This window comes from Deltaproteobacteria bacterium (genome assembly GCA_013151915.1).
GTDB lineage: Bacteria > BMS3Abin14 > BMS3Abin14 > BMS3Abin14 > BMS3Abin14 > BMS3ABIN14.
Genome location: JAADHJ010000044.1, coordinates 57672 through 115342 on the forward strand (window position 1 = coordinate 57672; position 57671 = coordinate 115342).

A 57671-nucleotide genomic window follows, 5' to 3' on the forward strand; every position below is an offset into this window, starting at 1 on the left:
AAGATATTCTTATAGCAAAAATAATAGCTGCCTTTCTATTCTTGTTGTTTGTCCTGATGTTAACATTTCCGTGTATTATTTTGTGGAGAATATATGGTGGGCATATCCCGTTTAACGAGTTATTCCTGTTGATATCAGGGTATCTGCTTTATGGCATGTTTGTCGTATCGGTATCATTTTTTTCGGCATCTCTGTTCGACAGTACGGCGAATGCTTCAATCTTTTCAATATTCTTAATCATATCATCATGGGTAATCGATTTCGGTAGAAATATGAACATGTCGCCGTTTCAATCCTCTATTTCAGGGTGGACGGTCACCCGGGTCCTAAAGTATTTTGAAAACGGTATTCTCTCTTTTACAGCCGTCATGTATTTTATTCTAATCTGCTCTGTCTTTTTTGTCTTGGCCTATATCTTTTTAAGGTTTGATTTAAGGGGTAAGTGGAAATCAATATCCTTGGCAGTTATTCTATTCCTGTTTGCCATGTTTATTATTTCTCACATTACGCTTAACGTTGACATGACAGAAAGTCATAGAAACTCATTTTCCTCCAACATTTCAAAATCGCTGAAAAAGGTTCCTAACCTTGAAATCGACGTATATATGGGAAAAGGAGATTCCAGATTTGAAGATTATCAAAGGAGCTTTCTGAAAAAGCTGGATCTGGTAAGAAATGATGTGAAAGTTAAGATGATGACGGGTAACGAACTCAAGAAGAACTATGGGTTGTTTGTTTACAAAGTCAATGGAAAGTCCGAGAAAACATACTCTAACAGTGAACAGGAAATATTCCCGATAATATTTAAACTTGCCGGGATAAGTGTCGGTCATGGGAATGAGGAAGCCAGGTTTCCCGGACACCCACTTGTTGTGAAAGAAAAATTGTCAATTATTCAGTACACATATTATTTGCTGATTCCCATGGGAATGATATTGGCGTTTGTAGTTAAAAACTTTAAATTCAGAAGGAGGTTTAAAAAATGATGAGAACAAAAACGCCGCTGTTAGTTATAGTTCTTTTTTTATTTTTAGCACCAGGGGTTGTCTTTGCCGGAAAAACCATTAGCGTTAATTTTGACAATGAGGTCGTTGGTGCACCGTCGAAATCCTTTAGCTCGTTTGTGGGGACCTGGTACATAGACAAGGATGGCAACAAGATGGTCTATGCGGTTGATGGCAGAAAGTGGGCGAGGGGAACGATGTCTGCCGGAATTGCGGATAAGGCAAAGGCGTTATATGGACAACGGTATGCTGAATTCTTAGATAGTCTTGCGGCATACAAGTATTTCCCTCTGACTATTTATCAAGGAATTAAGAGTTTCAGCAGTGGAACGATATCCGTAAAATTTAAGGCAATTAGTGGGCGAATTGATCGGGCGGCTGGTATTGCCTTTAATATTAAACCAAACGGTGATTATCTGGTTATAAGAGCCAATCCAGCAGAAAATAACATAGTAGCTTTCAAAATGGAGAGAGGTTACCGCTCCGTTGTGCAATGGATACGAAATGTTCCTATAAGGTCAAGAAAATGGTACACCTTAAAAGTCGTTGTCAAGGATGATAGGGCCGAGGGTTATCTGAACAACAAACGATATATTAGTTTTAAATTTAAGAAGAAGATAGATGGCAAGATTGGTTTATGGTCAAAATCTGATTCTTATGTTTTTTTCGATAACTTTACTGCTCAATCGAACTGATTGAGATTGCTCCGTCGCTTCGCTTTCCACAGTGGCATACGGGTGAAGCTTGCCTAATGCTGCTCGCCAGTCCTACTCTACTATCTTATCCACCAGAAAATAGTGCCTCAATTCCAGACATCCTGTTGGTTAACATAAGACACCGGCCGGCTCCGCTCCCTCCTCCAACCCGAGAAGGAATTCCGCAAGAAATTCGATTAGAGGTCTTCACGTTCATGCTCTCTTCATGATAGTAATTTATATTGCCGTCAAATAGTCCGGGCAAGGCGTTGATTATTTTGCCGTTGGCCATTCGTTACGGCCACATGCCTTTTGCTCCAGCTCGGGTGCTGGATCAATTTCTGGTGAATGGATGAGCGCGATAAGATCCAGGTGAATAACGAGAAGGTAATCGGAGAACTCTTCAACAGGAGCGGAAATGCAGATAATTAGCCACAGCGTATGCAAATGGTTTGAGCAGGCCACCGGTGTAACCACCTTTTTCCATCGTTTGATTCGCACTATTACACAGGCGTTTAAGGACTCCCGTTTTATGCTTCACACTATCGGCAAGTTAAGACGTTTCCGGCTGGTTCATCTCCGAAAGGAATATGTTCAGCGCCAACTTCTTGTCCGTAAAGGCGATTGCCGTCAATGCGGTGCCTGCTGCAACCTGCTCTTCACCTGTCCGATGCTGACAAAACAGGGGAGATGTTTTGTCTACGGTTCCTGCCGTCCGCAGGCCTGCAAGGTTTTCCCGATAGATCAGCGGGATATAGATGAAGTAAAACTTTGCGCCGGTCAGTGCGGGTACCATTTCAACAACGGATATTCCGAAAACACCGCTTACGAAAAGGAAGTTTGATATGTTTCACCAGCTCGTTGTTTGGCTGGCTGATACTGTCGGCCAATGGGGGTATCCTGGAATCGTGATGCTCATGGCCCTCGAATCTTCATTTTTCCCGTTTCCCAGCGAAGTGGTGATCCCTCCGGCAGCCTATCTTGCCTTCACCGGGAAAATGAACATCGGGATGGTCATTCTTTGCGGCACACTGGGAAGCCTTTTAGGGGCTGTTTTCAACTATTGGCTTGCCCTGAAATTTGGAAGACCATTTTTTGAAAAATATGGTCGCTATCTACTGATCAGGCCCCGGTCGCTGGAAAAATCGGACCGTTTTTTTGAGCGCCACGGGCATATCAGCATCTTTATCGGCCGCCTGCTGCCGGGCATTCGCCAGTATATTTCGCTTCCGGCAGGGCTGGCCCGGATGAACATCTTCGCTTTTTGTGCAGCCACCGTTCTTGGCGCAGGGGTATGGGTATTGGTACTGGCGGCCATAGGCTACTGGTTCGGCCGCAACGAGCAACTGGTTTTGCAGAACCTGCATTGGATTACCCTGGCCATAGTAATCGGGTGCGGTATTCTGGTGACCTTCTACCGGCGTAGATGGAAGGACCGTTTATCCCAGGCACAACAATGGGATGAAGGATGACAACGAATCTGAATGTTCAAATTTTTCAGTGGATTCATGCCGGGGCCGGGGATCATCTGATTGTGGATGGGTTTGCCGTCTTTTTTGCCGAAGGCGGTCCCTATCTGCTGGCGGCCCTGTTTGTCGTTCTCTGGTTCTTTGTGGATAAAAACAGAAAAACCGCTCTGCTCGAAGCAACCGAGGCCGCCATCGTCGGCCTGGGCATTAACCAGTTGATAGGTCTGTTCTACTTTCACCCGCGGCCTTACATGGTCGGACTTTGCACACCGCTCTTTCCGCATGGCCCGGAAACCTCTTTCCCCAGTGATCATGCCACTTTGATGTTTGCCGCCGCGTTCTATCTGCTAATGGCCCGGCGTTGGACCACTTGCGGCATTGTGCTTCTGGTTGTCGCAACCCTGACCGCATGGGGACGGGTGTACAGCGGTATGCATTTTCCCTTTGACATGGCCGGTAGCCTGGTTGTCGGGTTGGCGAGCGCCGGGTTGATTCACTGGCTTGCAGGACGTCTTAAGCCTTTAAATATGAAACTGATCCGAGTCAGCCACCAATTGATGGACCGTGTCGTCCGGTCGCTAAGCCATGGGACGAGGAGACGGTAACCCCTGTGCTTTATATAAAAGCATTACTGGTTTTCATCACCCATCACCCCGCCCTCGCCTACGGGGGAATTTTCCTGATCTCCCTGTCTGAATCCCTGGCGCTGGTCGGTTTGATTGTTCCCGGCACGGTTATCATGTTCGGCGTGGGTGCGATTGTGGCCACAGGCAGCCTTGGGCTGAAGCCCGTCCTGTTGCTGGCCGCCACCGGAGCCATCGCCGGGGATGGTATCAGCTACTGGCTGGGTCACCACTACCAGGAAAAGCTGCGGCGGATCTGGCCTTTTTCCCGCTATCACGGCATGCTGCAAAATGGAGAGGCCTTTTTTCATCGGCATGGCGGCAAAAGCGTCCTGTTTGGTCGTTTTGTCGGCCCGGTGCGTCCGGTAATCCCGATTGTGGCCGGAATGCTGGGCATGAGTCCGCTGCATTTTGGCGTCGTCAACGTGTTGTCGGCCATCGGCTGGGCCTTCGTCTATATTCTGCCGGGAGTCTTTTTCGGGACCTCGCTGGCAGTGGCCGGAGCGGTCAGCACTCGGCTGGCCGTGCTCATTTTCATTCTCCTCGCTGCCATGTGGGGCTTCATTTGGCTCAGCCGTAAGCTGGTAGTACTGGTCGGACATCGAGGGCCGATCTGGCTTGCCGCACTGAAAGACTGGGCCGCCGCGGACACGCCTGTTCATGGGGTGATGCTTCCCGTAAAACGGCTCCTCCTTTATCTATTCCTCCGTCAGCAAGGAGAGGAGTTATTTTTCGGATTTTTGGTCTTGATGCTTTTTGTCGCAGGATGGGGATTTCTCGGTGTTTTGCAGGATGTTCTGGCCAAAGATCCGCTGGTGATCGCGGATCAGGCGGTTTATCATTTTTTTCAATCTCTGCGAACCCCATGGGGGGATCATATACTGGTAGCCGTCACGGAGCTCGGCGATTCGTTTGTAAATATTTGCATATCCGGTGCGGTGTTGCTCGTTCTTCTTCTCAAACGCCGCTACCGCACCGCTGGATATTGGGTGTTGACCATACTCGGTGGTTTATTGGGCGTTCAATTGCTGAAATGGTTGATCCATTTGCCACGGCCCGTGGCTCTCTACCATGGGACCTCGGCCTATGGATTTCCCAGCGGCCATACAACCATGAGCGTTATCCTTTATGGCTTCCTCGCTATTTTAATTGCCAGGGGTCTTTCCAGCACTCTGCGCTGGGGGTTATTTGTCAGCGTCTTTGTGGTCTCTTTTGTTGTCGCGATCTCCCGCCTTTACCTGGGCGCCCACTGGCTTTCCGATGTCCTGGGCGGATTCTTCATCGGCACAAGCTGGGTCGCCCTGCTTGGAATCGCCTACCTGAAAAGACCAAGTGAAGGCGTACCCCGGCGTTTGCTGGGGCTTGTGACCGTACTCGTCATCGTGATCGCCGGTAGCTGGCATGTGAGCCGGCGTCACGAAAAGGATCTTGCGTTTTACGCTCCCCGATACAACGTACAATCCATGCCGCTCGCGACATGGTTGGCCGATGGCTGGCGCGAACTTCCCGCCTGGCGGATTGACATGAAGGGCGAATGGGAACAACCTCTCACCATCCAGTGGGCCGGACCGCCCGATGAACTGGCCCAATATCTGTTAACCAGGGGATGGCAGCGCCCGCCGTCGTTGAACTTGAAAAATTTTTTGGGGATGTTTTCTCCGGACACGCCGATTGAGAAGTTGCCTGTTCTGCCGCATCTTCACAATGGCCGGGTTGACCGCCTGCGCCTTGCTCACCGGGGAAAGAATAAGCGCTGGGTGCTGCGTCTTTGGCCTGCGGATGCAAGGATCACCGGAAACAATGTCCCCCTTTTCGTGGGAACGATAGAGACGCAGCATCGCCGTCACCTGACCGGATTGATCACCGCGGCACAGGACACGGGCGAGTATGACGGCTCCCTGGTCGCACTGGAGAATGAGCTCCATGATAGATTCGCTATGAAGCTGGTCAACAGGAGGAGCAGTGGATATCAAGTCGACCGGGAACATCTCAGGGTGCACTGGCGGGGCAGGGTGTTGCTGCTATGGGGAAACGCAGAGTGATGATTAAATTCAAAGGCTGGATGTTATCCTGGGTCCTGCGTTTACAACGCATGACCTGGCGGGTTCATATTGAAGGCCGTGAGAACCTGGACCGGTTGTACGCTGATGAGAAGCGTTTTCTACTTTGCTTTTGGCACGGAAAATACGTGCCGATATTTCCCCTGCTGGAGGGCTGCAAAGCGTGTGTTGTCAGCAGCCGCTCAGTGCGGGGAAGCGTTATCGCTGAAATCGGCAGAAACTTCGGTTATCAGAGCACTCAGATGCCGGATCGTCCAAGCCGTGATTCCCTTAGACTTATGAGGGAAGTTCTGTCCGAGGCCCGTGCATGGGGAATTGCGGTGGATGGCCCGCTGGGTCCACGTGGCCGGGTAAAGAGCGGCGTGATACGGATGGCGTCGGCGCTTGAATTTGACCTTTTGCCGGTTTCTTTGGATAGCCGCCGAAAAATGGTGTTTAACAGGCGATGGGACCGGATGGAGATTCCTCTGCCCTTCACAACGGTATGCCTGGTCTTTGGTGAGCCCATCAAGGTGCCGCCTGAACTTCGTTTCGGACAGGTTAAAAACCTGGCGGACAAGCTTGCCGAAGCCATTTCGCAGCTGGACGCGAAGACCGAAAACATGGTCCGTGAGAACCTGCCGCAAAAAGAATGTCTCAAGGATTTTCATTGATGATGAAGATGTTTCGTCCCATGTCACACCATGTGCCCGTGCATGTCTCCAGGCGTGTCCTGGCTTATTTCGGGCTGGCTGGGCTGTTTTTCCTGCTGTCTTTCACCTCCATCTATTTTGTTCACCGAATCTTTTCAGGGGGGCAGTTAAGGATAGACCCCCACCTGCTTTCGGTTCGCATCATCGGTGGCTTGGTAGTTCTGTTGATTCTGTATTTCCTGGCCGACGGTTTGCGGTTGTATTGCGTCATCCGGGCGATGGGGTTCCACATCCCATTTGCGTATATCGTCAAACTCGTCTTCGTCAACATATTCGTTTCAAACGTCACGCCCCTTGCCACCGGAGGCGGTGTGGTCCAGGTCTATTTTATGAAGCAAAAAGGAATGCCCGTTGGGGAAGCGACGGCGGCCACATCGATCAGAACCATACTGGCCGCCCTGATACTTTTCACGCTCACACCCATCATCATTTGGGCCGAACCGAATTTGTTTGGTATGTTTTTACACAGAAGCTTGCTTTATGGCATCGCCGGATTTTCATGTCTTTACCTCGCGGTTTTTTGGGTCATCCTTTTCCGGATCAGGGTAATCAAGCGCTGGCTGTTTCGGGTATTGGTGTTGTTCAACATCCTCAAAATTATATCACGGCGGCGGTTCAGATCCTTTTTTCTGAAAATTTCTCATGAATTGGACCTGTTTTCAAATGGGTTCAAACGGTATTTCAGATACAGCCCGGGCTGGGCCGCACTGTCTTGTGTGTGCACGGGTCTTTTTTTGCTTCTGCTGTTTTCTTTTTCCGTCGTTCTGATCAGGGCGTTGGGGTACCAGGTGCCGTTGTTGACGGTGCTGTCCTTTCAGGTGGTGGTGACCTTTTTCATGTACTTTGCCCCGACGCCGGGGGCCGCAGGGGTCGCCGAAGGCGGGTATGGGCTTTTGTTCGCCCAACTGGTGCAAAAACAGGACATTACGCTGTTGACTCTGTCCTGGCGATTTTTGACCATCTATGTCGGGGTGCTGATCGGTATTGTCATTATCTACAGAGAAATTTTTAACTGCGGAAAGGCAGCTCGGCAATGAACCGCAAAAAGAAACTGAAGCTGCTCCTGGCCTGTATTCTGGTGTTTATGGCCATTCTCGTTGGATACAAGGTTTATCTCTTTATTTATGAAGCGGATTACGAAGCGCTCAACGCCGACCATATTGACCAGATCGAGACCCGCCTCCACGGTAAAGACACCTTCAAATTCGCTGTTGTCGGTAATATCAGGAATTCCATACAGATTTTCGATGAACGCATCATGCCCATGATCAGGGCTAAGGGTGTGGATTTTATCATCTCTGCCGGAAACGCCGTTTACGACGGTGCAGAGGACAAATACCGGTTGCTGTACCGCGGATTGCAGAAACTGGGCATCCCGTACGTGTTGGCCGCCGGGCATAACGAGGTCGAAGATTTCGGGGCGAGTAAATTTTATCGGCATTTCGGGCCGTATTTCTTTTCTTTCCATCTTAAAAACGCCTATTTCATTTTCCTTGATTCAACCGGGCAAACGTCGTGGAAATGGCAAATGCAATGGTTGCAGCAGGAATTGATGATGGCCGGAAAATACCCATACCGGTTTGTGGTTTTGAGCCATTCTCTATTTCCTTTGCCGGGTTTTGATCCAGATGATACCAGATATGTTCTGGAAAAAAACCTCAGCCGGAACCTGCAGAGCCTGTTTTCCCGGTACCGGGTGACGGCGGTTTTTTCGGCCGGCTATCCCACTTACAATGAAACCGTTGTACAAGGGGTCCGGTATTTCGTATCGGGCGGCGGCGGCGGATTGCTCCTCGGACAGGGAAAAGACCGTTACCAGTTTGTAAAAGTTGATGTGGGGCCGAATAAGGTGACCTGTGAAAACGTGGCCGCCCCCCGCCGGCTAGGTACGTTACGCTATCAGTTGGAAACGCTGGGGCTCTTCCTGCACTCCTTTTTTTACATCAGCCTGTTTAACTTTCTGGCGACCCTGGGTGTTATCAGCCTCATCGCCCTGAAGGTATACTCGCTGATTATTCGCCAGGAGCATTTGTACCGCGATTTCAGTATTGATGAAGATGCGCTCTCGAAATCGCCGCTTCGTGTGGCCATGTTCACCAACAATTACCTTCCGTTTATCGGTGGGGTGCCCCTTTCCATTGATCGGCTTCATCGGGGGCTCGTTCATCTGAATGCGGCGGTGAAGGTTTTCGCGCCGACCTATCCGCAACAATGGCCGGACCCCGCGGACGGCAGCGTCTTCCGATGCCCTGCACTTTTTTATGCCCATTTGAACAACTCTCCAGTTGCCAATATCTTTTCCCGAAAAATTGACGTGGTTTTTAAAACTTTTGGCTGCGACCTGGTTCATGTCCACCATCCTTTCTGGCTTGGCCAGAAAGGAATGCGGCTTGCCAAGAAATGCGGCATACCGGTGGTTTTCACCTACCACACCCGGCTGGAACGCTATACGAGCTACATCCCTCTGCCGGGTACGGTTCTAAAAAACCTTGCCGCCCATTTCCTGATCAAGCACTTCGCCAACAAGTGCGATGCCATTATCACACCCACATCCTCCACAGAGGAATACCTGAGGAACCTTGGTGTCAGCGCCCTGATCGAAACAATTCCCACCGGTATCAACATCGGGGATTATAGGCTCTGGTCTCCGCAACAGGTTCAGGCTCTGCGAAGTCAATATGCCGCCTCAGGCGAGCGTCTTTTGATCAGCGTTTCACGAATGGCAGAAGAAAAAAACCTCGATTTTTTAATCGACGGGCTGGCGAAAGTGAAAGATCGGACCCACACGCCGTTTAAATGCCTACTGGTGGGAGACGGTCCGGAAAAGGGACGACTTGAGAAGAAGGTAGCCGGGCTCGGCATGGATGACCGGGTTGTTTTTACCGGGAATCTGGCGCCGCATGAGGTTGTCCGGTGTTATCTGGCCGCCGACCTTTTCGTGTTTGCCTCGACCTCCGAGACTCAGGGAATGGTTTTGCTGGAAGCCATGGCCGGTGGCTGTCCGGTAGTGGCGGTGCGAGCCAGCGGGGTCTACGACGTGGTCAAAGACGGCTACAATGGATTCAAGGTGCCGGAAAGCACCGAGAGCTGGGCCGAAGCGGTTGCAAATCTTTTAGAGGACGACCAACGGTTATCGGTCTTGTCTGAGAACAGTCTGGCATTTGCCGAGGACTATTCCATGGAAAAAATCACGGAAAAGGTCTTAAGACTTTATCGGCGGGTAGTTGTCCTCGCTCAATCATAAAACGGTTAATATCGCATGTTAACCTGAGCCAGTCGAAGGGTACAGCTCCAGGTACTTATTTGCGGGATGAACCATAAAACATATTTTTACAGCAGGAACAATTTGTTGGGTGGCGGTGCAATGAGAATATTGATCGTCGATGATGAGCAGTCCTTATTAGATCAACTCAAGCGCGCACTTGAAGGCCAGCGCTACATGGTTGAGACCGCACCGGATGGCGAAGAGGCTTTGGACAAGCTGTTTGATACCCCGTTCGATTTGATCATTCTGGATATCATGTTGGCGAAACGGGACGGGCTATCTGTCCTGCAGGAAATTCGACAGGCCGGCATAATCACGCCCGTTCTCATGCTGACCGCCAGGGGGGAAGTCGGCGACAGGATCAAGGGGCTTGATCTGGGCGCTGACGACTATCTGGCCAAACCATTTTCGCTGGATGAGTTGCTGGCGCGCATCCGTGCCCTGTTCAGGCGATCCGGCAGCCAGGCTGATTCGGTGCTGCAGGTCCGGGACCTGCAGCTCGATACCGTAAGCCGCGAAGTGACCAAAGGAGGCGAACCCGTGGAACTGACCGCCAGGGAGTTCTCCATTCTGGAATTTCTTTTCTACAACAAGAACAGGGCCGTGTCGCGTTTCAGCCTGGCTGAACATGTTTGGGGAGACGCATTTGATCCCTTCAGCATGTCGAATTTCATGGATGTCCATATTAAAAACCTGCGGCGTAAGATTGGGGATTCCGGCCCTGGCATCATCATCCGGACCATTCGTGGTGTAGGGTATATTATCAAGGATGAAGCAGAATGACCGTTCGTCAAAAAATTTCCCTGTTGATTACAGCAGCCGGTTTTTTATCCAGTCTGGTATTTTCCTGCATCATATTGTGGGAAACGCTCGAACAGCCATTTAGAATTATTGATTCTGAGCTGGAAACCGCCGCCCAACGGGCTGTCGGTATTGTTTTAAAAAATGAGAAAAAGAGCTGGGAAAAGGGGTATTCGATTCAGGATAACCCTTTGTTTGTCGGCGATGATCGCTATTGGCTGAAGATTTACGATCAGAACACCGGTCGGCCGGTTTACCGGTCTCATTTGGCTACACTGATAGACATCCCGGAACCGGCACCAGGCTCCAGTGCTACTGTCAGCGTCATCATCCCCCCGGAAAAAATCCATTTAGAGCAGGATCGTCAGAACGAGGTGACCTTCCGGGTCAAGGGTTCCAAAATTGTACTTGATGGGAGGACGTTTCTGGTTTATGTAGGCCGTCCCATGGAAAAACTTGAAGAAGAAACATGGGATATCATAATTGGAGTCGTCAGCGGGCTTGCGTTTTCAGTGCTGCTGCTGATGGCTATCAGCTATTTTGTTGCCGGGTTTATCCTGAAACCCGTCAGGATCATAAACGACCAGGCCCGGGATATCACGGAAAAACACCTGCACCGGCGGATACCGGTAACCGGTGACCGTGATGAATTCAACGCGTTGGCGCAAACCCTCAACCAGGTCTTTGACCGGCTGCAGCATGCCTTCTTACGGCAAAAGAGGCTGCTTGCCGATGCGTCCCACGAATTGAAAACCCCACTGACCATGATGCGGTTGGCGCTGGATGAAATACGCTCAGCCCACGGCGAACATCCACCTGGCCTGCAAGCGGAAAACCTTGCGTGGCTGACTGAGCAAGTGCTGCGCATGGAGCAGCTCGTGAAAAATCTTTTGGATCTGTCATCGCTTGAAATCGAAGGCACCACAACAGAAGATCCGGTAGATGTGGTCAAAATGTTGGAATCATTGATAGCTGATTATTGTTTTTTGGCTGATACGCGCAATATTCAAATAAACGCCCGTCTTCCTGAGCAACTTATCGTGAAAGGAAATGCGGCAAAGTTGAACCGCGCATTTTCCAATATTCTGGACAATGCCGTCAAATATAACGTGAATGGCGGCCGGGTTGAAGTGGTCGGCGACCAATCCGCTGCTGAACTGACGATAATCGTAACCAACACGGGCCCGGGCGTTGCCGAGGCTGAAATCCATAAGGTCTTTGAACAGTTTTATCGGGTCGAAAAGTCCAGGTCGCTTCAGCACGGCGGTTCCGGCTTGGGACTGGCAATCGTGAAGAGAATTGTCGAACTTCACGGCGGAAGAGTAAAATTGGAGAGCGAACAAGGGGCCTGGACCCGGGTAACGGTCTGTCTGCCCTGGGACCGGGAGACGGTCAAGGGCGGAAGTGTCGGGTAATTACCATCCCTGTTCATTCTTTGCTATATTAATTTCCTTCTGCTTAAAAAAAGCAATATTAAAAGATACATACATCCTGTTATGATTATTATATCAATAAAATGGACCACAATAAATGCATAAATAAATATCCAAGCATCATGAATCAATCTGTCGATTAATTCAAAGTCAGGGCTTTTTAATTTTTTAACTTCATATTTAATTCCTTCTTGAGATATATTGACTTTCATATAATGGTAAAAATAATGGGATGGGTCAGTTCCGGCTAATTCACCTCCAGCTCCTCCTGTGATAGTAAAAGGTGTATTCTTCCAATATCCTTTGTAATATCCATGAATGTGCGAGCAAAATAACATTGAAACATGATATTTATCAAAAATATCATTTAACTGTCCTGCAAATGTCAAATCTTTCAAGCTGTGACCTTCTTCGTTTTCTCCTTGGCGTGGATCATATAATGGGACATGCATAAATACAAAGCGGTATTTATACGATTGTGCTTTTTGCAACTCGTTTTCTAACCAATCCAACTGCCATAAATCCAATCTTTCTTCATTTGCATCATCAAGGATGATGAAGTATGATTCACCAACCTTGAAGGAATAATAGAATCTTCCAAACATTGGATAGTAATTAGCTCTTCCATCTTCGCGTAATTCATGATTGCCAATCGCTGTAAGGAAAGGTTTATCGGCTTTTTTAATCTGATTTATAAAAAATCTGAATTTTTCCTTTTCTCCGTCCTCGACTAAGTCTCCGATGTCGATGGCAAATATTATATCATCATGATTTAATTTGTTTATCAATTCATCAAATGTTGTTATTGAATTCTTATTGTCGCCGAACACGGCAAAGCTATATGTATCGTTTGTTTTATCAATTTTTTTAATTTCATGATAATTCCAATCATTAACTTCAGGGAAGGTAAATATTGAATATAGTTTTATTGTTACTGAGAATATTAAAATCAATATTACAGCATAGCTTATATATTTATTAAAATATTTTTTCATTTATTCATTTCATTTATCATTGTTTAGTCCTTTGGATAAAACTTTGATACAGTATCTCCAACCTCTTCAAGCCATCGGCTCCGTTGTTCAATTGTGCTTATTATAACCATTTTAAACATCTTTCGATGGAATCGTGTAACTCCGCAAAGACCAAATATGCAATTCTTCCATATAGTTTCTAAAGGATCACCAAAAACCTTCTCCTCTCTTTCAGGTAAAGTATTGGATGTATTGAATACAATAGCTGATTGTGCTTTCAATAATCCTTTTGGTACCCCTTCGCCCTCGTCGCCTTCTTGAAATTCGTATGCAACTCCAGGACGAATTACTCTATCCATCCATCCTTTCAAGATTGCGGGCGGCTGACCCCACCAGTTTGGATGAACTATTATAATTCCATCAGAATCTTTCAATTCATTACAATACTTCTCTATATACGGATGAATATCTGCATCTCTTTCCATCTCATTTGCAGGAAGAATTGGATCAAAACTTTCTTCATATAAATCATGAAAAAATATATGATGGCCTTGCGATATAAGTGTCCTTAATGCAATATCGGCAATTGCGTGATTGAAGCTATTGCTGTCTGGATGCGCAAGTATTATTGATAATTTCATCTTGTTTATCTCTAATCAATATTTACGAATCTCTCTTCGCACCGTGCAGCAGTATCCCGCGTCCGCTGCATTTGCCTTGTTCGATCACCTCGATGCAACTGCCACTTTTATCCCAAAACCAATAAACAGCCATCCGCACACCTTCCGTGTGATTGACTGAATCGTGTGACTTTCTTGAAATGCCACGCCAACTCTGGATGAGACATGGCTGAGAATGCAGAGATATGTGAAGCTGATCGCCATGAAAACAAAGGTCATGCCGACATATGGAACAAGTAGTCCACCTTGAGCAGATTGAATAAATACCGGAAAAAACGCCATAAAGAAAAATACGGCTTTGGGATTGAGCAGCGTAATCGTGAGAGCTCTCCGCAAAGACAAAGCAGAATCCTGAGGAACCACTGACTTGTTTTTCCGATTGGCGAAGATTGACTGCAAGCCGAGAAAAATCAGATAGCCGGCACCAATCAGGCGAACAGCGTGAAAAAGTGATGGGTGTGTCATGAAAAGCGCAGAAATGCCGAGTAGAGAGAGCATGATCAAACATGTGTCACCGAGCATGATGCCGAACATGGCCATGCGTCCTGCTCTCGCACCTACAGATCCGGCTGTCTTAGCCACGAAAACAGAGCCGGGACCGGGCGCAAGCACAACGGCTAACGAAGCAACGGTAAATCCTATCCAGTCAACATTTGTCATGTTTGTCTTCCTGATTGAACTGGTTATTCTACACAAAATCTCCGTTTGCCGGGGACGGACCACCTCCACAGCCACACATTATAACGTCCAGTGCCGGGTTATCAAGCGGAACATGAAGAATCAGCTGATGATGAAGCTGTCGTACGATGGCGGTTTGTGTCTGATGGAACTGCTGCGAGGATCTCGACCATGAATATTTTTCAATTTTTCTCCTTGATTTCCTTCCCATTCGCTACTAAATAATTATTGAGGGCCTACTGGTGGGGCACCTTTGGCCATGCCCTGTGTCAGCCTTTAAGCGGAAAGCCTGGGGTGGAATATTCCATGATGTTCAAGCCGATCAAAAAGACGAGGGTGTACGAGGAGATTGTCGCAAAAGTGACCGAGATGATTAACAATGGCATTCTCAAGGAGGGTGACCAGCTTCCGGGGGAGCGGGAGTTGGCGGAGACGTTCAGCGTAAGCAGATCGTCCCTTAGGGAAGCTCTCCGAACACTTGAGAGCCAGGGGTTTCTGGAAAGCCGGCAGGGAAACGGGACATACGTGGCCAGCCAGCCCGTCGAGCTGTTGGTGAAACCCTTTGCCTCTGTAATCCTTTCTGAAAAGGGTGCGCAGAGTGAACTGTTCGAGATGCGGCGGTTAATAGAACCTCAGGTCGCCTATCTGGCTGCCGAACGGGCCACATCTGAAGAGATTGACCAGATGGAAAAAATCCTTGCCGATCAGGAATCGCAGGTTGCCGGGGGAGGGACAGGCACGGATGTTGATAAGGCGTTTCATTACGCGTTGGCTGAGGCGACAAAAAACAGGATTCTTCTGCGTATGATGGACGCCGCCATGGAGTTTTTCAGCGAGAGCCGTGATAACTACCTGCAGATAAAGGGAAGGCCGGAAAAATCCCTTGTTCGCCACAAAGAGATGCTCAACGCCATTAAAGCGGGGGAGAAGAAGCTCGCGGCCGGTATAATGCGTGAGCACCTCGAGGATATCGAGAGCAGTCTGTTTGAGGTAAAAGACAGGAAAATCTCGGCGAAGTCCGTCGGTAAAAGCAACTGATCCAGACCTTTCCATCTTGTCCCCATGCCGCCCCCGGGTCGCGCCCCCCAGGTCACCCGGTACGCCGGGTCCATTATCCAAGGTAGGCGCCAATATCCTCTTTTCGAGTAGCCCCGCAGTTAATAAAGAACGGTCATTCCCATCTTAGGGGGAATAACCGTTCTTTCAAGGGTACTTTTTTTACCTGTCGAAAATCGATCCGGTGTTACTGAATGATGTAAGGCATTCCCCAGGCAGTGGAGTTGTAGGGCGCTTCAAGCTGGGCGAAGGTTGCCGAGTCGATGACGTCCACGGCCGCGAAATGCCGTCCCTTGCACGGTCCTATTGTGTAGGTCCGGCTGTAAATCCCGTCTCCCGCGGTTATGTCTCCATTGGTCCCGTCATCGAACATCACGTCTCTTATTCTTTTCCCAAAGAGCCCGGGTCCCGGGCGGTGAAGAAAGACGAACTGCGCCGGGTTGAAACCGGAGGTGGATGAATTTTCCACCTGGACCTCCACCAACACCTCTTCGCCGGTGGAAAATGTGGGAATTTCCCCCGGGACCTCGAAGAGATTATCGGGGGCGTCGGTTTCCCACACTGTCTCTCCGTTAACCGATGCGCCGAGCCATGTTATCTCGACGGTCTGCTGGTCCATGTTGGTCAGGTTAATATCCACAGGGGAGATTTCCGTTAATTTCCAACCTGCGGGCGTCCTGGCGAATTGAGCATGACGCACAGCTGTGTCCTCGAAGGGCTTGCCCCATAGAACCAGGGTGCCGCCGACATCATCGGCGATAAAGAAGGTCCCCTCGAGGAAGTGGGTGACCGATACGGAGGCCGTGTCGCCGACGATTGAGATGTCGATATCTTTTTGCACCAGGTTGACATCCCCCCTCCACCAGAAACGCGGCAGGCTGGCCGCTGTCCCTTCCTCGGCGGAGAGGGATTGAAGGGATACCACCCCGGTATAAGGAACTGCCTGGGCCTGGGATGCGGCTTCCTCATCTTCGCTGGTGTCCGTAAGATCGGTCCCGAAGAGCCCCGATGATTCCATCTCACCGACAATCGCCGCCTGATCGGCCGACATGGGCTGAGTCGATTCGGCCGTGCCGCCGCATCCCGCCGCCAGGAGGCCCAGGAGGCCCAGGAGGGAAATTGACGCCAGTGTCAGAGACACACACGGTCTTTTGCCATGGAAAACCGCCTTGATACCATCCATCTTTTTCTCCTTTCCCTTTTTGACAACTTTTTTTTCGCGCAGGGTTCTGAACATGAAGACACGCGTGAAAGGAAAAGGTTTAAAAGTAAATTCCCGTTGGATCGTTTCAGGAGGGTCATGGCCCTTGATAATATGCCATGCGAAAGGATATGTACCTGATTGCGGCCGGGTTGTTATGGGACCCGTCGTTTTCAGCCTGTGGTACGCTCTTCGTAGCGTTCCACCATCTGCCGGTAACGGCTCACGAAATCGGCAGGCACCGACCCTTCAGCCCGGCGGTAGGCGGTCAGTATCCCCGGCCGCATGTCTTCGGGGAGAATCCGCTCGGAGAGCGGGTAGAGTATGTTGTCCTCCTTGTTGATATGATCGCGCAGCAGGGCTGCGTAGCCTCGGGCATTCTCGAGGATTGCCGTCTCCTGCCCTTTATTTCCAGCCAGCGCCTTTGTGGCTGCCTGTTCCAGACCCCGGACGAAGGCGCGTCCCTGGTCGTGCTCCATGAGCATCGCAGCTACCGGTGAATTATCTTCCGGCATGCCGTTTTCGACCAGGGCGGTGAAGAGTGTGTCCTCCTCCTTGGCGTGGTGAAATTGGTCGGCGTAGTGACGGATGAAGTCCACCGCGTAGAGAAAAAACTGCCAGTCGGCAAAACGTCTCCGCTCCAGAAGTTCACAGTTCTTTTCAAGCAGGGCGATCATACGCAGAATCAGCCGGTGTTCTTCCACCAGCACCTTTGTCACATCTGTTTTCACGGTCAGTTCCTCAACTCACCGTCCACGCCGACGATTACAACCTCCAGGGGGACATCCTTTCCCGAGGCGGAGATCGCCTGCTGGACTACGGCCGCCAATCCACGACAGCAGGGGACTTCCATGATCGGCACCGTGACCGAACGGATGTTGTTCTGCTGGAACATGGCGGTCAGTTTCTCGATGTAGGGGCCGCAGTCGTCAAGTTTGGGGCAGGCGTTGACCAGTACCCGTCCCTTTATGAATTCGCGGTGGAAGTCGGCGTAGGCGAAAGGGACGCAGTCGGCGGCGACCAGCAGATCGGCATCCTGGAGCCAGGGCGCGGTGGGCGGTACCAGGGTCAGTTGGGTCGGCCACTGGCGCAGCTCGGACTGAAGGACGCCGGTTTCCGGTTGTTCGGTTTCGGGACGGTCGATGGTGCGCAGGTTGGAACCCGGGCATCCACAGGGCAGATCACTCATAATGTACCTCCTGAAGCGGCGGATGGTTGTCGATTTTCGAGATAGTCATTGATTTGCTTTTCGATTTTCGCTTCGATCCCCTCGCCGAGGGCGTGGATGGAAACCACGTCCTTGAGCAGACAGATGCCGACGCCGCATTCGACACAGCCGATCTCGTAGCCGTTGAGAATCTCCCCGATGCGGGGATAATTCTTGACCACGTTCTGTATCTGTTCTTCGCCGAGATTGTTCGCAAGCTTCATCGTCTATCTCCTTATTGTTGTCTACAGCATAGCCGTACCGTGTCAGGGCGAACATGACATAGGTCAAAAACTTGAGGAAAAAATTTGGTTTTTGGGGGTATCAGGGAGCCTCGATGCGCTGATAAAAGAGGTTAGATGCCGACTTACACGTCCGCGAACGCCCTCGCCAGCCGGTCCAGGGCTTCGTCGAGCATGGATCGGGGGCATGCGAAATTAAGGCGCATGTGGTTCTCGCCCCCCGGTCCGAAGGTGGGGCCGTGGTTGAGGGCCAGGCGGGCGTCTTGCTGCACGCGGCGGACGATCTCGTTCATGGGAAGGCCGATGTTCGAAAAATCCAACCAGGACAGGTAGGTACCCTCAAGGGGCATGCAGGTCACCCCCGGCATAAGGTTTTCCACGACCTCTTCCACGCGGTCCCGGTTGTCCCGCAGGTAGGCGAGCAGTTCCTCGAGCCATGGTTCCCCGTGGGTATAGGCCGCCATGGCCGCCATGGGGCCGAAGCTGTTGGGTCCGTGGACCCCGCAGCGCGCCATCTGTCCAAGAAATCTCCGGCGCAGACCGACGTTGGGAATAATCACATTGCCGGTCATGGTTCCCGCCAGGTTGAAAGTCTTGGAGGCTGAGGTGCAGGTGATGACGTGTTGGGCCACATCCGGGCCCAGGGAAGCCAGTACTGTGTGGGTGTGTCCCTCGTAAACCAGGTCGTTGTGGATCTCGTCGGAAACTATAAGAATGTCCCTGGAGAGACAGAACTCGACCAGCCTTTCCAGCTCGTCCGGTTTCCACACCCTGCCGCCCGGGTTGTGCGGGCTGCACAGGATGAGCATCCGGGTTCTGCGGTCAACCTGCGTTCCCAGGGTATCGAGATCCATTTCATAGCGGCCGCGGATCTTGACCAGGCGGTTGTCAAGTACCTCGCAGCCGTTGCCGGTCACGACTGTAAAGAAGGGATAATAAACCGGTGTCTGGAGAACCACCTTATCCCCCGGTCGGCAGAATGTCTGCACCAGCAGGTTAACCGCCATAACGGTGCCGTGGGTGGTCAGGATCCATTCGGGGTTGATGTCCCAGTTGTGCCTTCGGGTCATCCATTCCACAATGGCCTCATGGTAGGCGCCGAAATCTCCGGGGTAGCCGTGGATGCCGTGGTCGGCAGAGATTCTTATGGCGTCATTCACCTCGGGCGGCGGGAGGAACTCCATGTCCGCAACCCACATGGCGATTCCGTCCTCGGGTGAGACCCCGTAGCGATGTTCCATCCCGTCCCACTTCTCGCAGTGGGTACTTCGCCTGTCAATGAATGTGTCGAAATCGTAGCCCATAGAGGCCTTCTACTTGAGGATCGGCCAAAATGCAAGACGTCACCAGAACTATGATTCCCACAGTCATGTTCGCGGAGGCCGTCAGGATAGGGGCGGCCGGCTCTCCTTGCGTTCAGAGTCCGTTTTTACGCAGAACTAAAGGCTATTGCCGGAATTTGTGATATATTCGATATAGAAACCAAGGTACATCACGATAATGCGTACCTTATTTGCGGTGTCAGAATCGCCCATGTCGTTACCAAGAGACTTTTTACGAGGCCGTCATGATTAGAATCAAAATTCCGGGATGGAAAGAAATTTCTCTTTTTCACCTCGTTCTCGACATGAACGGAACCCTGACCCTGGACGGCCGGCTGATTGAAGGGGTAGAGGGGAACCTGCTGAGTCTTTCCTCCAGTCTCGCAATCCACATTTTGACCGCCGACACTTTCGGGACCGCCCATGAGGTTTTTCGGGATCTCCCCGTGTCCCTCGACCTGATTCCCGGTAAGGATCAGATTCGGGCCAAGGAGGCGTTTCTCCAGGGTCTGGAGGGGGATGCCGCGGCCATGGGCAACGGAAGGAACGATGCAGGAATGCTCGGGGTGGCGGCCATCGGTATCGCCGTACTCGGCCCGGAAGGAGCTGCGTCGCAGGTGGTCCAGGCGGCCGACGTGGTGGTCAGGGGCGTTAACGACGGGCTTGGCCTGCTGCTGAACCCGAGGAGGCTGGTCGCCACCCTGCGGCGCTAGGGTTTTTGACCCTGTTCCCCAGCCCTTTCCCCGGTCTATCGATGCATGTTCTCACCAGGTTTATCTTATTGCTAAGGAATAACAGAGGACACACGGCATGGTATTCCAAGCCATCTCCCGGTTCTTGATTTGTACGAACGGTACTCCTCTCCATAAATACGCTCAAGATAAGGCTCCGCCAGCCGAGTAGTATACAAACAGATAACAATAGTGGCCGCTCCAGTAAGCACAAAAGCAAGCCCTGATCGGCCGGCAAGCGATATACCTGAAAGATAAAGAAGACAGCCGATAAACTGCGGATTTCTACTCCATCTATATATCCCGGTGGTTATGAGTTCTGAAATGTCCTGTCCGCAACTTCTGCGCAAGGAGCGGAACTCAATCATCCCTGTTGCCAATACAACAATACCAACCACAATCAAAACCAAACCACCCGTTAAGGCGAATATCTTGTTAAGCGGTATCAGCCACAACCCATATAGCGACGAGAGGATTATCGCCAGATGGTAAAACCCCCACATAACAAACCAAAGGTTCAAAAGTTTATTTGTGAAGACCCCATTTCTATCATAGGTCTTCTTAATCTCGGAAAAAACATATATTCCCAATACCACCCATATGCCTATGGAAACACTCAAACCTATGTACAACCACATTATTATCTTCCTTCTCTTGTTTGGATCATACTGGAAATGGGTGCCTGGAACCCGACGTCCAAAGTTCAACGTTCAAGGTTCAACGTTCAAGGTTCAACCACCACCCGTTCGCGGTGAGCCGCTCCTTAACCCGATAAGGTACGCATTACCCGGAGGACCTCATGCTTTCAATTGTCAATGATCAGATTCATGCACTTATTTGTGCGACAATTCAAAAGAAAACTGCTTCTCGTAAAACTCTCTTGCAGCATTTTGTTTGTCAGCTACGTAGGAATAAATTTCTTCATAATTCTCGAAAAGCAGGTTGACGATTCTGGTATCCAGAAGGCGATTATCAGAAAGCTGTTTAAGGATTTGAACTACACCGTCTTTGGACATACCTTTTCTATATGGTCGATCTTCAGTCAGTGCGGTAAATATATCTGCAACCATCATAATTCGCGCCCCTGTGCTCAGGTCGGCTGCCGTGCAGTGAAAAGGATATCCTGATCCATCAGGTCTTTCATGGTGATAAGCGGCCCATTCGGCAATCTGCTTAAGACCTCCGATGGTATTAATCACAGAATAGGTATAGTAGGTGTGTGATTTCATAACCGCCATCTCTTCTTTTGTAAGTTTCCCGGGTTTATCCAGAATGCTGTTAGGAATCGCCAGTTTACCTATATCATGCAAATTCCCTGCAACCTCCATAAGCCCTATTTCTGTTGCCGTCAGGCCAAAAACTTTTGATAGCATAGAGGCAGACGCGGCAACACCTGAAGAATGTGTTGAAGTAAAACGAGAACGGAAATCAATTATATTCCGAAAAAGCTCCGATATTAAGGATATATCCGAAAAGTCTATTTCTGTTTTTCTGAAAGGTCCTTCGTTAAGGAGAAAAGAATATAACCTGGGAGAAACCAGGTCCAACCAGAATTCTTCGCGATTAGAGATCGCCAGGAAAAGATCTATAGCCTGAGAATGAAAAAGAGAACCAGACAAAGCTTCTATTTCAAGGATAATATTTTCATGCTGATGAAGAATATAATGATCTCGTTTTATTTCACGCTCAAGATGATCGGCAAGAAATAATAATTGTGAATCGAAAACAAGAGGAGTTTCAATTGATTCTTTCCAATTTTGCCATTCGTTGTGATGACATCTGATTATTTTTGACGACTCCTTTAACCACGGTATGTTACTGAACAAAATTTCACCGCGTATGCAATGACCTTCGGTGTTTTCGACTTCAGAATTTCGAAGGGAGATTTTTTCCTCCAATGAAAGAGCGCCGATATCATGGAGCAATGCAGCTATGAAAATATTTTCCAATCTTTCATTTGTGAGACCTGCCGCTTTCCCCATTTCCCACACAACAAATGCCGTCCTTTGTTGATGTTGAATTAATGAAGGATCGGCCAAATCCATGGCATCGGAGAGTGAAAGGATAAGATTGCCTAAATTGACTGTAATTTGACGCTGCATATCGTTTCCCCCAAATTATTTCAGCTGACCAGCTACGACTTCGTAAAAAAGATATTCTTCCAACTATTTGAAAATATGGTTTATCCTGGAACCCAACGTTCAAAGTTCAAATAACAACGTTCAAAGTTCAACAGGAAAAAGAAAGTTCAATGCCGATGCCTGTTTTCAGCAGGTTTATCCTACTGCCAAAGAATAGCAGATGGCATCCGGTATGGCAATCTGATCACCATTATCGTGGGTATTCGGCCTGGACTGTGGGTGGACTTTCAAAGGGTCCGAACTGTTTGAAAAGAAGGGTGCAAATAGAAGGCAAATAGGACTTGACCCCATTGGATTGAAGCGTAAAATTAAGACGCCGGAGCGTTTCAAAGATTTTCAATCGTTTAAAGACGGGATTTTTCTCTATGAGAAGATGTTTTTCTATAACGATCGTTTTTCTTGTTATCGTTGTCGGAGGGACATTATCTCCCGGCGCCGCGTGGGCGTATGAGATAACGCCCACGTTCGACTGCGAAGCAACGATACGTGCATGGAAATTCGATCCCAAATACCGGGAATACGCCGCCACCTGCTCCTGCCCCAACCCCAACCCCCATGCGGCTCCGGTGTGCGATGACAATACGCCCGCCTCCAGCGGGCCGGCTGCGCCATATTCCAGCGGGAACCCCAACGATCTTTCTTTCACCCTGATGCAAAGCTTTATGCAAGGCTTCTTCTCCAACCTTTTTTCATCCTCCTCAGCCCCCGCTTCCAATGGACTTCCGAAAACGCCGCCGTCATCACTTAAACTTAACCCGCAGTACATGAAAGCCTGGCGGAAGCTTCAGGAAATGCGGCTCCCACCGGAAAAGGCGAAATTCATCATGGCGGAGGCGCTGAGGAGCCAGCGGCAGGCTCTTCGTCCCTACCGACCGGGTGATGTATTACAGCAGGCTGCCTTGAGTCGCTGCCTATCCTTAAAAGCGGCGAAAAGGGCGTCTGGCGGTGGCGGCGGGAGTATGGAGGAGGCTTCATGGCTTCTGAGACAGGGTGCGTTTGCGCTTTCCGGTGATCTGGTGGAGGCCGCTCCCGGCTCTTGCCCGCCTGTAACTGAACCCCATTCAGGCGCGGTTCACGGTGCGAACCATGTGGCGCCGCCTGCAGAACAGTTCAGGGCCGCTGTCCAACTCCTTGACCGGAAGAGGGGGACCTGGGAGAAGGCGAAAAAGTCTATCGGCGAGGCGAAGAAAAATCTGTCCGAATGGGAAGAAACCAGGGTTCGTATTTCGTCTGAGGTCGATGCTGCCGCGACGGAGGAGGAAAAAAAGGAAAAGAAGGCATCCCTGGAGGAAGTGATGAAAGCGCTCGCCGAGGCAAAGGAAGAACTCGCTGACGCGAATAACTTCGAGAAGAACAGCAGGAAGGATTTCATGGAAGCGGACAGGCGGGCTCAGGACACCGGTAATGCCATACTGCGGGAGCAGCGGTGAGAACCCCAAAGATGATTGGGGAAAGGAGCGTATTTCCCCCCGGACGCGGGTGCCGGCCGGCCCTTTTCATCCTGGCCGCGTCATTGTCTGTCATCATCCTTCAGACATCCATCGCCTCAGGCGCAAACAACGGCAGGGCTGTCCCTTTCCTCGACCTGTACCGCCCCGCCGGGAAACCCGGGATTCAGGTTGCCGCGTTCAAGTCTTTTGGATCCACGCGGATTCCATATGCTGACGCAACGGTGTTCGTCGTGTTACCTGACGGCGGGGCCTGGTTCGGAAAAGCGGACTTACTCGGCCGCTGCGAGATCCCGGCGCGGGTGATTCTACCCCATATTGAAACGAAGAGCGGCCCGGCGACCTTGCGGGTTGCCCTGTCGCTTAACGGGACCGTGGATGAGAAGAGGATCACCGTCTCCAAAAGCGAGCTTGTTCAGTATGCTGATAGCGCGGCCGACAGTAAGGTTGAAGAGGGGAACGCCCTGGCGCGGAAGGGTGGGCTTCGTGAGGCGATCTCCCTTTACAGGGAGGCGCTTGTCTTAAATCCCCTTTCCTCGCGGGCGGCCTACAACATCGCCTTCGCCTACGAGAAGCTGGGGATGATGCGCATGGCTGTCGCCGCCTACGCGGATTACCTGCTTCAATGCCAGGCAAAGGCGCAGGATCGGGAGGACGTCAAGAGGAGAGTCATCAATCTTTCCCGGGGGTTGACCCCCCCGCCCCCCGTGCTCGCGCGCATCTTCGGCATGCTTGACAAGGCGTCCGCGCTTGCCGTTGGGGGAGATTCTTTTGGGGCCTTGCGGCTCTACGAGATAGCCCAGTCCGTCGCTCCCTGGTGGGCGGAACCCTACTACGGTGCGGGAATCGTATACTACCACTTAGCGATCCAGAACTCTTTTTCCTATGCGGACAATGCCATCCGCTGTCTGAAGAATTTTCTGGCCGCCGTCCCCCCGGAGGACGCCAGGATTGAGGCCGTACGAAAGAGGGTAAAAGATCTGCTGACAATAAAGGAGGGATTAGATGCACCGAAAACAGTTTCTTCATACTAGCCTTCGGATGAGGACAACGGTTCTTTACGCCTTGACTCTGGCCATGGCGCTGTTTCTTGTCTCCTGCGCCGGGGGGCAGGTCAAGAAAAAGGAGCCGGTCTACCGTTTAGGTGTGCAGATCTCTACGTTCGCTCCCCTGGTCGCGCATGATCTCGGTCTGCCCGAGGATATCAAAGGTGTGCTTGTCATGGCTGTGTCCCAGGGGTCGCCTGCGGCTACGGCGGGGGTCCGGTCCGGGGACGTCATCGCGGGAATAAAGATGCCTGACGGAAAACTGCAGGAAACGCCCGATACCACTGCCCTTTTAGAACTGCTCAAGAAGATGCCCATAGACCGGTCGGTAGCGCTTTCCATCCTGCGGGACGGAAAAACGATGGATATCTCCAGCATGCGGAGCACCAGGCAATTTTCCGGGTACGTTCAGCCCGGGTCCCGGCCCGAGCCGAGGACGATCAAGGTGGCGCCGGACGGATCCGGCGACTGCCGCACCATCACCGGGGCCATGCTTTCCGCCCGTCCGGGCGACACGATCCTGCTCTCTCGTGCTCCCGGTCCCGGCGGGGTGTACGGTTCCTTCCAGCTCTTCCTTGACAACCTGACCGTTCGCTCGGAAGACCCGGCGAACCGGGCGGTTGTGCAGCAGATCGTTGTGGATGGCCTTTCCGGAGTGAAGCTGGCCGACCTCGAGTTCCAGGTGAGCCAGCAGGGAAGCTGGCCCGGAGTGCATGTCCAGGGTTCCAAAGAGGTGACGGTGGAAAACTGCACCTTCTCAGGATATGTAAAAGCGGTCACCATCAGCGGTTCCAGAGAAGTCTTTATCAGTGGCAACCGTATGGAAGAGAATGCCCTGGGAATATTGGTGGATTCCGGTTCGGAATTTAAAATTAAGGATAACCTGATTACCGGAACCGGGGTCCGGTGGGCCGACAGTAAGGGGATCTACATCTCAGGTTCCCGTGGAACGGTTTCGAATAATACGATCCTTTACTACAAGGTAGGGACCGAAGCGTTTATAAATGACCTGAAGAACGGCGGGTATGGCGGGTATAATGTTACCGGCGTAGGTATCTACGTGGGCCAGGGTTCCAACGTTTCCATCGAGAACAACATCGTGTATGACAACAGCGCCGGGATATACGTGCAAGCGGGCGAAACAACCCACTACCGCGTCGAGTACAACGATATCTTTCAGAATACCATGGAGACCGGACAAACTGGAAGTAGAGACTTTGCGGATTACCTTACCGGCTCCGACTGGAACATATCAAAGGGGGTCAAGAAGAGGCATGAGTCGTCGCCCATTCTGTCGCTTTCCATATGGGACCACAACTACTACGCGCCAAACCCCATGCCCCTTTCGCGGACTAACCTTTCCCGGGATCCGTTTTTCAACGACCCTGTGCGCGGCGACTATCGCCTGGCCGCCGACTCGCCGCTCGTCGGAAGGGGCAGAGGCGGAACCTACATCGGAGCTTTCCCGCCGATAGAGCAAAAGGCAGGGACCGGGGAGTTCAAGTAATGACGGACGGAATGCAGGGGCGACCGCCGGGAACGCGGCGGATTGCCACTTCTGCAGCGCTTATTCTGATACTGGCGTTCTTCCTGCCGGCGGTTTCCTTCGCCGGGACGCAGGAAGGGTGGATCTCCGATTACATTGCGCGGCTGGTCAGGACACGGGATGAGGCCGGCCGGAAGGTCAGGGACACGGAACGAACAGTATCAAAGACGGACCGGCTCCTTTCCCTCGCCAGGGAAGCGAACAATACTCAGGCCGAAGCGTTGGCCGGAGAGGCCCGGACCATTGCTCTCGCCGCCAGGGAGAAGTACAGGCGTGCCCTGGACAGGTCTGAAGCGGGCATCAGGATGGCCCGTTCTTATTTGGAGAAGTCCGACGCCGATGCCGGCTATGCTCGGAATACGGGAGTATTTTTTCGTATGGGTACAGTGGATGTTCGACGGGGCGGCACACAGGTCTGGAACCCACCCGGAGAAGGCGCGGTGGTCCTGGCCCCCGGCGACTCGGTGCGTACCGGTTCCGACGGTCGGGTCGAGCTGCGGGTGATGGCCGACGGCTCACGGATAGATGTGGCTCCAAGCACCACCTTGAAAGTGATTAAGGACGCTATAAGGCTTGATCTGGGAAAGGTTCTTCTCAGGATCGCAAAGGGTATTAACCGAAAATTGATACGCTTCAGGGTGAAAACCCCCGTGGCGGTGTGCGGGGTGCGGGGGACCGAGTTCGCCGTCCATACGGAGCCTGACGGCCGGACGGTGGTTTCCGTTCTCGAAGGGAACGTTGAGATAACCAGTCTGAATGGCGGAGAGCCGGTTATCCTCAAAGCGGGGCAGGAATTGGTCATTTCCTCGGACCACCGCCCCTTGGTCCCCCGGAAATTCGACCTCGCAGAAATCAGACGCGGTTTTGAAATGTGAAAATAAGGGGACCTTTGAAAGCAACGGCGGGCGCCGGGACTGGAATGTGAAACCCTTGTGAAACATGTATGTAAGTATGGGAATATAGGTGTAGGAACGCAGCACAATAACCGTGCTAACCATAAGGGAGGGTATTGATGGGTCGAAAACAGTATTTTCATACCAGTCTTCGGATGAGGACAATGGTTCTTTACGCCGTGGTTCCGGCCATGGCGCTGTTTCTTGTCTCCTGCGCCGGGGGGCAGGTCAAGAAAAAGGAAGCGGGTTATCGTATCGGCGTGAACATGGGTACCCTCAATCCCGCATTGGCGCAGGATCTCGGTTTGCCGGGGAACCTGAAAGGTGTGGTTGTCGTGGCGGTGTCCCAGGGGTCGCCCGCGGCTGCGGCGGGGATCAGACCAGGGGATGTTGTCCTGGGGATAAAAACGGCGGACGGAAAGCTGCAGGAAACGCCCGACACCAATGTATTCGTAGAGTTATTGAAAAAGATGCCGATAGATCGCCCGGTGAAATTCTCCGTGCTCCGCGGCGGAAAAACGATGGATATTTCCAGCACGCAGGGCACCGGGCAATTTTCCGGGTACGTTCAGCCCGGGTCCCGGCCCGAGCCGAGGACCATCAAGGTGTCGCCGGACGGATCCGGCGACTGCCGCACCATCACCGGGGCCATGCTTTCCGCCCGCCCGGGCGACACGATCCTGCTCTCTCGTGCTCCCGGTCCCGGCGGGGTGTACGGTCCCTTCCATGTTTTCCTGGACAACCTGACCGTTCGCTCGGAAGACTTGGCGAACCGGGCGGTTCTGCAGCAGATTCTTTTAAAGGGTCTTACCGGTGTGAAATTGAGCGGCCTCGATTTTAGGGGGAGTCCGCAGGGAAGTTGGCCGGGGGTGCATATCAACAACTGCAACAGGGTCACGGTGGAAAACTGCACCTTCTCCGGGTACTTCAGGGCGGTGGGCATCCGCGCCTCCCAGGGGGTTTCCGTTACGGGCAGCCGTATGAAGAAAAACGCTCAGGGGATCGTTGCTTCTCAAACGGATTTTAAAATTAACGGCAATCTTATTGTCGGGGCACAAAGCGGGGGGCACGACAAGCAGGGGATCTGGATCTCAGGTTCCCGTGGAACGGTTTCGAATAATACGATCCTTTACTACAAGGTAGGGACCGAAACGTTTATAAATGGCCTGAAGAACAGCAGGTATAATATTACCGGCGTAGGTATCTACGTGGGCCAGGGTTCCAACGTTTCCATCGAGAACAATATCGTGTATGACAACAGCGCCGGGATATACGTGCAAGCGGGCGAAACAACCCACTACCGCGTCGAGTACAACGACATCTTTCAGAATACCACTAAGACCGGACAGACGGAAGATGGAGATTACGCGGATTACCTTACCGGGTCGAACTGGAACTTCTCCAAGGGGACCAGGGTCATAAAGAAATCGTCTCCCCTCCTTACGGTTTACGGATGGGAGCATAACTACTTTGCTCCCATCCCCGTGCCCCGCTCACGGACCAACCTTTCCCAGGCTCCGTTCTTCAACGACCCGACCCTGGACGATTATCGGCTGGCCGCCGACTCTCCCCTCGTCGGGAGGGGCAGAGGCGGGACCTATATTGGAGCTTTGCTTTCCCGCCGATAGAGCAAAAGGCAGGGACCGGGGAGTTCAAGTAATGACGAACGGGATGCGCGACTCTGGACCCTTCGACAGGCTCAGGGCAGGCTCTGGACTCTGGACTCAGGACACTGGACTCTGGACTTCAGGTTCCGTACCCCGGAACCTGAACCTACCCTCCGAAGACCACCGTTTTCCCATTGTGGATCAGCACTCTGTTTTCAACGTGCATTCCAACCGCCCTGGCCAGCACCATCTTCTCGATGTCCAGGCCTTTCCTCTTCAGCGTGATCACGCTGTCGCGGTGGGTCACAGGGACAACGTCCTGAAAGATGATGGGACCTTGGTCCAGCTTCTCGGTAATGTAGTGGCTCGTAGCGCCGATGATCTTGACCCCCCGCATGAATGCCTGCCTGTAGGGATCGGCCCCGACAAAGGCGGGAAGGAAGGAGTGGTGAATATTGATGATACTGTTGCGGTAGCCGTTGACGAACTTGGATGACAGGATCTGCATGTACCGCGCGAGGACGATGGTATCGATATTTTCTTTCCTGAGAAGCTCCATCACCTGTTGTTCCTGATCCTTTTTATTGTCCTTCGTGACCGGGAAGCAGTGGAATGGAACGTGGTAGTATCCGGCGATGTCCCTCTGGTCCTCGTGGTTGCTGATGATGCAGGGGATATCCACCTGGAGGTGGCCGCTCCGCCACCTGTACAGGAGATCAAGGAGGCAATGGCCCTGCCTGGAGACCATGATGGCTATCCGTTGTTTCCGGTCTGAGAAGAAAAGTCTGTGGGCCATTCCCAGACGCCAACAGACCTTGCTGAACTCATCATCCAGGTCCTCCCGCGGGATCTCGAAGCCGTCCATGTCCCAGCGGATCCTCATGAAGAACATGCTCTCCACGGGATCGGTGTGCTGGTCGAGGTAGACGATGTTCCCGCCGTGATCGAAGATCCAGTTGGTAATTGTGGCGATGATCCCCTTTGTATCCTTACCCTGGATCAGCGCGGTTACTATGGGGGCCTTGTCACCCATGCTCAATCATCCCCTTTACTGTTGGTAGGGTCGTAAAAAGTCCATGAATGGCTTTTTACTCCACGGAAAGCGAAAAGTGTCATTTTCACTTTCCTTACAAATCAACAACCTGTCCCGTAAATCGATGACCTGCGGGACAAGTCATTGATTTGGGCGCCCCTTAATGGGCGCGATGATGATTTCTTACGAAGTCATCATCTTTAGGTAGGGTCGTAAAAAGTCCGTTAATGGCCTTTTTTCTCAACGGAAAGCGAAAAGTGTCATTTTCACTTTCCTCACAAATCAAGAACCTGTCCCGCAAATCGATGACCTGCGGGACAAGTCATTGATTTGGGCGCCCCTTAGCGGGCGCATTGATGACTTTTTACCAAGTCATACGAAGTCATCAATATTCATTGTAATGAATATTCGTTGTCGATGCTGGATGATATTATAACGTGCTGTATTTTAAAGAAAAGATAATAAAGGTCAACATGTATTAGGGCTGAGACTTCCACCCTCTTCATTATTCCTCTCGACTGTGCTAATTTTCTTCCTTTCGGATCAACCTGAAACAGATATTACGTGCGGAGGAAAGCTCCCGTGAAAATTACCCCCGAGCTGGTGGAACACGTGGCCGACCTGGCCCGCCTGAAACTGTCCGGCGATGAACAGAAGAGGATGGAGATCCAACTGGGTGACATCCTTGCCTATATCGGTCTTCTGGACGAACTGGACACGTCCGGTGTTTCCCCGACCTCCCACGTCATCGAGGTATTCAATGTCTTTCGGGATGACGAGGTGAGGCCGTCTTTTCCGGTGGAAAAGAGTCTGGCCAACGCTCCAGATAGATCCGGCACCGCCTTTAAAGTCCCGCGAATCATTGAAGACTAGGAAAAAGAGCCCCATGAAACTTTACAGCAAGACCATACATGAGCTGCATGAGGAAATGAAAGAGGGCCGCCTCACCTCAACGCAGATTACAAAGAGTGTTTTTTCCCGCATTGCCGAGGTGGACGACCGGATCGGTGCCTATCTGACCCTCACTGAGGAGTCGGCCATGGAAGCGGCGGAGAGGGCTGACGGCCGGTTTGGCAAAGGTGATTTTCTGGGCCCTCTGGATGGAATACCCATAGGATTAAAGGATATCTTCCTTACCGAGGGGGTCAGGACAACCTGCGGCTCGAAAATTCTGGAAAACTTCATCTCACCCTATGATGGGACAGTGGTTGCGCGGCTTAAACAGGCCGGCGCAGTGATTTCCGGCAAACTCAATATGGACGAGTTTGCCATGGGATCGTCCAGCGAGAATTCCGGGTTCTTCCCGGTTCACAACCCGTGGAATATCGGCCGGGTTCCGGGAGGGTCATCGGGCGGGTCCGCCGCCTCCATCGCCGCGGGCGAGGCCATCGGTGCGCTGGGAACCGACACGGGAGGCTCCATCCGTCAGCCCGCTTCGCACTGCGGCGTCGTGGGCATGAAGCCTACCTATGGCAGGGTGAGCCGCTATGGGGTCATCGCTTTCGCCTCGTCCCTAGACCAGGTCGGCCCCTTGGCAAAGGACGTTACCGATTGCGCTATTCTCCTGAAGGCCATCGCCGGTCATGATCCGGCCGACTCCACATCCGCGAAGCTCCATGTCCCTGACTATCCCTCCCTTCTCACAGGGGATGTTGAAGGTATGAAGGTGGGAATTCCGGATGAATATTTCGGGGAGGGGCTTGACCCTGGAGTAGAGGACCTGGTCCAGAAGGCGGCGGCGGCCCTTGAAGACAGGGGGATGGAACTTGTTCCTGTCACGCTTCCCAGCACTCGTTACGCGGTGGCCACATACTACATCATCGCCCCGGCGGAGGCGTCATCTAATCTCGCGCGCTATGATGGGGTCCGCTTCGGTGCCCGTTATCCCGATGCCGGGGGACTCATGGAGATGTACAAGGAAACCCGCAGCAGGGGATTCGGGCCCGAGGTGAAGCGCCGGATCATGCTCGGCACCTTCGCCCTGTCGTCCGGGTATTACGATGCCTACTACGGGAAGGCTCAGAGGGTTCGCACCATGATTCGCAGAGAGATGGATGAGGCGTTTTCAAAGGTGGACGTGCTTCTCTCTCCCACCGCCCCGACACCGGCGTTTCCCATCGGGGATAAGATCGACGATCCCCTGAAAATGTACCTTTCGGATATTTTTACGATCCCGGTGAATATCGCCGGGGTTGCCGCTCTGTCGTTGCCCTGCGGCCTGTCGGTGGATGGCATGCCTGTGGGTGTGCAGCTCACCTCCCCCGCCTTCAAGGAGGAGGTCCTGCTCAATGTGGCCTTCGCCTACGAAAAGGAGAGAGGAAAGTTCCCGGAGTGCCCATTGTAAATACGTTCCACGTTCAAGGTTTAACGCCCAACGGGGAAAGCACCTTCAACGTTCAACAATGATAGGGTCGCAAAAAGTCCATTTATGGCTTTTTGCTCTACCCATCAGTGGGCGCATTGATGACTTTTTGCGATGGTGTCAACCATTGAACTCTTGAACCTTTGAACCATTGAACCTTTGAACCATTGAACTCTTGAACCATTGAACTCTTGAACCATTGAACCTTGAACGTGGAACTCGAAATCTGATTCAGAGACTGTTGCGGAGAGAAAAACAATGGACTACGAAGCGGTTATAGGGCTGGAGATTCACGCCCAGCTTAAAACGAATACCAAAATCTTCTGCGGCTGCAGTACCAGGTTTGGCGAGAAACCCAACGCCAACACCTGCCCGGTGTGCCTTGGAATGCCCGGCGTCCTGCCGGTTCTCAACCGCAAGGTGGTGGAATATGCCATCATGATGGGGCTGGCTACGCACTGCCGCATCGCGGAAGAGAGCGTATTCGCCCGGAAGAACTACTTCTATCCGGACCTGCCCAAGGGGTACCAGATCAGCCAGTATGAACACCCATTGTGCGAGAAGGGGTGGGTCGATATCAGCACCAACGGCGAGTCCAGACGGATAGGGATTACCCGGATTCACATGGAAGAGGATGCCGGCAAGCTTGTACACGAGGGAGCCATGGGGTCGGCTTCGTTCAGCCTGGTTGACCTGAACAGATCCTGCGTCCCCCTGATCGAGATTGTCAGCGAACCGGACATCCGATCCCCCGAGGAGGCCAGGGGATACGTTCAGGCCCTCCGGGACATCGTGGTCTACCTGGGCATATGTGATGGAAATATGGAGGAAGGCTCTCTTCGGTGCGACGCCAACATCTCCATCAGGCCCAGGGGATCGGATACCTTTGGCACAAGGGCTGAGATCAAGAACATGAACTCCTTCCGGTTTCTCCATGCCGCCCTTGAATACGAGATCGAACGGCAGATCGAAATCGTGGAAAACGGCGGTCATGTTGTCCAGGAGACCCGCCTTTTTGACTCCACCAGAGGGATGACGTCCTCCATGAGAGGTAAGGAGGATGCCCACGATTATCGATATTTCCCGGAGCCCGACCTGGTCCCGATCAAAATCGATGAGGACTGGATCAAGAATGCCGAGGGAGCCATGCCCGAGTTGAGGGCCGCCAAGATGAAAAGGTTTGCGGCGGAACTGGGGCTTCCCGAATACGACGCCGAGGTCCTGACTTCGGATCCTGAGGTCGCCGCGTTCTTCGAATCCGTGGTGAACGCCGGCGCCGGGGCCAAGGCAGCCAGCAACTGGATTATGGGTGAGTTCATGCGTCTTGCCAAGGACAGCGGGGTCGGGGCTGCTCGCGTCACTCCCGCTCAGATGGCTCGCATTATCACCCTGGTGGAGACTCAGACCATATCAGGGTCCGCGGCGAAGGCGGTCTTCGAGGAGGTGTTCACTACGGGCGGTGACCCTGACAGGATCGTGGATGAACGGGGACTCGCCCAGGTTTCAGAGGACGGCGCCATCAGGGGTGAGGTCCGGAAGGTCCTTGAGGCCTACCCGGCCGAGGTGGAACAATTCAGGGCCGGCAAGGATAAGGTTCTCGGCTTCTTCGTGGGTCAGGTCATGAGGGCGATGAAGGGTAAGGCGAATCCCAAAATTGTCAACGAGATATTAAGGGAATTACTGTCGGAATAGAAGCGCTTCTGACGTCCCTGACGGGGCGTGTATGGGAGTAGGGGAGCATGGGAGTATCGATGTATTCTGGACTCTGGACCTTGGACTCTGGACTTTGGGTTCCGGCATCGGAAACGTGAAGTGAAAATGAGTGAGATCAGGCCCATATTCTGGGATCCATCAAAAAAGGTTCTGACCCTTCTTGACCAGTCCCTCCTCCCCGCTGAGCGGGTCTATCGCGGGTACTCCGACCCCCATGGGGTTACCGAGGCTATCAGGTCCATGGTGGTACGCGGCGCCCCGGCGATAGGGTGTGCGGCCGCCTTCGCTCTGGTCATGGCCGCGGCCAATTATTCCGGCGCGGACCCCGCTGAACTCGGGGTTCAGGTGAAAGCCGCCTCTGTGGAGATGGCGTCTGCCCGTCCCACCGCGGTCAACCTCTTTTGGGCCATAGAGCGTATGGGACGCCTGCTGTCCGAGACTGAGGATCGGGACTGTTCCTGGGTCAAGGAGGCACTGGAAGCCGAGGCCATGGCCATTTTCAGGGAGGACCTGGCCGCATGCCGCCGCATTGGGGACCTGGGGGCACGGCTGGTTCCCGATAATGCAAGAATCCTCACCCACTGCAACGCCGGAGCCCTGGCCACCGCCGGGTACGGGACCGCCCTTGGTGTTATCCGTTCGGCGGCCGGTGACGGCAGGGTTTCCATGGTCTGGGTGGACGAAACCCGTCCGGTTCTGCAGGGGGCACGGTTGACGGCGTGGGAGATGGTGGAAGATGGAATCCCCGCTACCCTTATCACCGACAATGTGGCCGGCTCTCTAATGGCCTCAGGCAGGGTGGATTTCGTAATCGTGGGTGCGGACCGTATCGCGGCCAATGGGGATGTCGCCAACAAGATCGGGACCTACAGCCTGGCTGTTCTGGCTCACTATCACCGGATTCCCTTCGTGGTGGCGGCTCCAACGTCCACGGTTGATCTCTCAATAGCATCCGGTGCGTCTATCCCCATCGAGGAACGTTCTCCGGCCGAGGTTACCGGATATGGGAACCTGTCATGGGCCCCCGATGGGATCGCCGTATTCAATCCTGCCTTCGATGTGACCCCGGCGAATCTGGTTACCGCCATCATCACGGAGCGTGGAATCATGACACCGCCCCTCGACCAGGGCCTGTCAGGGCTTCTGGAGTCCGGGTAACAGCCTATGTCCAAGGGAGACGGCAGGTCCCTCATCTCTCTCGTAAAGCACAGCGGCAGGATCGCCGACGCCGCTTCTCTGGCCCCTCTTTTTCAATCTCTCACGGATATGGCCGCTTCCAAAGGCCTGTCGGAAGGCTTTGTCCACCGGGCCGTGAGCAGCGTCCTGGAAACAGCGGATCCCCCGGCCGCCCTCAATCGGCTGGCCAGAGTTCTGTCCATAACCGACGATCCCAACTTCCTCTCCCTTATGGAAGACCCCGACGGTCTCAGGTCCCTTCTGTCGATTTTCGGATACAGTAACTTCCTGTCCTCATTGATTATCCGATCCCCGGAGAATTATGTCTGGCTCATGCGGGAGGTGGGATTAGCCGGGACCAGGTACTCCTCGTCCATGCGGGAGGAGCTGGAGGGTAAAATCAGGGGTGATGTCTCCATAGAAGATGCCTCGTTGATACTCCGGGCCAACAAGTACAGGGAGATGCTCCGGATCGGTGCCAGAGACCTGTTGGGGGTCGCGACCCTGGAGGAAACCGTCCACGACATTTCCAACCTCGCCGAGGCCTCAATAGATGTGTCGGTCCAGGTGGCCACGACCCATCTGAAGGCGAGGCATGGTATCCCCCTGCATGTGAGCAGCCTGCAAACTACCCGGCCGGGAAAATTCTGTGTACTTGGAATGGGAAAACTCGGAGGGGAAGAGCTTAACTACAGTTCAGACGTGGACCTCTTTTATCTCTATTCGTCTCATGAGGGGATGACCACCGGAAGGCGGTCCGCTTCCGGCGGCTACCGCGATGCTATCGACAACCACAGGTTCTACGTCAAGCTGGGGGAAACCGTCACGCATCTCCTTAACGAACGAACCGCCGAAGGAATGGTGTTCCGCGTGGACCTTCGTCTCCGGCCCGAAGGGGAGGCCGGCGAGATCGCCTATTCCCTCTCCAGCCTGGAGGTGTACTACCAGTCGTGGGGAAGGACCACCGACAGGCTTGCCCTGCTGAAGGCCAGACCGGTAGGCGGCGACCAGCGGCTTGGGGAGGATTTTCTTGACCTGATGACCCCCTTTATTTATCGGAGGCATCTTGATTATACGGCCATTGAGGAGATCGGCCTTCTGAAGGAGAAGATCGATCGGCAGGTTAGCAGGGCTCCGCCCGGGGTCACAGACATCAAGCTGGGCCGCGGCGGGATCAGGGAGATCGAGTTTCTGGTCCAGAGCCTGCAGCTTATCCACGGCGGTCGAAACCCCGCTATCCGGGAGAAAAACACTCTGAGAGCCCTTGACCGGCTGATGAGAAACGGGTTCCTGACCGAGAGGGACGCGAGTACCCTGCGGGATGCCTACATCTTCCTTCGAACGGTGGAACACCGGGTTCAACTGGTGGAGGAACGCCAGATCCACACTTTGCCGCGGGATCCGGAGGGGCTTGAAAGGCTGGCCTATGTCATGGGCTTTTTTCGGGATGGCCGGGGCGATCCGGATGCGTTTGACGGAACATTGAGCAGGGTTGCCGGAAATGTGCGGACCTGTTATGAACGTCTGTTCTTCACCGAAAAGGGCCACGGGGCCACGGAGGGGACGTGTGAATCGAACCTGTTGAGGGAAAATCTGACCCGGGAAGAGGCCGTAAACGAACTGAAGACGGCCGGTTTTTCCGACCCGGAGGAGGGGTATCGAAACCTCCTCCTCCTCAGGGACGGCCCCGCGTATGGCCATTTTTCAGATGTCTGTCGGAACCTTTTAAGACGCATTGCTCCACGTCTTCTCGATGAACTAAAGTCGGTGCCGAATCCGGATGCTGTTCTTGTCAATCTGAACCGGTTCATCGGCAGGGTAGGGGCGAGAGCCTCCTACTATTCCATGCTGGCCGGCAATCCCGAATCAATCCGTTTGCTGGCTGTTCTCTTCGGTTCCAGTCCATTCCTTTCCAGCCTTCTCATCCGCCAGCCTGACCTGCTTGACCTGATGGTGATGGGGACCGATCTTTCCGCCTCCAAGCCGGCTGAGATCATGGAGGATGAGGTAAGGGGAGTGCTGCTTTCAAGCCCTTCCTTCGAGGACGAGCTGGTCATGCTGAGGAGATATCGCAACGGGGAGATCTTTCGCATCGGTCTGGGCGACCTGCTTGGATTAAGGGACCTGCCCGGTATCAACGGGGAGCTGACTCTCCTTGCCGAAACCCTTCTTCAGACCTCCTTCGACCTGGCCGTCAGGCACGTGGTCGCCCGGGGTGAAAAACCATCCGGCTCTTTTGGAGTAGTAGCCATGGGAAAGATGGGCGGGGGGGAGATGAACTACAGCTCCGACCTGGACCTGATTTTCCTGTTCGAGGGGGCAGAAAAGGAAAGGGAGGATTACACCCGGGTAGCGCAGCGGATGATTACCATCCTCACCAGCCCCACAGGGGAGGGTGTGCTGTACCGTATTGACATGAGGCTCAGACCTTCCGGTCACTCTGGACCCCTGGTGACAACCCTCGAGGCATTCAGGCGCTATCACCTCGAGGAGGCAATGGTGTGGGAGCGCCAGGCGTTGATCAAGGCCCGCTGGGTGGCCGGGAACCGGGAGCTCTCCCATGAGATAGAAAAGACCTTGGACGAACTTATATATACCCGCCCTGCCGGCAGGCAGGATCTTTCCGAAATCATGCGCGTCAGGCAGAGAATGGAAAATGAAATTGCAGATGAGGGCAAAGGGGATTACCTTGACATCAAAGCCGGACGGGGAGGGTTGGTGGACATTGAATTCGCGGTCCAGGCGCTCCAGTTGACCTATGGCAAAAGGTATCCTCGGATCCGTTCCACCTCGACCTTCCATGCCCTGGATTCCATTCGTGAAACTGGACTTGTGGATGAAAAACAGTATAATATCCTGCGCCGCTCGTATCTCTTTTACAGAGAAATCGAGGATCGTTCCCACCTCCACAGCGACCGACCCGACCATCGGGTACCCCTGGATGAGGAAAAGGTCAAACCACTTGCCAGGACGCTCGGGTATACCGGGAAAGGTGAAAAAGCGGGGGAGTTTCTCCATGATGTACAGGACACCAGGGAGCAGGTCAGGAAGGCTTACCAGGATATTTTAGGGAGGATTATTCATGGTTGTACCGGTGGCTAAAATCTGGATGAACGGTGGGATGGTTGACTGGGCCGACGCCCAGGTACATGTACTGACCCACACCCTGCACTACGGCATGGGGTTCTTTGAGGGTATCCGTTTCTACAAAACACCGGAGGGCCCCGGGATATTTCGTCTCGAAGACCATGTAAGGAGGCTCTACGATTCCTGTAAAATATGCAGGATAGAGATCCCCTATGACTGGGATACCATCTGGAATGCCCACCTTGATGTCGTAAAGGTCAATGGGCTCGAGGACGGTTATATCAGACCCGTGGTCTACCTGAAGGACGGCCCCATGGGTCTCCTGGTCCAACAGGACCATCCGGTGGGTGTCTTCATCGCGACCTGGTCCTGGGGGGCCTACCTGGGCGAGGATGGGCTGGAAAATGGTATCCGGACGAAGATCTCCTCTTTCGCGCGCAACCACGTCAACAGCCAGATGACAAAGGCCAAGGTCAACGGGGCCTACGTCAACTCCATCCTCTCCAAGATGGAGGCCCACCAGGCCGGTTACGACGAGACGATCATGCTCGATACCGATGGGTACGTCAGCGAGGGGAGCGGGGAAAACCTGTTTATCGTCCGGGACGGGGAGGTCAGGACAACATCCCTGACCTCCATTCTCAAGGGGATCACCAGGGATACGGTCTTTGTCCTCGCGAAGGAGTTGGGATACCGGGTTACGGAGGCCAGGTTCACCAGGGACGAGCTGTACGTGGCGGACGAGGCATTCTTCACCGGTACGGCCGCCGAGGTTACCCCCATACGGGAGGTGGATGACAGATCCATTGGAAAAGGCAGACCGGGACCTGTGACCCGGGCCATTCAGGAGGCCTACTTCAAGGCTGTCCACGGGAAGGACCCGAACCACAGGGCCTGGGTAACTGTTGTCTAGTCTCTATCTTATTGACGGCAGTTCCTATATCTATCGCGCTTATCACGCCATACGCGGCCTGTCCACAAGGGATGGTTTTCCCACAAATGCCGTGTTCGGCTTTGCCAATATGCTGCTGAAGATTCTGCGGGATCATCAGCCGACCTACGTTGCCATAGTCCTGGATTCCAAAGGGCCCACATTCCGCCACGAACGATACCCGCAATACAAGGCCAACCGCCCCCCCATGCCCGAAGATCTCAGGGTTCAGCTGCCGCGCATTGAAGAACTCATTGATGCGTTCAATATCCCGGCCCTGCAAAAGGAGGGGTTCGAGGCCGACGACATCATTGCCACCCTCGTAAAACGTTGGTCCGGGAAGGTGGACAGTACCGTCGTCGTTTCGTCGGACAAGGATCTCATGCAGTTGGTCTCCGGGCGTGTCCGCATGCTCGATACCATGAAGGAAAAGTGGATCGGGGTTGAGGAGGTCCGGGAACGCTTTGGCGTGGACCCTGAGCGGGTCCCGGATGCCCTCGCCCTGGCGGGCGACACAAGCGACAATGTTCCGGGACTGCCGGGCGTTGGTCCAAAAACCGCGGGGAAGCTCATATCCGCCTACGGTACCCTGGAGGGCCTCATCGAAAGAAAAGATGAGATTGATGGTAAGGTCGGCCGGAATCTTGCTTCCGGGGTAGACGCTGTCCGACTGGCCCTATCGCTGGTAACCCTCGACAGGGATGTTGATCTTCGTATTACCATGGACGATCTTACGGCCTGCGGGCCTGATGTGGAGTCCCTCCGGACGATCTTCCAGGAACTTGGTTTTACCAGCCTTATCAGGGGACTGACGCCGCAGACAAGCCTTGGCCGCGAGGGTTACCATATCATCGGCAGCGAGGAGGAATTGATAGATCTGGCCGGGCGTCTTCGGGGTGTCGATATTCTGGCGGTGGACACGGAGACAACCGACAGAGATGCCATGAAAGCCCGCCTGGTGGGCATCTCCCTTTCATGGGAACCGGGCCGGGCTGCCTATGTACCCCTGACACACAGCTACCTCGGGGTTCCCCGGCAGATACCTGAACCACGGGCCAGGGAGATTCTCGGCCCCGTTCTCGGTGACCCGTCCATCCACAAGGTCGGACAGAACGTCAAGTACGACATGAAGGTGCTTGCGCGTTCCGGCTGGGCGCTTGAAGGCGTTCGATGGGACACGATGATCGCTTCCTACCTGGTTAACCCTTCCAGACGGTCCCACAGCCTTTCGGAGATCTCCGCGGAGCGGCTCAACCACACCATGATCTCCTACGATGAGGTCACCAAGAAGGGGAAAAAGCGGATACTGTTTTCCGATGTCCCGGTGGAAGAAGCAGGGATATACTCGTGCGAGGACGCCGACGTAACTTTCAGGGCACTGAAGCCCCTGCTGGAGGACCTCGAGAGGATGGAGCTTCTCGATCTGTTCCAGAATGTGGAGATGCCGTTGGTTCGGGTTCTCAAGGAGATGGAGATGGTCGGGGTGCTGCTGGATATCCGGCCTCTTCTGGATCTATCCTCGGAGCTTTTGGACAGGCTCAAGGAGCTGGAGGCAAAAATTCACATGGAGGTCGGCAGACCCTTCAACGTCGGTTCTCCCAAACAGCTTTCCCATGTTCTGTTCGAGGTCCTGAAGCTCCCCGCGCTCAAGAAAACCAAGACAGGATACTCCACCAGCAGTGATGTCCTTATCGAACTTTCCTCAAAACATCACCTGCCGGCCATGGTGCTCGAGTACAGGAGCATGGCGAAGCTCAAATCCACCTACCTTGATGCCCTTCCCGCCCTCATCAACCCGGAGACCGGGAGGATCCACACCTCGTTCAACCAGACCGCCACTGCCACAGGCAGGCTTTCGAGCTCCAATCCCAACCTGCAGAACATCCCGATCCGGACCGAGCTTGGCAGAAGGATACGCGGGGCGTTTGTCGCGCCGGAGGGAAGTGTCCTGTTGTCGGCGGACTACTCCCAGATCGAGCTGAGAATCCTTGCCCACCTTTCCGGGGACACGGAGCTGTTGGAGGCGTTTCGCAAGGGCGAGGACGTCCATGCCAGAACCGCCCGGCAGGTGCTCGGTGCCGGCGAGGATGTGGAACCTGAGCTGAGAAGGCGGGCCAAAGTCATAAATTTCGGCATCATCTACGGGATGAGCGCTTTCGGGCTGTCAAAGGAGCTTGGAGTCCATCCGAAAGAGGCCGCGGAGATCATCGATGGATACTTTGACGTCTATTCGGGGGTAAAGGCCTATATTGATCGGACGCTGGAAGAAGCCAGGACGAACGGATACGTCATGACGCTCATGAACCGGCGACGCTACCTCCCGGAGCTCACGAGTGCCAATCCAAACCAGAGGCAGCTCGGGGAGCGTATGGCGGTAAACACTCCCATTCAGGGGACGGCGGCGGATCTCATCAAGGTGGCCATGATCGCGATCCACGGGGAACTGGGGGAACGGGTCCCGGAGGCGAGGATGATACTTCAGGTTCACGATGAACTTGTTTTCGAGGTACCCGAGGATCATCTCGCCCGGACCTGTGAGATCGTCAGGGATGGCATGGAGAAGGTTGCAGCGCTGCAGGTCCCGCTTGTTGTTGATTTGGGAACAGGCGCGAACTGGGCGGAGGCCCATTGATGTTGATGACTTTTGCAAAGTCATCAACATTGACCGTTCTTCTACCGATGTGGTACGTTTTTTCATGATTGACCGGGATATCCGTTCCTGCTTCGTAACCGGTGGAACAGGATTTATCGGAAGCCACCTGGTGGACCATCTTCTTAAGCAGGGGGTGAAGGTACGCTGCCTGGTCAGGAGGCCGTCCAAGCTCAGGTGGCTGGCGGGGCGGCCTGTTCAGATTATACAGGGTGATCTGGCCTCTGACGAGGCTCTTGCGGCCGGCGTCGCCGGTGTCGACGCGGTATTTCACCTTGCCGGCCTCGTTGCAGCGGGAAGCCGGGAGGAATACTTCAGGGTTAACGCGGACGGGTGCCGGAGCCTTGTGAAGGCGGTTGGTCTAAGTGGGGGAAAAACCACCGTTTTGGTCTACGTTTCAAGCCTGGCGGCTTCCGGGCCCAGTGAAGCGGATGGGGAGGTTACAGAGGAGGATTCTCCGGCGCCCATTACCTCTTACGGGATGAGCAAGCTTGAGGGGGAAAGAGCTCTGGAGGCCGCCTCGGGCCGGCCGATCGTGATTGTCAGACCCCCCGCCGTGTACGGCCCGAGGGACAGGGAGATTCTCCCCTTCTTTCGCATGGGAAACAGGGGATTCTTTCCCATCATTAACAGCGGAGCGCGTATCAGTCTCGTTCATGTGGAGGACCTGGCAAAGGGAATCTATCGCGCCGCGTGTTACGGCGGTCCCGGTGAAGCCTACTTCATCACCGGGCATGAGACAGTCAGGATCTCCGATATGCCTCGGTTCCTTTCGGAGGCTCTCGGAAAAAAGGTAAGGGGGGTGAGGATTTCACCAGCCCTTGTGAGCGTGGCGGCGGGTCTTTCCGAGGCATGGGGAAGGATCCGTGGCCGGATGCCCGTTTTTAACAGGGACAAGGCCAGGGAGCTGGCCGCGCCCGGTTGGGTGTGCAGTTCCGCCAAAGCGTTGAGGGATCTTTCGTTCCAGGCTGAGATCAGCATCAAGGATGGTTTTTCGCAGACAGCTCGATGGTACAGGGAGAACAACTGGATCAGGTAAGACCAACGAGGAGGATGAAAGTGGGAATTTTCGACAAGTGTTGTCAGCTCGAACGGCTCCAACAGGTGCGCGAGGCTGGTCTGTACCCCTATTTCAGGGTTATCGAGTCACAGCAGGATCCGGAAGTGATTATAAACGGGAAAAAGATAATCATGTGCGGTTCCAACAACTATCTGGGTCTTACCTCTCATCCCAAGGTCAAGGAGGCCGCCGTTGAGGCAACCCGGAAGTATGGCACGGGGTGTGCCGGCTCGCGTTTTCTCAACGGGACACTGGATATCCATGTAAAGCTGGAGGAAAAACTGGCAAGGTTTTTCCGCAAGGAAGCCGCGCTGGTTTTTGCAACCGGTTATCAGACCAACCTCGGTGTTATATCAGCTCTTGTGGGCAGGGGGGATGTTGCCGTCAGCGACCGTCAGAATCACGCCTCTATCGTGGATGGATGCAAGTTGAGTTATGGGGAGATAAGGAAGTTCCGCCACAACGACGTGGAGGATCTGGACCGGCTTCTGGATAGCGAGCGGGATCGGAACAAGCTGATCATCGTGGACGGTGTTTTTTCCATGGAGGGCGATATCGCTCCCCTGTCCGAGATTATTGCCCTGAGGGGGAAACACGATTTCGGGATCATGGTGGACGACGCGCACGGTGTGGGCGTCCTGGGTGAATCGGGAAGAGGGACCAGTGAGCATTTCGGCATGGAGGATGAGGTGGACGTCATTATGGGGACCTACAGCAAATCCCTGGCGACCATCGGCGGGTTTGTGGCGGCCTCTCAGAAAATAGTGGATTATCTGAAACACTCCAGCCGCTCCATGATCTTTTCCGCCAGTCTGAGTCCGGGCAGTGTCGCTGCGGTAAGCGTGGCCCTGGACATTATTGAGGATGAACCCGAGCGTCGGGAAAGGTTGTGGAATCATACGAACTGGATGCTGGAGGAATTCCGGTCCCGCGGTTTTGACGTGGGCCACGCCGCCACTCCCATTATCCCTATCGTGGTGGGAGACGATTTGCTCGCTTTCAGAATGAGCCTCATGCTGCTCGAGGAAGGCGTCTTCACCAATCCGGTGGTCAGCCCGGCCACTCCGGCGGACAGGGCACTCATCCGCACCAGCTACATGGCCACCCACACCGAGGAGCACCTCAACAGGGTCATGGACGCTTTCGTGAAGGTGGGGCGGGACGTCGGGCTGATAGGGTGACAATCCATGATGAGTCTTAAAGTAGTTGACGCCGAAAGCGGAAGCGCCCATCGCGACTTCATCGGGCTTCCCTGGGCCATCAATCGGGATGACCCCTACTGGGTCCCGCCCTTAAGGAGGGAGGTCGCGAAACTCCTTTCCCTTAAACACCCCTTTTTCCAGCACGCCGAACGAAAACTTTTCCTTGTAAAGGACGGTGAACAGCCCGTTGGCCGTATAGCGGCCATTATCAACCACAACCACAACAGGTTTCACGACGAGAAAGCGGGGTTTTTCGGGTTTTTCGAGGCGTTTCCCGATCCGGGCATATCCTCGGTGCTGTTTGCTGCGGCGGAGGGGTGGCTCCGGGGAAAGGGCGCTGAATTCGTCATGGGACCCATGAACCCCAGCACCAATGAGGAGTGCGGCCTGCTGGTGGACAACTTTATGTCTTCACCCTTGGTGATGATGACCTACAACCCCCCCTACTACATGGATCTGATCGAGGACGCAGGGTACGCAAAGGCCAAGGACCTTTATGCCTATTCCTTCAATACCCCCCGGACCATCCCTCCCAGGCTGGAGAAGCTTACAAAACGGATCGAGAAACGAGAAAAAGACCTTGTAACCCGGCCGGTGGACATGAAGCGTTTTGCCCGGGAGATCGAGGTGGTAAAAGCCATCTATAACGATGCGTGGGAAAAGAACTGGGGGTTCGTTCCCATGACCGATGCCGAGATGGATCAGATGGCCAAGGATCTTAAACCGATCATCGTTCCGGAACTTACCATCCTTGCATTCATCGGTGACGAACCGGCGGGCTTTATCATGAGCCTTCCGGACTACAACCAGGTCCTGAAGGTACTCGATGGCCGGATGACTCCATGGGGTGTTTTCCGGGCAATAAGGGCGGCGAAGAGGATACGGACGGGTAGGTGTATAACTCTGGGTGTGAGGGAGAAGTTCCGAAAACGTGGGCTCGAAGCGCCCCTGTTCGCGGCCACTCTGCGCGCCGGTATTGAGAAGGGATATCGGTACGGGGAATTTTCATGGATTCTCGAGGACAACACCCTGGTAAACGAAACTATCAACAAGGTATTCTCCGCTACTCATTACAAGACCTACCGGATTTACCGCAAAGACCTGTAGGCGGATAGTGTGGCGCTCCGTGAATTACGGGCCGAGATTCCCAGGACCATACTCCACGTGGGCGGCGGTGCCCTGCTCGCCATCCTGGGGTATGGACTGCCGGTCCCGTCCAACCGGGTCGTACTGGGAATAATCTTCCTTGCCGCCGTCGCAGTGGAGGCGGGGCGGAAGACATCCCCCGTTGTCGACGGTCTTACAGCAACGTGGCTCGGGGTGTTCATGCGTCCGTCCGAGCGATTCCGTGTGACCGGAGCACTTCCCTTCACAGGGGGAATATTCCTTACTTTTCTCCTTTTTCAAAAAGAGGTCGCCCTCCTGGCGGTAATTCCCCTGGTCGTCGGTGATAGAGCGGCCATCCTTGTCGGAAAGTGGATAGGGCGGGTCAGGTTCGGGAAAAAGTCCCTGGAGGGAAGCCTGGCCTGTTTTATTGTGAGTTTCCTGACCATTTTTTGTGTTGCCGGATTTGCCCCCGGTGCCTTTCCTTACCCGGCGTGGATTCTGTTGGGCGCCTCGGTTGTGGGGACGGTGGCCGAAGCCCTGCCTAGCCCATTCGATGACAACCTGACCATTCCTTTGGCTGTGGCCGTGTTTATATACTGGGTCGGTGCGTGAATTCCGGCGTCTCCGAGAAGGACCGTGATGCACCCTCGGTCCCCTTTCGAAGGGCTCTGACCGATGCCACGCCCATTATTCTCGGGTACATTCCAATGGGAGCCGCCTATGGCATTATCGCCCGCCAGAGCGGCATGGGGCTTTTCGCCGCTGTCTTCATGTCTCTTGTGGTTTTTGCGGGGGCGAGCCAGTTCATCGCGGTTGGCCTGCTGGCGGGAGGCGCCACACCCTTCGAGGTTGTTCTTACCACATTCTTTGTCAATCTGAGGCACGTGCTCATGAGCGCCTCCCTGTCGCCTTACTTCACGAAGGTCAGGCGTCTGGTCATCCCCCTGATTGCGTGGGGCGTGACGGATGAGACCTTCGCCATATCCATCGGAAGGTTTCAGCGTAAGGAGGCGGATTGCCGATACAGTCTGGCCCTGAACTACATTGCCTATGCGAGTTGGGTCACAGGCACCGTTGCGGGCGCCTACGCCGGATACCTGGTCCCCGGGGTTCTCCAGAACAGCCTGGGTTTTGCCCTTTACTCCATGTTCGTGGGCCTGCTGGTCCTCCAGATTTCCGACAGGCTCCAACTTGTGGTCGCTGTCGGGGCCGCGGCCCTCTCCGTGTTTTTTTCAACCTTCATGGGAGGCACGTGGCATATTATTACCGCTTCCATAGTGGCCGCGACGGTGGGCCTGGTACTGGAGACCGTTGGTGGGGGTGTGGCGGAGCTGAATTGACCATGGAAACCAGACGACTCATATTTATTTTCCTGGGCATGGGCGCCGTTACCTACCTACCCAGACTTATCCCCCTCGCCGCCCTGTCCCAGGCCGCCCTCCCGGACCGTCTGATGAGGTGGCTTCGCTACCTGCCCCCGGCCATCCTCTCCGCCCTTATCCTCCCTGGGGCTGTCACCTCCGGCGGCGCCATGGACCTGACTCCGGCGAACCCATCGGTCTGGGCTCTCCTGCTTAGTTTCGCCGTAGCGGTTAAAACCAGGAGTTTGATCCTGACCATGGTTGTGGGCGGCATCGTGATGTACCTCGGTCAGGTCCTGTTGGGCTGAATAATGACGACTTTTTAGGAAGTCATCAACGCGCCCACTTAACAGGCCGGTTTTTCCCCAACGTGAAGAAAGGCGATGCCGAAAGTGAGGGGGCGGAACCTTACCTGCTCGAAGCCGGTCTCGGACATCTTTTCACTCAGGTCTCCGGGGTTTGGAAAGGAGTCCACCGAGCTGGGAAGATAACGGTATGCCCCTGATCTGCCGGAAATCATGCCTCCCAGAACGGGGAGGACATGGTGGAAGTAGAATCGAAAGAGGGGACCTAAGAGTCGATGGTCCATTGGGGAGAACTCCAGGACGATGACACGGCCCCCCGGCTTGAGCACCCGGAACATTTCATTTAGCCCTGTCGGCCTGTCGGGTAGGTTACGGAGACCGAAGGCGATGGTGACGGCGCTGAAGGTGCAGTCCGGAAATGGCAGGGCCATGGCGTCACCTGCCGTAAGGGTGATCCTTCCCTTTCCTCCCGTGCGAACCTTCGCCGCAGCCTGGTCGAGCATGGGAATGGTGAAATCCACGCCCACGATTTTTATTTCTCCCGGGATGTTTCTGACCAGAGTCAAAGCCACATCGCCGGTCCCGGTTGCAAGGTCCAGGATGGGGGCTTTGCCCTGTCCATGCACCTCCTTGACCATATCCTTCCGCCAGCGGATATCCGCTCCCAGGCTCAGAATGTGGTTGAGCAGATCATAGTGCCCGGCTATGGATGAGAACATCCCCCTGATCGACTGGGATTCCTGTTTATGTTTTTGGGCCATATTCACCTTTCGGTCAGGCTTGATGACCTCGTAAAAAGTCTCTTCGCCAGGTTCCACCCCCACCTCTGGTCCTCCCCCTCAAGGGGGAGGAAGAATACGGAAGGTGGCTTATTTTATGCCCACTCCAGGATGTGAAGGCCATGGCGGCGCCATGGCACAGAACGAGACTATATCTCAAAAAGAGGGGAATGTTAACGGCACGGTTCCGGAGGGATAGAAAGGTGCTGCAAGGGGTCGTGACAGAGGGTTTTATTAGTGAAAGTTCTTTCTTGTTATATGTTTTGGCCTAATTATAAGCGATTGTGGAAAAGATCACAAAAAAAAGCTTGACATGTACCGGGTAGCTTGTTAAATTATACACAAGCTTAGAAGTAATAGTTACCTGAAGGAGGTGTTTAAAATGTTGGAGTTCCTGATGATGCTGGTAATAATGGCCCTGGTGTTTGGCGTTGTTTCCGGCCTGGTCGCTCTTGTAATAGGCGGTATTTTCAAGCTCAGCCGCTCCAGGTCCAAAAGCACGGTTTCTGAGGTTCTTTAAGACTTCAGATTAATTTCGAAGGGAGGAACCTGAAATGTTGGAATTTATCACCACAATGGCAGTGATCGCCCTGATATTTTGTGCCGCAACCGTTTTTGTAGCCCTGATCGCCGGCAGCCTGTTGAAAGCCCGGAATTATTTTCTCAGGAGAGCTAAGTCCGAAGTAGAGTAAGATGGACAGGAAAGATCCGGCAGGGAAAGGGGGAGCGTCGGCTCCCCCTTTTTAATGGGAAAGCCCGGCGGCCAGGGGGATAAGGGTTCTATAGTCCGCGGGGGTAAGGGATGTCTGCCAATGTCCCGCCATCATTCCCCATCCCACCCCCAGGGTGAAAAGAAACAGGACAAAGGAGGGGAAGCCCCAGACCGGCAGAGGTTTTTTCCAGAAGGGCAGGGACATGGACAGGGCTTTATCTTCCGGACAATTGCTGACACAGGTCAGACAGCCGGTGCATTCGACCGACCGAACCACAGTTTTCCTGTTCACAGGGAGGTAGGATGGGCATGACCGGGCGCATGATCCGCACTCCGTGCAGTTTTCCCCGTTGCGACGTATTTTCCAGGGACTGAGCAGGGAAAAAAGCCCCACCAGAGCGCCGTAGGGGCACAGATAGCGGCACCAGAAATTTTTCAACGGGAGGGAAAGAACAGCGAGGGCCAGAATGATTCCAGCGGCAAAAGGGGAGATGTGCACGAAAAAATCGAACATCTTGACGTCGGCCACTGCCCAATAGGGCCCATTGAGAAAGGGGAGAATCCCGGCAGCCGGCATTTTGAAGAAGATAATATTGATAAAGAGGTAAAGAAGAAGGTATTTGGCTGATCTCAGGGGAATGTCAACCGGCTTTGGCGGATGCCAGGTGCGGCCGAACAGTTTTTCTCCCCCCTTCCAGAGCCGCTCGGACAAAGTGCCCACCGGGCAGATGAAGGAACAAAAGGATTTCTTGGCGGCGAGGCTCATTCCGAAAAAGGTCATGAGGAGGATAATACCCGCGGGATGAACGGGGTGAATCACTCCGGTCGAAAAAAGATGCCTGAGACCGACAAGTGACCCGATGGGGAGGAAAGCCTCCACTGATGGAGGTCTCGGAAATCCCGGCGTACCCCCCAGACGGTACCGATGGACGAAAATCCCGAAACGCACCCCGATAAAAATACACCAGAGCAGGAAGCCCCACTGACTGATCTTCCGAAAGAAAATGCCCCGGGAAGCTAAAACCTTGAGATTCGGGAGATGGTGCATCACGGTGGGGAAGGCGTGGCCGAACCCCAGTAGTTAAAACTCGCGGGTTTCCAGCCGGGTATATACATGGATTCAATCATCTCAATTCTGAACCCCGACCGTTCAATGAGCGATGGGATAGGACGGTCAAGGTGGCAGCCGCCGCTGACCATTTTCCAGAGAGGATTTATCCGTTTCTGCCACCGCAAGACCCCTTGATCGGGCGCTGATCCGTGCTCACAGAATATGAGCTTTCCGCGAGGCTTCAGAACACGGCGCATTTCCCCAAGGGCCGGAAGGATATTCGGAATCGTACAGAGGGCATATGTTACTAATATCGTGTCCATACTGGCGTCATCAAGCGGAATTTTTTCGGCTGACCCCTGGATGAACTGAACATCAAAACCGGCGGTCTCCACGCTTTTTTCCGCCATGGCCCATAACTCACGGGATGGATCCAGACCCCATAATCGGCGGACACGGTCGCTTGAGTAAAAAGGAATATTGAGCCCGGACCCTATCCCGATCTCCAGCACCAGGCCTTCCGCCATCGGAACGACTTTTTTCCGCTGTTTCATAAGCGGCGCTCCTCCGCAGGTGAGGTGCACTAATCTTGGGAGAAAATATTTTCCATAAATACCCATGTATCCTCCGGTATGGTTGTCGATTCTCCTCCCTGCAACACGGGCCGACACTTCTCATATTATGGCGTTTAAGGGAAGAGACAAAACCCCCGTGAGAGCTTTGCCCATGAGGTGAACAACCGAAAAACAATCCTTCATTATTCTTTTCAACTGTGTTACCTTCCCCGCTTTCTGATAGAATAATAGCTATCATAGGGGCTGTATTTTATGGGGGGCATAGTTAAGTTGTTAAGTCAGGATTCAAAATCTCTTTAAAAAAACAGCCCTCAACCGGACAACTTAACAACTTAACTACGTCCCCTGGGAACTGGAGATTAATCGATGAGCACCCAGAGAATAGCCGCCCTTGAAGGGCGCACCACGGAGATAATGAGGCAGGTCGCGGAGGACGAGGAAGTCTCCACGGACCAGGTGATTGAGGTTCTTGCCGCCGGGACGGCCGCCATTCCGGCCAACCCTGCCCACACGTCCCTGAAGCCCAAAGGAATAGGGGGCCCGTTTACCGTCAAGGTCAACGCCAACTTTGGAACCAGTCTGGCATGCAACGATCCGGACCAGGAGCTCGCCAAGCTGGAGGCGGCTATTGACGCCGGTGCCGACGCCATTATGGATCTTTCCACGGGCGGTGACATGGAGGGATTGCGGAAGGAGATCATCAAGCGTTCCACCGTTCCGGTGGGAACGGTTCCTATCTATGACGCGGCAGTGAGCGCCTACGAAAGAAACGGAGACCCATCCTGTATTACTCCCGACGATCTTTTCGATGCCGTAAGGAAACACGCGGAAGCCGGGGTGGATTTCGTAACCCTGCACTGCGGCGTCACCAGGTCGGCGGTGGCGAAGGTTCGCAGTTCAGCCCGGGTGACCCGCATAGTCAGCCGTGGGGGATCGCTTCTTGCCGCATGGATGGAGAGGGAAGGGAAGGAGAATCCGCTTTACACGTATTACGACGACCTGCTGACGATCCTGAAGGAACACGATGTCACGATCAGCCTTGGTGATGGGCTGCGCCCTGGAAGCCTTGCGGACGCCACCGACCCCGCCCAGATAGAGGAACTCGTCACGCTGGGAGAACTGACTATCAGGGCCTGGGATGCCGGTGTCCAGGTGATAGTGGAGGGGCCCGGTCACATTCCTCTGCATCAGATTGAGACCAACGTCGTGCTCCAGAAGAGGTTGTGCCACGGGGCTCCCTTTTACGTCCTTGGACCGCTCGTGACCGATGTTGGAGCGGGGTATGATCATATTACCGGGGCCATCGGCGGCGCCATCGCAGGGATGGCGGGAGCCGATTTTCTCTGCTATGTCACTCCCGCCGAGCATCTCGGCCTACCCAATGTGGACGACGTCAGGCACGGAGTCATGGCCTCGCGTATAGCCGCCCATGCCGTGGATATTGCAAGGGGAAACCGGAGAGCCATAGACCGGGACGCTGCCATGTCGCGATGCCGGGTGACACTGGACTGGCAGGGACAAATGGACCACGCACTCGATCCGGTGGAGTTTAAACGGAGGTTTGCCGATCACCCGGTTCTCGAAGACGTATGTTCTATGTGCGGCAAGCTTTGCGCCATGAAGATTTTCAGTTGACGACTTTTTGCGGCGAGATCCTTTTGTGGAGAATTTTTTTACCCTGAGCCCCCAACCGGGGGCTCAGTTATTCAGTTGAATCCTCTGTTCCACTTTTCCCACTTTCGACAATGTTCCGATTTCTCCCGCCAGGTCCCACGCTGTGTGTGCAGAATTATGCGTGGGCAACCCGGCAGGGCGGGATCGCCGTTCCAGGAAAAATTGCGATAATAGTTGCGGGATCCGCCGGGCGCAGGTAATATTTAACTATGCCTGTTTAGGAGCGGAACGGATCGATTTCCGCCGGGCTGTTTTTGCCCGGCGAACACTGTTTGATTTTTTATTTGACAAACAGCGCGTCTTTCTTTAAGTATTGGTCTGACCACAGTGGTCGTACCATCATACCATCGTACCATCATACCACTATGGAACGGTAACAACCGGGGGGTGTCAGAGGAAAGTGAAAGTTGAAGCTAAAATCAGGCCAAGGGAAGAACTCTCTCTTCGGGTAGCCGAAGCGTTCATCGAGGACGTGGGCAAGGGGTTTGCCCGCGTGGATACCGAGGAGTTGAAGAGCATAAGAGCCGTTCCCGGCGATCTACTCATGATTTCCGGCCGCGGGTCTACGGTGGCTCGCACGGCGCAGGCTACCCCTGAGTATTCCGGACAAAGCCTGATTCAGATAGACGGTATTACGCGGGAAAATGCCAACGTTTCGGTTGATGAATGGTGTACAATTCGGAAAGTCCCCTTCAAACCGGCTGAGAGCATCCTGCTCTCACCTATGGAAACCGCCAGTATAATTCCGAAAGATTCCGAAATCCCCCATATACTTCAGATGCTTTCAGGGCGGTACGTGGTGCTTGGCGACAAAATCCAGGTCACCCTCTTCGGTACGCGGCCCCAATTCTTTATTGTTGATGGCGCGAGTCCGCGAGGGGCGCTCCTGATAACTTCCAATACCTCCATCTCCTTTAAAACTCCCGATGTCTTGCACGAAAAGGCTGCCAGAATTTCCTACGAGGATATTGGAGGGCTGGAAAAGGAGTTAAGCCGTGTCAAGGAGATGATAGAGCTTCCGTTGAGATTTCCGGACCTCTTTACCAAGCTTGGCATTGATCCCCCAAAAGGTGTCCTCCTCTCAGGGCCTCCGGGCACAGGAAAAACCCTTGTGGCCCGCACCATCTCCAGTGAGGTCAGGGCGCATTTTATCCACGTGAATGGTCCCGAGGTCATCCATAAGTATTACGGGGAAAGCGAGGCTAAGCTAAGGGAGGTATTTGAAGAGGCACGAAGAAACGCTCCCAGTATCATTTTCCTCGACGAGATCGATGCTCTCGCCCCGAGGAGGGCCAAGGTTATCGGGGACGTTGAAAAACGTGTTGTCGCCCAGCTGCTTGCCCTGATGGACGGCCTGGTTTCCAGGGGGGATGTGGTGATTATCGGCGCCACCAATCTTCCTGAGCTGGTCGATCCGGCACTTCGGCGTCCCGGACGTTTCGATCGTGAGATCAGCATCGGCGTTCCCAATAGACCGGGCCGTCTCCAGATTCTGAAGATCCATTCCCGCAAGATGCCGCTTGCAGCCGATGTCGATCTGGACCGCCTTGCAGAAATCACCCATGGGTACGTGGGAGCCGATATTGCCGCCCTTTGTAAGGAGGCAGGCATGGCGACCCTGCGGCGAATCATGCCGGAGATCAAGTTCGAGGTGGACAAAAAGCCGGTGCTGAAAAATGGTTTAAGCATTGAGGTTACCGCCGAAGATTTCCTGACGGCCTTCAAGGGAGTCGAGCCGACCTCCACCCGGGAGTTCATGGTTGAACGGCCTCGTCTTTCCTTTAACGACATCGGGGGATTGAAAGAGATCAAGCGGAAACTTCGTTCGATCGTACAGCTTCCCCTGCAGGGATTGTCTCTCTTTGCCAATTCCCGCCTGGGTCCGCCCAAGGGGGTTCTTTTCTCCGGTCCGTCCGGGACCGGGAAGACCCTGATGGCCAGGTCCCTTGCGGGGGAAATGGGCATGACCCTGATAGTCGTTGATCCTCCGACCCTTCTGTCGAAGTGGGTTGGCGAGTCTGAAAAGGGACTCAGGGAGGTATTCAAACGGGCAAAGCAGGCTTCGCCCTGCATCCTGTTTTTTGACGAGATCGAAACCATCGCCTCGGCGCGTTCCGCTGATGATGCGGGTAATGTATCCCAGAGAATGGTCAGCCAGCTTTTCAGGGAACTGGATGGCCTTCACGGTTCTCTCGGGGTTGTCGTCATTGCCGCAACGAATCGAATTGACCTGATGGAGCCGGCCCTGCTCAGAGCCGGACGTTTTGACTATGTCGTTGAATTTCCCCTTCCGGATCGTGAGGAAAGGCAGGAGATCCTTGAGACCTATTTGCGGTCCCTGCCGTTGGATACCGATGTGGATATCGATACCCTGGCGGATGCGAGTGAGGGATGGACCGGAGCCGACCTGGAGGCTTCATGTAAGAGGGCCATCATGTTGGGGCTGGAAGAATGTTCGAAAGGCGATGGGGAGGCTGATTTTTCACGCTGTGTATTGACCTCCCATCATTTCGCTGAAGCGGCCCGGCAGCATGCCGCTTTGTCTAATATTTCGTCGTCAGCCTTTAAGCGGAAAGGTTGAGGGAAGAATATTCCATGTTGGTCAAACCCATTAAGAAGACGAAGGTGTACGAGGAGATCGTCGCAAAAGTGACCGAGATGATCAGCAGCGGCACCCTCAAGGAGGGTGATCAGCTTCCGGGGGAACGGGAGTTGGCGGAGACGTTCAGCGTAAGCAGATCGTCCCTTCGGGAGGCTCTCCGAACGCTTGAGAGCCAGGGGTTTCTGGAAAGCCGGCGGGGAAACGGGACATACGTGGCCAGCCAGCCCGTCGAGCTGCTGGTGAAGCCCTTTGCATCTGTAATCCTTTCCGAAAAGGATGTGCAGAGTGAACTGTTCGAGGTACGGAGGTTAATAGAACCTCAGGTCGCCTATCTGGCTGCCGAACGGGCCACATCTGAAGAGATTGACCAGATGGAAGAGATCCTTGCCGATCAGGAATCGCAGGTTGCCGGGGGAGGGACAGGCACGGATGTTGATAGGGCGTTTCATTACGCGTTGGCTGAGGCGACAAAAAACAGGATTCTTCTGCGTATGATGGACGCCGCCATGGAGTTTTTCAGCGAGAGTCGTGATAACTACCTGCAGATAAAGGGAAGGCCGGAAAAATCCCTTGTTCGCCACAAAGAGATGGTCAATGCCATGAAAGCGGGGAATAAGGAGCTTGCGGCCGGCATAATGCGTGAGCATCTGGAAGATATTGAAAACAGTCTGATCTCGGTCAACAGAAAGGAGGAACTTGATAAAACCGAACAGAAAGGGGGGATATAGTGAGACCACCCTGTTAGGGAACCCAGAGTTTTTTACTGAATAAAGGAGGTAATACATTATGGGCGAAGTATATGAAGTTACTATTTGGGCGCGAGGGGTGACCCAGGATATGGAGGGGCGGCATCTGTCACTCCTGATTGCCAACTCAGCGGATAAAGACGGTAAATTCGTCCAGGCGTGGGACGACTACGCGGATCTGCCCGACAGGGTCCAGGTTCCTCTGCGGAAGTATGCCCGCATCAGCGATGAAGACCTCGAAATGCGCTATGACTACGAAAACGACCATCCCAACATGTCAGTGATCATGGATGACACCATTGTCAAGGGGATAAACGTGCTCAGGGGCATGCCGAAGGGCGGAGTCCTCGTGGTCAACACCAAGAGATCACCGGAGGAAATCCTCAAGTTTATTCCCAACAAGGACCTGCTCGATGCCATCGTGTGTGTTGACGCCAATTCGATCGCGGGTGCTGTTGACCTGGATTTCATGGGATCTGAAGGAGGCGTGGAAACCGTATCCGTTGGGGCGGGAATCTCCGCGCCGATAGTTGGGGCGGCGGCGAAGGCAACAGACCGCCTGACACTGGAGAGTCTCGTTGCGGTAGCTGCAAATAAGGATGGTGTGAAAAAGGGCTACGAGACAGCACAGGTAAAATCTCTTTAAAAAAGGAGAAGATCATGTCTGATTTTAAGTTTCCGGAAGGAAAAGAGGTCCCGAGGGGTGCGGTTCTCCCCGCCCCGGTAAAGGAAAACAGGATGATGATTACGGGCAACTGGCGAACCGACCGTCCGGTCATTGACCACGAGAAGTGCACCCTCTGTCTGAACTGCTTCATTTATTGTCCCGACGCCTGTTGGCATCTGGACGAAGAAGAGGAAAAGATGGTCTGGAACGCGGACTTCTGTAAGGGTTGCCTCATCTGTGCAGTTGAGTGTCCTGCATTTGCTCTCACCGCGGTTAATGAGCTGGAATTTGAGGATGGTGTCGTCCGTCTGGAGAAACCATTCTAGGAGGAGGTGTTGAAAATGGCGAAAGAAATGTTTTTGGCTGGCTGTGCGGCCTCAGCCTTTGGTGCCAAGTTTGCGAGGGTCGAGGTCATCAGTTCCTACCCCATACGTCCATATACAGGCGTTATGATGGAGCTTTCAAAGATTGTTGCCAATGGGGAACTGGACGCTGAATTCGTCCATGGAGAAGGGGAACACGCCCAAGTATCCATAGCCTACGGTGCTTCCGCTGCGGGAGCAAGGGCATATACCGGGAGTTCCGGTGTCGGTGTCGCTTACGCGATGGAATGCTACTCCCCCGCCGCGGGCGGACGGTACCCCATCCAGATGATTATTGCCGACCGCGCCCTGGATCCTCCAGGAGACTTCGGTTCCGAGCACACGGATGTCATGGGTTGTCGGGACCAGGGATGGATCATGGGTTGGGCTGAGACCCCCCAGGAGGCATTTGACAACACCCTGATTTACTACCGGATAGGCGAAGACCCGAAAATCATGCTGCCCCAGTTCTGCTGCCAGGACGGGTACTTTGTTTCCCACATCCCCGGCAAGGTGGTCCTGCCGGAGCAGTCCCAGGTGGATGAGTTCCTCCCGCCTTATGATCCCCCGGATCCCCTGGATCCCACCAATCCCACCTCCCACGGTCCCCAGGTCTACCCTGACCAGGGATCAGCCATCGACATCCAGCGGGCACAGGCCCACCTGGATGTGCCCAAAGTAACCGAGCAGGTGATGGATGACTTCAGCAGGATCTTCGGGCGAACCTACAACCCATTTGTTGAAGAGTATATGACCGACGATGCCGACTTCGTATTCTTCATCCAGGGAGCCCATGCCAGGACGGCCCGTTTTGCCGTAAATCACCTCCGGAAAAAAGGAGTAAAGGCCGGCATGGTAAAACTGCGCTTTGTAAGACCCTTCCCGACCGAAGTGGTCAAGGAGTGCCTCTCCAAGTTCAAAGCGGTCGGATGTGTCGAGACGAGCACCTCCTACGGAGGAGCGATGAAGGGTGGAAACCTTATTCATGAGGTTCGGGCTTCCCTTTACGATTCGCCAAAGCAGCCACTGGTAACTTCCTTCATGGCCGGCCTTGGTGGGGAAGTGGTTACCCTCAACGAGTTCTATAACATGGCCAAGGTCCTGAGCCAGGCGATCAAGGACAAGAAGATCAAGAAGTATGTCTACTGGCTGGGATTTGAAAAGGAAGGAATTTAACCTGCAGCTTATCATCTCCAGGCTGTCAGGCAAAGAATTCTGATAACTATAAAAGGAGTATTATTATGGCGAATGTGGTTGAAACACAGAATTTGGAGCGGGTCAAATCGATCCGCAGGGTTCCCCAGGAGGAATATTACGTTCCTGGACACCGGACTTGCGCGGGCTGCGGTCCCGCCCTGTGCTATAAATTGGTTTCGAAGGCGGCTGGGCCGGAGTCGATCTTCCTGGGACCGACGGGATGCATGTATGTGGCCAACACCAGCTATCTTAGCAGTCCATTTGCCTATCCATGGATGCACTGCCAGATAACCAACGCAGGGGCTATCGCCTCCGGTGTGGAAGCTGCCTATCAGGTCAAGATCCGGAAAGGAAAGTACAAGGGAAAGCTTCCCAACGTTGTTGTCATGGCAGGGGATGGAGGATCCATCGACATCGGGCTCCAGGCCATGTCAGGCCTGATGTACAGGGGGCACGACGTTCTCTTCATCATGTACGACAACGAGTCCTACGCGAACACGGGCAT

At 53.7% G+C, this 57671-nt stretch carries 55 protein-coding genes (2 of these 55 cut by a window edge); 39 read left to right on the plus strand and 16 right to left on the minus strand.

Annotated features, from left to right (window positions below):
• Both GXP52_08490 and GXP52_08495 read left to right on the plus strand, forming a co-directional pair.
• Positions 1-986 carry the 3' portion of an ABC transporter permease gene (locus GXP52_08490; GenBank protein ID NOY87322.1) on the plus strand. Its footprint begins 328 nt before the window's first position, so 986 of the gene's 1314 nt are visible here — the last part of the coding sequence; its start codon lies beyond the left edge, outside the window; its stop codon occupies positions 984-986.
• Positions 983-1699: a hypothetical protein gene (locus tag GXP52_08495; protein ID NOY87323.1), complete on the plus strand. Its 717-nt coding sequence runs from the start codon at positions 983-985 to the stop codon at positions 1697-1699. Before GXP52_08490 ends, GXP52_08495 begins: the two co-directional genes overlap by 4 nt.
• Before the next feature lie 553 nt (positions 1700-2252).
• Here GXP52_08495 and GXP52_08500 read toward each other — a convergent pair.
• Positions 2253-2495, minus strand: a complete 243-nt coding sequence (locus GXP52_08500) for a hypothetical protein (protein ID NOY87324.1) — start codon at positions 2493-2495, stop codon at positions 2253-2255.
• Between the two features lie 49 nt (positions 2496-2544).
• Here GXP52_08500 and GXP52_08505 point away from each other — a divergent pair, with 49 nt between their 5' ends.
• The 8 genes from GXP52_08505 to GXP52_08540 all read left to right on the plus strand — a co-directional run bounded on the left by GXP52_08505 (position 2545) and on the right by GXP52_08540 (position 12024).
• Positions 2545-3171 carry a DedA family protein gene (locus GXP52_08505; protein NOY87325.1) on the plus strand — a complete coding sequence of 209 codons (627 nt, stop codon included), beginning with the start codon at positions 2545-2547 and terminating at the stop codon, positions 3169-3171.
• The gene (locus GXP52_08510; protein NOY87326.1) at positions 3168-3773 is read left to right on the plus strand and encodes an undecaprenyl-diphosphatase; all 606 of its coding nucleotides are present in this window, start codon (positions 3168-3170) and stop codon (positions 3771-3773) included. The genes GXP52_08505 and GXP52_08510 overlap by 4 nt, the downstream gene beginning before the upstream one ends.
• Before the next feature lie 5 nt (positions 3774-3778).
• A complete protein-coding gene (locus tag GXP52_08515) occupies positions 3779-5833 on the plus strand; it encodes a phosphatase PAP2 family protein (protein NOY87327.1) in 2055 nt (684 codons plus the stop codon).
• Positions 5833-6504: a hypothetical protein gene (locus GXP52_08520; GenBank protein ID NOY87328.1), complete on the plus strand. Its 672-nt coding sequence runs from the start codon at positions 5833-5835 to the stop codon at positions 6502-6504. Before GXP52_08515 ends, GXP52_08520 begins: the two co-directional genes overlap by 1 nt.
• A complete protein-coding gene (locus tag GXP52_08525) occupies positions 6504-7580 on the plus strand; it encodes a flippase-like domain-containing protein (protein ID NOY87329.1) in 1077 nt (358 codons plus the stop codon). The genes GXP52_08520 and GXP52_08525 overlap by 1 nt, the downstream gene beginning before the upstream one ends.
• Positions 7577-9787: a glycosyltransferase gene (locus GXP52_08530; protein NOY87330.1), complete on the plus strand. Its 2211-nt coding sequence runs from the start codon at positions 7577-7579 to the stop codon at positions 9785-9787. The genes GXP52_08525 and GXP52_08530 overlap by 4 nt, the downstream gene beginning before the upstream one ends.
• A 120-nt stretch (positions 9788-9907) precedes the next feature.
• Positions 9908-10591 carry a response regulator transcription factor gene (locus GXP52_08535; GenBank protein NOY87331.1) on the plus strand — a complete coding sequence of 228 codons (684 nt, stop codon included), beginning with the start codon at positions 9908-9910 and terminating at the stop codon, positions 10589-10591.
• On the plus strand, positions 10588-12024 hold the full coding sequence (locus GXP52_08540; GenBank protein NOY87332.1) for a HAMP domain-containing histidine kinase: 1437 nt from the start codon (positions 10588-10590) through the stop codon (positions 12022-12024). The genes GXP52_08535 and GXP52_08540 overlap by 4 nt, the downstream gene beginning before the upstream one ends.
• Before the next feature lie 23 nt (positions 12025-12047).
• On the opposite strand, the gene GXP52_08545 is transcribed toward GXP52_08540, so the two are convergent.
• From GXP52_08545 to GXP52_08555, 3 genes are all read right to left on the minus strand, one after another.
• Positions 12048-13037 (minus strand): metallophosphoesterase, encoded by a 990-nt coding sequence (locus tag GXP52_08545; protein ID NOY87333.1) that lies wholly within the window; start codon positions 13035-13037, stop codon positions 12048-12050.
• A 23-nt stretch (positions 13038-13060) separates the two neighbouring features.
• Positions 13061-13657, minus strand: coding sequence for an NAD(P)H-dependent oxidoreductase (locus GXP52_08550; GenBank protein ID NOY87334.1), 597 nt, complete (start codon positions 13655-13657; stop codon positions 13061-13063).
• Between the two features lie 84 nt (positions 13658-13741).
• Positions 13742-14356 carry a LysE family transporter gene (locus GXP52_08555; protein ID NOY87335.1) on the minus strand — a complete coding sequence of 205 codons (615 nt, stop codon included), beginning with the start codon at positions 14354-14356 and terminating at the stop codon, positions 13742-13744.
• A gap of 324 nt (positions 14357-14680) precedes the next feature.
• Here GXP52_08555 and GXP52_08560 point away from each other — a divergent pair, with 324 nt between their 5' ends.
• Positions 14681-15412 carry a FadR family transcriptional regulator gene (locus GXP52_08560; protein ID NOY87336.1) on the plus strand — a complete coding sequence of 244 codons (732 nt, stop codon included), beginning with the start codon at positions 14681-14683 and terminating at the stop codon, positions 15410-15412.
• A gap of 205 nt (positions 15413-15617) precedes the next feature.
• Here the strand turns inward: GXP52_08560 and GXP52_08565 are convergent, their stop codons facing one another.
• From GXP52_08565 to GXP52_08585, 5 genes are all read right to left on the minus strand, one after another.
• Positions 15618-16613, minus strand: a complete 996-nt coding sequence (locus tag GXP52_08565; protein NOY87337.1) for a hypothetical protein — start codon at positions 16611-16613, stop codon at positions 15618-15620.
• A gap of 191 nt (positions 16614-16804) precedes the next feature.
• The gene (locus GXP52_08570) at positions 16805-17362 is read right to left on the minus strand and encodes a cation-binding protein (GenBank protein ID NOY87338.1); all 558 of its coding nucleotides are present in this window, start codon (positions 17360-17362) and stop codon (positions 16805-16807) included.
• 2 nt (positions 17363-17364) lie between these two features.
• Positions 17365-17820, minus strand: coding sequence for an iron-sulfur cluster-binding oxidoreductase (locus tag GXP52_08575; protein ID NOY87339.1), 456 nt, complete (start codon positions 17818-17820; stop codon positions 17365-17367).
• Entirely contained in the window at positions 17817-18062 is a 246-nt protein-coding gene (locus tag GXP52_08580) for a hypothetical protein (GenBank protein ID NOY87340.1), read from the minus strand. Before GXP52_08580 ends, GXP52_08575 begins: the two co-directional genes overlap by 4 nt.
• Before the next feature lie 143 nt (positions 18063-18205).
• Positions 18206-19384 carry a pyridoxal phosphate-dependent aminotransferase gene (locus GXP52_08585; protein NOY87341.1) on the minus strand — a complete coding sequence of 393 codons (1179 nt, stop codon included), beginning with the start codon at positions 19382-19384 and terminating at the stop codon, positions 18206-18208.
• Positions 19385-19647: 263 nt separating this feature from the next.
• Here GXP52_08585 and GXP52_08590 point away from each other — a divergent pair, with 263 nt between their 5' ends.
• Positions 19648-20115, plus strand: coding sequence for an ATPase P (locus GXP52_08590; GenBank protein ID NOY87342.1), 468 nt, complete (start codon positions 19648-19650; stop codon positions 20113-20115).
• Between the two features lie 71 nt (positions 20116-20186).
• Here GXP52_08590 and GXP52_08595 read toward each other — a convergent pair whose 3' ends face one another.
• The 3 genes from GXP52_08595 to GXP52_08605 all read right to left on the minus strand — a co-directional run bounded on the left by GXP52_08595 (position 20187) and on the right by GXP52_08605 (position 22956).
• Positions 20187-20771 carry an isoprenylcysteine carboxylmethyltransferase family protein gene (locus GXP52_08595; protein NOY87343.1) on the minus strand — a complete coding sequence of 195 codons (585 nt, stop codon included), beginning with the start codon at positions 20769-20771 and terminating at the stop codon, positions 20187-20189.
• A gap of 195 nt (positions 20772-20966) precedes the next feature.
• Entirely contained in the window at positions 20967-22235 is a 1269-nt protein-coding gene (locus tag GXP52_08600; protein NOY87344.1) for an HD domain-containing protein, read from the minus strand.
• A gap of 229 nt (positions 22236-22464) precedes the next feature.
• Positions 22465-22956, minus strand: a complete 492-nt coding sequence (locus GXP52_08605) for a hypothetical protein (protein NOY87345.1) — start codon at positions 22954-22956, stop codon at positions 22465-22467.
• 109 nt (positions 22957-23065) lie between these two features.
• Between GXP52_08605 and GXP52_08610 the strand changes: the two genes are divergently transcribed.
• The 5 genes from GXP52_08610 (at position 23066) to GXP52_08630 (ending at position 28835) form a co-directional block, all read left to right on the plus strand.
• Positions 23066-23704, plus strand: coding sequence for a hypothetical protein (locus GXP52_08610; GenBank protein NOY87346.1), 639 nt, complete (start codon positions 23066-23068; stop codon positions 23702-23704).
• A gap of 11 nt (positions 23705-23715) precedes the next feature.
• Positions 23716-24756, plus strand: coding sequence for a tetratricopeptide repeat protein (locus GXP52_08615; protein ID NOY87347.1), 1041 nt, complete (start codon positions 23716-23718; stop codon positions 24754-24756).
• Entirely contained in the window at positions 24728-26275 is a 1548-nt protein-coding gene (locus GXP52_08620; protein NOY87348.1) for a PDZ domain-containing protein, read from the plus strand. The genes GXP52_08615 and GXP52_08620 overlap by 29 nt, the downstream gene beginning before the upstream one ends.
• Positions 26275-27189 (plus strand): FecR domain-containing protein, encoded by a 915-nt coding sequence (locus GXP52_08625; GenBank protein NOY87349.1) that lies wholly within the window; start codon positions 26275-26277, stop codon positions 27187-27189. The genes GXP52_08620 and GXP52_08625 overlap by 1 nt, the downstream gene beginning before the upstream one ends.
• 137 nt (positions 27190-27326) lie before the next feature.
• Positions 27327-28835, plus strand: a complete 1509-nt coding sequence (locus GXP52_08630) for a PDZ domain-containing protein (GenBank protein NOY87350.1) — start codon at positions 27327-27329, stop codon at positions 28833-28835.
• A gap of 145 nt (positions 28836-28980) precedes the next feature.
• On the opposite strand, the gene purU is transcribed toward GXP52_08630, so the two are convergent.
• Entirely contained in the window at positions 28981-29847 is an 867-nt protein-coding gene (purU, locus tag GXP52_08635) for a formyltetrahydrofolate deformylase (protein ID NOY87351.1), read from the minus strand.
• A 582-nt stretch (positions 29848-30429) separates the two neighbouring features.
• On the opposite strand from purU, the gene gatC reads away from it, so the two are divergent.
• The 13 genes from gatC (at position 30430) to GXP52_08700 (ending at position 46804) form a co-directional block, all read left to right on the plus strand.
• The gene (gene gatC / locus GXP52_08640; GenBank protein NOY87352.1) at positions 30430-30720 is read left to right on the plus strand and encodes an Asp-tRNA(Asn)/Glu-tRNA(Gln) amidotransferase subunit GatC; all 291 of its coding nucleotides are present in this window, start codon (positions 30430-30432) and stop codon (positions 30718-30720) included.
• A gap of 13 nt (positions 30721-30733) precedes the next feature.
• Positions 30734-32191 carry an Asp-tRNA(Asn)/Glu-tRNA(Gln) amidotransferase subunit GatA gene (gatA, locus tag GXP52_08645; GenBank protein ID NOY87353.1) on the plus strand — a complete coding sequence of 486 codons (1458 nt, stop codon included), beginning with the start codon at positions 30734-30736 and terminating at the stop codon, positions 32189-32191.
• A gap of 276 nt (positions 32192-32467) precedes the next feature.
• Positions 32468-33901, plus strand: a complete 1434-nt coding sequence (gene gatB / locus GXP52_08650; protein ID NOY87354.1) for an Asp-tRNA(Asn)/Glu-tRNA(Gln) amidotransferase subunit GatB — start codon at positions 32468-32470, stop codon at positions 33899-33901.
• 126 nt (positions 33902-34027) lie between these two features.
• The gene (gene mtnA / locus GXP52_08655) at positions 34028-35080 is read left to right on the plus strand and encodes an S-methyl-5-thioribose-1-phosphate isomerase (GenBank protein NOY87355.1); all 1053 of its coding nucleotides are present in this window, start codon (positions 34028-34030) and stop codon (positions 35078-35080) included.
• Positions 35081-35086: 6 nt separating this feature from the next.
• Positions 35087-38200 (plus strand): bifunctional [glutamate--ammonia ligase]-adenylyl-L-tyrosine phosphorylase/[glutamate--ammonia-ligase] adenylyltransferase, encoded by a 3114-nt coding sequence (gene glnE / locus GXP52_08660; GenBank protein ID NOY87356.1) that lies wholly within the window; start codon positions 35087-35089, stop codon positions 38198-38200.
• Complete coding sequence (locus GXP52_08665; protein ID NOY87357.1) at positions 38181-39098, plus strand: branched-chain amino acid transaminase; 918 nt, start codon at positions 38181-38183, stop codon at positions 39096-39098. Before glnE ends, GXP52_08665 begins: the two co-directional genes overlap by 20 nt.
• Positions 39091-41748, plus strand: coding sequence for a DNA polymerase I (gene polA, locus GXP52_08670; protein ID NOY87358.1), 2658 nt, complete (start codon positions 39091-39093; stop codon positions 41746-41748). Before GXP52_08665 ends, polA begins: the two co-directional genes overlap by 8 nt.
• Before the next feature lie 64 nt (positions 41749-41812).
• Positions 41813-42805 carry an NAD-dependent epimerase/dehydratase family protein gene (locus GXP52_08675; GenBank protein NOY87359.1) on the plus strand — a complete coding sequence of 331 codons (993 nt, stop codon included), beginning with the start codon at positions 41813-41815 and terminating at the stop codon, positions 42803-42805.
• A 20-nt stretch (positions 42806-42825) separates the two neighbouring features.
• Positions 42826-44007 carry a pyridoxal phosphate-dependent aminotransferase family protein gene (locus GXP52_08680; protein NOY87360.1) on the plus strand — a complete coding sequence of 394 codons (1182 nt, stop codon included), beginning with the start codon at positions 42826-42828 and terminating at the stop codon, positions 44005-44007.
• Between the two features lie 6 nt (positions 44008-44013).
• On the plus strand, positions 44014-45135 hold the full coding sequence (locus GXP52_08685; GenBank protein NOY87361.1) for an N-acetyltransferase: 1122 nt from the start codon (positions 44014-44016) through the stop codon (positions 45133-45135).
• A 9-nt stretch (positions 45136-45144) separates the two neighbouring features.
• A complete protein-coding gene (locus tag GXP52_08690; protein NOY87362.1) occupies positions 45145-45747 on the plus strand; it encodes a hypothetical protein in 603 nt (200 codons plus the stop codon).
• Positions 45744-46475, plus strand: a complete 732-nt coding sequence (locus GXP52_08695) for an AzlC family ABC transporter permease (protein NOY87363.1) — start codon at positions 45744-45746, stop codon at positions 46473-46475. The genes GXP52_08690 and GXP52_08695 overlap by 4 nt, the downstream gene beginning before the upstream one ends.
• Before the next feature lie 2 nt (positions 46476-46477).
• Positions 46478-46804 (plus strand): AzlD domain-containing protein, encoded by a 327-nt coding sequence (locus tag GXP52_08700; protein NOY87364.1) that lies wholly within the window; start codon positions 46478-46480, stop codon positions 46802-46804.
• Positions 46805-46842: 38 nt separating this feature from the next.
• Here GXP52_08700 and ubiE read toward each other — a convergent pair whose 3' ends face one another.
• Positions 46843-47562 (minus strand): bifunctional demethylmenaquinone methyltransferase/2-methoxy-6-polyprenyl-1,4-benzoquinol methylase UbiE, encoded by a 720-nt coding sequence (gene ubiE, locus GXP52_08705; protein ID NOY87365.1) that lies wholly within the window; start codon positions 47560-47562, stop codon positions 46843-46845.
• Positions 47563-47962: 400 nt separating this feature from the next.
• Between ubiE and GXP52_08710 the strand changes: the two genes are divergently transcribed.
• Both GXP52_08710 and GXP52_08715 read left to right on the plus strand, forming a co-directional pair.
• Complete coding sequence (locus GXP52_08710; GenBank protein NOY87366.1) at positions 47963-48100, plus strand: hypothetical protein; 138 nt, start codon at positions 47963-47965, stop codon at positions 48098-48100.
• Between the two features lie 34 nt (positions 48101-48134).
• Positions 48135-48272: a hypothetical protein gene (locus GXP52_08715; GenBank protein NOY87367.1), complete on the plus strand. Its 138-nt coding sequence runs from the start codon at positions 48135-48137 to the stop codon at positions 48270-48272.
• Between the two features lie 51 nt (positions 48273-48323).
• Here the strand turns inward: GXP52_08715 and GXP52_08720 are convergent, their stop codons facing one another.
• Together GXP52_08720 and GXP52_08725 are read right to left on the minus strand one after the other, a co-directional pair.
• On the minus strand, positions 48324-49340 hold the full coding sequence (locus GXP52_08720) for a 4Fe-4S binding protein (GenBank protein ID NOY87368.1): 1017 nt from the start codon (positions 49338-49340) through the stop codon (positions 48324-48326).
• Positions 49340-49963: a class I SAM-dependent methyltransferase gene (locus tag GXP52_08725; protein ID NOY87369.1), complete on the minus strand. Its 624-nt coding sequence runs from the start codon at positions 49961-49963 to the stop codon at positions 49340-49342. The genes GXP52_08720 and GXP52_08725 overlap by 1 nt, the downstream gene beginning before the upstream one ends.
• A 321-nt stretch (positions 49964-50284) precedes the next feature.
• Between GXP52_08725 and thiC the strand changes: the two genes are divergently transcribed.
• From thiC to GXP52_08760, 7 genes are all read left to right on the plus strand, one after another.
• Positions 50285-51553 (plus strand): phosphomethylpyrimidine synthase ThiC, encoded by a 1269-nt coding sequence (gene thiC / locus GXP52_08730; protein NOY87370.1) that lies wholly within the window; start codon positions 50285-50287, stop codon positions 51551-51553.
• Between the two features lie 439 nt (positions 51554-51992).
• Positions 51993-54173: a CDC48 family AAA ATPase gene (locus tag GXP52_08735; GenBank protein ID NOY87371.1), complete on the plus strand. Its 2181-nt coding sequence runs from the start codon at positions 51993-51995 to the stop codon at positions 54171-54173.
• A gap of 14 nt (positions 54174-54187) precedes the next feature.
• Complete coding sequence (locus GXP52_08740; GenBank protein NOY87372.1) at positions 54188-54922, plus strand: FadR family transcriptional regulator; 735 nt, start codon at positions 54188-54190, stop codon at positions 54920-54922.
• Positions 54923-54980: 58 nt separating this feature from the next.
• The gene (locus GXP52_08745) at positions 54981-55586 is read left to right on the plus strand and encodes a pyruvate ferredoxin oxidoreductase (GenBank protein ID NOY87373.1); all 606 of its coding nucleotides are present in this window, start codon (positions 54981-54983) and stop codon (positions 55584-55586) included.
• Between the two features lie 14 nt (positions 55587-55600).
• Positions 55601-55933 carry a pyruvate ferredoxin oxidoreductase gene (locus tag GXP52_08750; protein ID NOY87374.1) on the plus strand — a complete coding sequence of 111 codons (333 nt, stop codon included), beginning with the start codon at positions 55601-55603 and terminating at the stop codon, positions 55931-55933.
• 15 nt (positions 55934-55948) lie between these two features.
• The gene (locus tag GXP52_08755) at positions 55949-57145 is read left to right on the plus strand and encodes a pyruvate ferredoxin oxidoreductase (GenBank protein ID NOY87375.1); all 1197 of its coding nucleotides are present in this window, start codon (positions 55949-55951) and stop codon (positions 57143-57145) included.
• 65 nt (positions 57146-57210) lie between these two features.
• Positions 57211-57671, plus strand: the 5' end (the start) of a protein-coding gene (locus tag GXP52_08760) for a pyruvate ferredoxin oxidoreductase (GenBank protein NOY87376.1). It continues 520 nt past the right edge of the window; 461 of the gene's 981 nt are visible here — the first part of the coding sequence; it begins with the start codon at positions 57211-57213; the stop codon falls past the right edge of the window.

Excerpts from the sequence above, each read along its gene's own strand:
- GXP52_08575 (NOY87339.1), bottom strand. The coding sequence starts at position 17,820 with ATGAGTGATCTGCCCTGTGGATGCCCGGGTTCCAACCTGCGCACCATC.
- GXP52_08590 (NOY87342.1), top strand. The coding sequence starts at position 19,648 with ATGATTAGAATCAAAATTCCGGGATGGAAAGAAATTTCTCTTTTTCAC.
- GXP52_08725 (NOY87369.1), bottom strand. The coding sequence starts at position 49,963 with ATGGGTATTTATGGAAAATATTTTCTCCCAAGATTAGTGCACCTCACC.
- GXP52_08600 (NOY87344.1), bottom strand. The coding sequence starts at position 22,235 with ATGCAGCGTCAAATTACAGTCAATTTAGGCAATCTTATCCTTTCACTC.
- GXP52_08530 (NOY87330.1), top strand. The coding sequence starts at position 7,577 with ATGAACCGCAAAAAGAAACTGAAGCTGCTCCTGGCCTGTATTCTGGTG.
- GXP52_08555 (NOY87335.1), bottom strand. The coding sequence starts at position 14,356 with ATGACAAATGTTGACTGGATAGGATTTACCGTTGCTTCGTTAGCCGTT.
- GXP52_08545 (NOY87333.1), bottom strand. The coding sequence starts at position 13,037 with ATGAAAAAATATTTTAATAAATATATAAGCTATGCTGTAATATTGATT.
- GXP52_08580 (NOY87340.1), bottom strand. The coding sequence starts at position 18,062 with ATGAAGCTTGCGAACAATCTCGGCGAAGAACAGATACAGAACGTGGTC.
- GXP52_08745 (NOY87373.1), top strand. The coding sequence starts at position 54,981 with ATGGGCGAAGTATATGAAGTTACTATTTGGGCGCGAGGGGTGACCCAG.
- GXP52_08565 (NOY87337.1), bottom strand. The coding sequence starts at position 16,613 with ATGGATGGTATCAAGGCGGTTTTCCATGGCAAAAGACCGTGTGTGTCT.
- thiC (NOY87370.1), top strand. The coding sequence starts at position 50,285 with ATGAGCACCCAGAGAATAGCCGCCCTTGAAGGGCGCACCACGGAGATA.
- GXP52_08665 (NOY87357.1), top strand. The coding sequence starts at position 38,181 with ATGGTTGTACCGGTGGCTAAAATCTGGATGAACGGTGGGATGGTTGAC.
- GXP52_08615 (NOY87347.1), top strand. The coding sequence starts at position 23,716 with ATGATTGGGGAAAGGAGCGTATTTCCCCCCGGACGCGGGTGCCGGCCG.
- gatA (NOY87353.1), top strand. The coding sequence starts at position 30,734 with ATGAAACTTTACAGCAAGACCATACATGAGCTGCATGAGGAAATGAAA.
- GXP52_08700 (NOY87364.1), top strand. The coding sequence starts at position 46,478 with ATGGAAACCAGACGACTCATATTTATTTTCCTGGGCATGGGCGCCGTT.
- GXP52_08525 (NOY87329.1), top strand. The coding sequence starts at position 6,504 with ATGATGAAGATGTTTCGTCCCATGTCACACCATGTGCCCGTGCATGTC.
- GXP52_08710 (NOY87366.1), top strand. The coding sequence starts at position 47,963 with ATGTTGGAGTTCCTGATGATGCTGGTAATAATGGCCCTGGTGTTTGGC.
- GXP52_08585 (NOY87341.1), bottom strand. The coding sequence starts at position 19,384 with ATGGGCTACGATTTCGACACATTCATTGACAGGCGAAGTACCCACTGC.
- glnE (NOY87356.1), top strand. The coding sequence starts at position 35,087 with ATGTCCAAGGGAGACGGCAGGTCCCTCATCTCTCTCGTAAAGCACAGC.
- GXP52_08505 (NOY87325.1), top strand. The coding sequence starts at position 2,545 with ATGTTTCACCAGCTCGTTGTTTGGCTGGCTGATACTGTCGGCCAATGG.
- GXP52_08520 (NOY87328.1), top strand. The coding sequence starts at position 5,833 with ATGATTAAATTCAAAGGCTGGATGTTATCCTGGGTCCTGCGTTTACAA.
- GXP52_08740 (NOY87372.1), top strand. The coding sequence starts at position 54,188 with ATGTTGGTCAAACCCATTAAGAAGACGAAGGTGTACGAGGAGATCGTC.
- GXP52_08750 (NOY87374.1), top strand. The coding sequence starts at position 55,601 with ATGTCTGATTTTAAGTTTCCGGAAGGAAAAGAGGTCCCGAGGGGTGCG.
- GXP52_08610 (NOY87346.1), top strand. The coding sequence starts at position 23,066 with ATGCGGCTCCCACCGGAAAAGGCGAAATTCATCATGGCGGAGGCGCTG.
- GXP52_08495 (NOY87323.1), top strand. The coding sequence starts at position 983 with ATGATGAGAACAAAAACGCCGCTGTTAGTTATAGTTCTTTTTTTATTT.
- GXP52_08500 (NOY87324.1), bottom strand. The coding sequence starts at position 2,495 with ATGGTACCCGCACTGACCGGCGCAAAGTTTTACTTCATCTATATCCCG.
- purU (NOY87351.1), bottom strand. The coding sequence starts at position 29,847 with ATGGGTGACAAGGCCCCCATAGTAACCGCGCTGATCCAGGGTAAGGAT.
- mtnA (NOY87355.1), top strand. The coding sequence starts at position 34,028 with ATGAGTGAGATCAGGCCCATATTCTGGGATCCATCAAAAAAGGTTCTG.
- GXP52_08755 (NOY87375.1), top strand. The coding sequence starts at position 55,949 with ATGGCGAAAGAAATGTTTTTGGCTGGCTGTGCGGCCTCAGCCTTTGGT.
- GXP52_08675 (NOY87359.1), top strand. The coding sequence starts at position 41,813 with ATGATTGACCGGGATATCCGTTCCTGCTTCGTAACCGGTGGAACAGGA.
- GXP52_08715 (NOY87367.1), top strand. The coding sequence starts at position 48,135 with ATGTTGGAATTTATCACCACAATGGCAGTGATCGCCCTGATATTTTGT.
- GXP52_08625 (NOY87349.1), top strand. The coding sequence starts at position 26,275 with ATGACGGACGGAATGCAGGGGCGACCGCCGGGAACGCGGCGGATTGCC.
- GXP52_08630 (NOY87350.1), top strand. The coding sequence starts at position 27,327 with ATGGGTCGAAAACAGTATTTTCATACCAGTCTTCGGATGAGGACAATG.
- GXP52_08510 (NOY87326.1), top strand. The coding sequence starts at position 3,168 with ATGACAACGAATCTGAATGTTCAAATTTTTCAGTGGATTCATGCCGGG.
- GXP52_08620 (NOY87348.1), top strand. The coding sequence starts at position 24,728 with ATGCACCGAAAACAGTTTCTTCATACTAGCCTTCGGATGAGGACAACG.
- gatB (NOY87354.1), top strand. The coding sequence starts at position 32,468 with ATGGACTACGAAGCGGTTATAGGGCTGGAGATTCACGCCCAGCTTAAA.
- GXP52_08535 (NOY87331.1), top strand. The coding sequence starts at position 9,908 with ATGAGAATATTGATCGTCGATGATGAGCAGTCCTTATTAGATCAACTC.
- GXP52_08685 (NOY87361.1), top strand. The coding sequence starts at position 44,014 with ATGATGAGTCTTAAAGTAGTTGACGCCGAAAGCGGAAGCGCCCATCGC.
- ubiE (NOY87365.1), bottom strand. The coding sequence starts at position 47,562 with ATGGCCCAAAAACATAAACAGGAATCCCAGTCGATCAGGGGGATGTTC.
- GXP52_08550 (NOY87334.1), bottom strand. The coding sequence starts at position 13,657 with ATGAAATTATCAATAATACTTGCGCATCCAGACAGCAATAGCTTCAAT.
- GXP52_08540 (NOY87332.1), top strand. The coding sequence starts at position 10,588 with ATGACCGTTCGTCAAAAAATTTCCCTGTTGATTACAGCAGCCGGTTTT.
- GXP52_08720 (NOY87368.1), bottom strand. The coding sequence starts at position 49,340 with ATGCACCATCTCCCGAATCTCAAGGTTTTAGCTTCCCGGGGCATTTTC.
- GXP52_08560 (NOY87336.1), top strand. The coding sequence starts at position 14,681 with ATGATGTTCAAGCCGATCAAAAAGACGAGGGTGTACGAGGAGATTGTC.
- GXP52_08595 (NOY87343.1), bottom strand. The coding sequence starts at position 20,771 with ATGTGGTTGTACATAGGTTTGAGTGTTTCCATAGGCATATGGGTGGTA.